The sequence below is a fragment of the Iodobacter sp. CM08 genome, assembly GCF_033446605.1.
GTDB lineage: Bacteria > Pseudomonadota > Gammaproteobacteria > Burkholderiales > Chitinibacteraceae > Iodobacter.
Map to the genome: position 1 here is coordinate 1 of NZ_JAWQUO010000029.1, position 57,212 is coordinate 57,212.

A 57,212-nucleotide genomic window follows, 5' to 3' on the forward strand; every position below is an offset into this window, starting at 1 on the left:
GGCGAAAGAAGTGAGGTGAAGGGCTTTATCTACAAAACAAGGTCGATGCCTTAAGGGCGCTATCAAGCTCACTTCACCTCGTGTGGTAGTAGCTAACCACCACAGGGAACAAGATACAAGGGCGGGTAAAACCCGCGAGCAATGCCGAATAAGCACGCGGGCTTCACCCAGCCTACGATATTTATAATGAGATTGAGCAAGAGGCATAGTCAGGAACGGTAAGCAGCCAAGGCCAGCGTCATGCTGGCCTTTTTGCTAATGGATTTTAAAAGCCAAATCTTGCAGCACGGCGTTTCACAGAGAAACGCAGATAGAGCTCATTCAATGGCTCTTTCTGCTTTTTTATGCACAAAAAACACTTGGCTTAGCTGTAATTTAGCATGATTACCATCGGCTATTTCCCCGCTGACGGCTAATATCAAGTAGGCTACAGCCGCCAACTGGCAGATAGCATGTTAGGGAGTAAACCCCATGGCCAAAGGTCAAGTACGTAGTAATCGTGAAACAAAGAAACCAAAGAAAGAAAAAACAGCCACTGTGCCTGCATCCACCTTCGCCAATGCAGCGGCTCAGGCCAATGCACAGATTAACGAAGCCAAAAAGAAGTAGGCTTAACTCCTACTACCTACGGGTAGCAGCGTAAATTAGCCGATACAAATAAAATGGCCGTTCTCCTAAGGGGAACAGCCATTTTTTATGCGCGCTAAATATCGATTAAAACAACTCGATGTCCCCCGATTCTGGGGCAGCCGATTTATCACTTTGCACCGGCACCATGCTGGCGGCCAGTGATAGCGCTTGGCGTATATCCATACCGTTTAAAATATCATCAAAGAGTTTTTTCTCTTGCTCCATCGAATACTGCGAGCGAATTCTATCTTGCAGCTCCATCCATTCTGATGGCACATACAGCCGATTGCGATCGGATACCAACTCGGCCAAGCCACTAATCGTACCGCAAACGTGGTCTAAGCGTTGCGAAAGCCGGTCGTAAAATTGAAATGCAATCACCGCCTGCATATTGCGCTGGCCAATTTCTGCAATCTTGCTATCTAATTCAAGCTCGGCAGGCAACGTAGAGGCTTGCGCTAATAAATCATTACGCAAAGATTCAATCCGATCATGAGTATCGGCAAAAGAAAACGCTAAGGCATTGAGCGAAGCATTGCTCTCGGCCACAGCATGCTTCACCTGCGCCACGGCAATGCCAAGCATTAACATGGTTTCACGAACCTGACTCCAGTCAAGATCCGGATTACGCGCAGCAGAACCACCAGCAGGAAGTTCAATCATTTTATGCATCACCCATTCAGCGGGAACATTCAATTTATAGATTTAAACCGTGCAGCTTGCCCAAAACAATAGTGGGCAAGCTTCTTAACGGCCTTAAAAAGCTTATAAAGACAGCAGTTTATGTAAGGCCTGCACTAGTAATTCACACTCCTTATCCGTGCCAATACTGACACGCAAAAATTGATCGATGCGCTCTTGCTTAAAGTGCCGCACAATAATTGAGTGCTCACGCAATGCAGCCGCTAATTGCGCTGCATCGTGCTGTGGATGGCGGGCAAAAATAAAATTAGCCGCAGAAGGCAGCACTTCAAAGCCTAAATCACCCATTTGCCTGCTTAATTGCTCACGGGTGGCGATAATGGCTTGGCATTTTTCTTGAAAATACGCCTCGTCAGCAAAAGAAGCCGCTGCGCCAGCTAAGGCAACCTTATCCAGTGGATAGGAGTTAAAACTATTTTTAACCCGCTCTAGCGCCTCAATTAAATCAGCGTGACCAATGGCAAAACCAACACGCAAGCCCGCCAAGGAGCGAGATTTAGACAGCGTTTGCACCACTAATAAATTGGGGTAGCGATTCACTAAGGCAATCGCGCTCTCCCCGCCAAAATCGATATAAGCCTCATCCACCAGCACCACTTGCTCTGGATGACGTTGTAGCAGGGTTTCTACGGCGGCTAGCGGCAGTAGTTTTGCTGTTGGGGCATTTGGGTTAGGAAAGATAATCGCGCCACAGGGCTGATCATAATCCTCAAGATTAATCGCGAAATCAGCATCAAGTGGCACTTGGCGATAATCAATGCCAAAAAGCCCACAATAAACAGGATAAAAACTGTAGCTAATATCTGGAAATAATAATGGCGCATCGTGTTTGAGCAGCGCAGCAAAAGCATGAGCCAGCACTTCATCCGAGCCATTACCCAAGAATACCTGCGACTTATCCAAACCGTGATACCTTGCAATCGTCGCCTTTAAATGATCGCCATTTGGATCTGGATACAGCCGCAGCGTATCCGCCAGCTCGGCCTGCATCGCTTGCAGCACCTTAGGGGACGGGCCATATGGATTTTCATTGGTATTTAGCTTAACTAGATTAGTTAGCTTAGGCTGCTCTCCCGGCACATAGGGAGTCAGTTTATTGACTAGCGGGCTCCAAAATCGGCTCATTGTGTCAGCTCAGCGAGTAAAAATAAACCCTATCTTATTCTAATTCCATTTAGAAACTAAACACTTTGTCAGCTGCGCGAACGAGGCCAAACAGAGTCTGCGTTCTTGCTCGCTTACCGATCTGCTCCAGCCTCTAGCTGTCTGGGGAATTCGCTAACCAACATTTAAATCCGCCAATGCAAAAACGCCGGATTCCTTTTGGAAATCCAGCGTTTTTATATACTTATTTTTGGTGCCGACAGAGAGACTCGAACTCTCACAACCTAAGTCACTACCCCCTCAAGATAGCGTGTCTACCAATTTCACCATGTCGGCATTCAAATGCTTGCTTCGTCAGAAGCAGAGAGGGACGCATGATAGTACAAATACTAAGCCTAGTCTAGCCTCTATATGAATTTTTTAGAAAAAAACTTTATCCACTTGTTTTGTCGCTACTCCAGCCAACAAGAAGCGCCACAAATGCAATTATTCATTTCTATCGGCCGATACTTATCATTAGAATGAGAGCGCGTATAAGCAAATTACCCTATCTTTAATGGCCTGACTTGTAAAAGAGTAAGGTGCCATAAAGCAAGGGATCAATAATCTAATAAGAGGGGACGTACATCATGAGCCAAGCACATCACTATCGATTAATTGCCCAAGCATGCAGCCAGCTACCAGAAAGCCTGCGCCAGAGCGAAGGCATTCGCCAAGCAATTGCCAGCATTAAAGAGCGCTACCCAGAGTGGCTGCAATTAAGCACCAGCGAAATCAAAGAATTAGGCTCGCTATCTAAAACCCTGATGCGCGCGTTTGAAAATGAAAAAAATGCGCACGTTACTTTGCAATTTGCTGAGTTATGCGAGATCTCTAGCGAGTTATTCAAAGAAGTAAAAGATATTCGCAAGGAAATCAAAGGCATTATCAGCGATAACGAACAAGCGCTCGCCGACGATAGCGTCGGCGCTTTAAGCTATGTAGCGGATTTTCGTAAATGCATGGGCCCAGCACTGGCGCGCTCTATTCTTTTAAGAAACTTCGCCAATATGGTCGACGCCGTACTACTGGCCCAAATTCAATATTCAGCAGAGAACGTGGAAATCGAATTATTAATTGATATTATTTAAAAATTTGTAGAATGAGTAAAATGCTTGCCCAAGCGGATATACAGATGCAGCACGTGGGCACACCCACCCTACAATGCTTGATATCGTAGAGTAGGCAAAGACGCCCTACCTAGCCCACGCGGATGCACAGATGCAGCGCGTGGGCACAGGTGCCCTACTTCGCACCATGCGTTAGCATATAATCCGCGATGGTGTAGTAATCCCTTAATTGCGTTTTCATTTTTTCCGCAACTTCAGGGTGCTCGGCACTTTTATCAATGCTTGGCGTATTGGATTTCATATCAAACAGACCGCCGCTTTTTTTGGCGACCTGCATGATGTAATACCAATCCTGATCCAGGATACCAATCTCGCCGCCTTCATCTGGGTAAATGGTAAAAGCCATGCGTGATGCATCAAAGCGCGGATCGAGTAAATCGCGGCCCATGCCTTTGTTTACAAATGAAAAATTAAATAAGCCAGCAATTGTCGGCAGAATATCAATTTGCGAAGCCACTTTATGGTAACGCGCGGGTTTTAATAATTTAGGCGCGTAAAGCACAAAAGGCGTATGCACGGACGAGAGTTTTAAATCTTGATAAGCACGCGGCACATTAGGGCCTACATCGTGGCCCATGGCGCGAATACCGTGATCGCCAAAGAATACAAACACCGTATTATCGAAATACGCTTCTTTTTTAGCGGTTTCCATAAATTTTTCGATACTGTAATCCATATAGCGGAAAGAATTATATTCATCTACCGCCGCAAAGCCATTGGCATGCAATTCTGCAACGCTTGGATTTTTTAATTTAAAATCAGTATCTTCTGCCGGAATGGTATAAGGGCGGTGATTACCCGAAGTTTGAATCACGGCAAAGAATGGGCCTTTCTTTTCTTTAAATACTTTATTCGCTTCATAGAATAGATTTTTATCTGAAATGCCCCATACATCATTACGTGGTGCGCTATAACTTCCCTCTTCATGGATTTTTAAACCATCAATATTTTTGGTCAGCACCCCGCGTACATTGGCCCAAGTGGTGCTGCCGCCAATAAAGTAATCTTTCTCGTAGCCCTTAAATGCATTAATCAGCACATTTTGAGTGACCGCCGCTGGGTTACGGCTCGATGTATCCCGTAAATCCACGTCAGGAATACCGCTTAAGCCCGCAAAAATACCGCGTGCCGTACCAAAGTGCGGGGTAAATAGATTATCAAACCAGATGCTTTCTTTAGCCATTTGGGTAAAGAAAGGCGTGGTGGCTAATGGATTGCCATAAAGGCTGGTTTTATAGCCAGAAAACGATTCTAAATACACCATCACCACATTGGGTTGGCCAGCAAGTGCCGTGGCCTTAGGCTGGATATCCCGCTCAAAATTAAGTGCCTTTTCATCTGGATGATCCACTCCCAAATAGGCCGCCATCGCAGGATAAGCCTTACGCACATCATCCAGAGAATAGGTGTTGCTGGTATAGGACATGGTGTCGAAGAAATTTAAAGCGGGGTTAAGCGCCACGGCAGCGGCAAAGCTATTGGTGCTGTAATAGGCATCGCTCCAACGCAGCGGGTACTGTGAAAACTTGCCGTGTATACCCAGTAATGTGCCCAGAATAGAAACCAGCACCAGTACCGTGGTTTTCCACTTACCCGCATCCCAGCCTGTATACGCCGCCACCTTGCTCATCAGGCAAGAAACCAACCATGTCAGTAAGCCCACGGATAAGCCCCACACCAGCGTCAGCTTTACCACCGGATAAGTCGACCAGACCATGCCAGCCGATTCATCTAAGTTATATAAAAAATTAAGCACACTGGCTGATAGCTTCACGCCCAGATAAGAATAGTGGGCAAAATCAACCATATGCGTAAAGATCAGCACGGCAAACACCAGCGCAAACCAAACCAGCCATAAGCGCCTAGCCAGCCCCACTTTAAAAGGTGTCGTAATCTTAAAACCACCCAGCAGTAGCAGCGGCACTAGGCTAAGTAGGCCTAGGCGCAAATCAAAACGCGCGCCCAGCAGCAATGATTGCGTCAGCAAGGAGCTGGGCAGCGGGTCAGCCTTGTTGCCAAAGGCAGTGGCAAATCCCAAACGGATACATATGCCCAAGGCAATAAATGCCAGCAAATAAACAAGGGTAAAACGGAATAAGCGAGGGATGCGCATAGGGCTACATTTGATTAATTTTCCAGAAAGGCAATTCTACCTGATGTTTTGGCCCTAACTCGTCCCAAATTGCAATCAAGTTGCATTAACTACAATTCGACTATTTTACTCAAGGGTGGCAAAAACTTCGCCCAGTGCCTATACGCTTCGGCAGTAACCCGCTGATTTAATAATGTTTTTATGATTTTTTCGTTTCACACGGTGCGGTTAAATTTTGGTAAAAACATTAAAAACCAAACCATGCCGAGTGTTTTTTCACCAACGCGGCATAAATCCAACAGGCGGTTTAAGCGATGAGGGTTAGAATAGCGGCAAAATTTTGCCCACCGGAAATACCTATGTTCAAGCGTAGCTTCGAAAGAATAGCCACCACTTGGCTGGCAGGCCTGCTGGCTTTATTACCCTTTTTGCTCACCTTAGCCCTACTGGCATGGCTGGTCAAAATACTGAATAATTTTATTGGCCCGCAAAGTATGGTCGGGCAATTATTTGCCCTGATTGGTCAGCCTGTGATTAATCACCCGCTACTGGGTTACTTAATCGGCTGGGTCATGTTGATTGGCGCAATTTATCCGCTGGGGGTTATTGTGCAATCTAAGCTTAAACGGCACTTGGCCTATTTACTTGATAAGACAGTAAGACGAATTCCAATAATTGGTACTTTGTATAATACTGCAGACCGGTTTGTCAGCTTACTTGATCAAAAAGAAGACGCGGATATCGGCAGCATGAGCCCAGTATGGTGCTTATTTGGCGGTGATGGTGTTGCAGTGCTGGCGCTGATGCCTAATCCTGAGCCCATTGAAATCGAAGGCCGTATCTATCAAGCGGTATTGGTCCCCACCGCACCTGTGCCTATCGGTGGCGGGCTACTCTATATCCCTAGCGAATGGATTCGCCCAGCCAATATCGGGGTAGATAAACTCACTAGCATTTATATGTCTATGGGCATTACCCCCCCGCCATCGCTCAAAAAAGCCTCACAATCTGCAGCGCAGATTTACCCTGATCCCCGCTAAAGATATAAAAAATGCCCTTGCCCACCTAGATATACAGGCAAGGCGAATGTGCGCGCACGCGAATAAGCTCTTTTCTACCACCTTTCTTTGATCTGACACAAACCCTGCTGCAATCAGAATGGTTAAGCTTAGATTTTGACCTGCAGGCAGATCATCATGACCACAACCGCATTCTTTATCCCCTCAGTAAACCTTATGGGCGCAGGCTGCCTTCAAGACGCAGCGAGCACCATTCAATCTTACGGCTTTAAAAAAGCGTTGATTGTGACCGATGCCGTGCTAAATAAAATCGGTATGGTGGCCAAGGTGAGCGAGCTGCTCGGCACGCATGGCATAGTTTCTGTGGTATTTGATGGCGCTCAGCCCAATCCAACCATAGGTAATGTAGAAGCAGGCTTAAAATTACTTAAAGAAAACAACTGCGACTTTGTCATCTCGCTAGGTGGCGGCTCACCCCATGATTGTGCCAAAGGCATTGCACTTTGCGCCAGCAATGGTGGCAACATTAGTGACTACGAAGGCTTAGACCAATCCAAAAAACCACAGCTACCGTTAGTTTCCATCAACACCACGGCCGGCACCGCGAGTGAAATGACGCGGTTCTGTATCATTACGGATGAAACACGTCATGTAAAAATGGCGATTGTAGACAAACATGTCACCCCAATTCTTTCGGTTAATGACCCAGAGCTGATGCTAGATAAGCCCAAAGGCCTAACTGCCGCCACCGGTATGGATGCGCTCACCCACGCCATTGAAGCCTATGTATCCACCATTGCTAATCCCATTACCGATGCTTGTGCGCTTAAAGCCGTCACGCTGATTAGCGACAATCTGCGCCACGCCGTAAGCGACGGCCATAATTTGCACGCCCGCGAACAAATGGCCTATGCGCAATTTTTAGCCGGTATGGCGTTTAATAATGCATCGCTTGGCTATGTACACGCCATGGCGCATCAGCTGGGTGGTTTTTACGATCTACCGCACGGTGTATGCAACGCGATCCTGCTGCCGCATGTACAGAAATTTAACTCACGCATTGCTGGCAAACGCCTTGGCGAAGTGGCCCACGCCATGGGCTGCGATGTGCGCTTCTTAAGCGACGAAGCCGCCGCCGAAGCCTGCCTCGCCGCCATCCGCCAGCTTGCTGCGGACGTAGGCATCCCCGTTGGGCTGACTGAGCTCGGCGTAAAAGTAGCCGACTTCCCCACCCTTACCGCCAATGCACTGAAAGACGCTTGTGGTTTTACCAACCCGATCCAAGCCACGGCAGAAGAAATTACTGCGATTTATCAGGCTGCGATGTAAGAGTTTGGTGTAATTTGGCGGAATATATTGAAAGCAAAAAGGGGTACGTAATCCCATAAGCTTTGCTGCATTCAGCCAAGTTACACCGCCTAAAAATCAAGCCATTGCCTTCACCACGAATGCCCCACCCTTCCCCATATCGCTTATAATCGCGCGTTTTACGCGATGGCCTTACCATGACTGCTCCTGTCCTTATTGAATCACTCGACTTTGAAGGTCATGGAATTGCACGCGTAGATGGAAAGACGGTTTTTATTGACGGCGCCCTGCCGCGAGAAAGCGTCAGCTATAAAAGCTACCGTATTAAGCCGCGTTTTGAAAATGCCGAAGCCACCCAAATCCATACGACCAGCCATTTACGCGTTAACCCACCCTGTCCGCACTTTGGCAGCTGCGGCGGTTGCAGCATGCAGCATATGGAGTTCACAGGCCAAGTGGCCGCTAAGCAGCGGGTGCTAGAAGACAATCTAAAACGCATTGGCAATGTTAAAGCCCAAATGCTGCTGCCAGCGATTTACGGCCCGGAATGGGGCTACCGCCAGCGGGCGCGTTTATCGGTGTCGGTCAAGGGTAATGAGGTGCGCTTAGGCTTTTTTGAAAAGCGCTCTAAGATTATCGCCGATCTAAAAGAATGCCGTGTTTTGCCACCGCATATCTCCAAACAAATTTTGCCCCTGCGCCAACTGATTAAAAGCCTGTCTATTAAAGAGCAGCTACTGCATATCGAGCTGGCGGTGGGCGAGCACGTGGATATTCTGGTGCTACGCACGCCCATCAAGCCCAATAAGGCCGATCAAGCGCTGCTAAAAAAATACGCAGACGAATGGAAAGTGCAATTCTGGTTACAGGCAAAATCCAGCGAAGCGGCCAGTATATTTTATCCAACAGATGCGCCGCAGCTTAGCTACAGCATGCCAGAATTTGGCATTGTGATGCGTTACAAGCCCACCGAATTCACCCAAGTCAACCATCGTATTAACCGCACGTTGGTCGCCCGCGCCATGAATCTACTTGCCCCACAGGCAGGTGAATCGATCGCCGACTTTTTCTGTGGCGTGGGTAACTTTACGCTAGCCATAGCCAGAAGCGGCGCTAAAACACTGGGCATGGAAGGCTTGCAGCAGCTAGTAGACCGCGCCAATGAAAGCGCTGCGGATAATCAGCTGGCTGGCAACACCCAGTTTAAAGTGGCCAATTTATTTGATATGACCGAGCACTGGCTAAAAAAACTCGGCCACTTCGACAAAATGTTGATCGACCCACCACGGGACGGCGCACATGAATTATGCAAAGCCATCAGTGCCAAAAATGGCCCGCAGCGCATCGTGTATGTATCGTGCAACCCCGCCACACTGGCACGCGATGCCGATGTACTGGTGCATGAAAAAGGCTATGTATTAAAAGCGGCAGGCATTGTCAATATGTTCCCGCATACCGCTCACGTTGAAAGCATTGCTTGGTTTGAGAAGGGCGAGTAGCACCAGCCATTCTGATTGCTAGTGCATTAAGCTGGTATTTTCAGCCGCGAGATCAAGCTTGAACGGCCATTTTGCTTACAGAAATGGCCACTTGACTTGTCTTTACCTCAAAAAAATCCATAACAAGTAAGAGAAGTAAGATTTACAGCATTGTTTGTCAACTTAAATTCAGTTAACGTAACCTTATTTTGCCGAGCTGACAGCTATGCCCTTCATCCTTTCAGGTCTTTACCGCTACCCAATTAAATCTAGCCAAGGCCAGCGACTGCAGCAAAGCCAAGTACTGCGTAGCGGCCTACCTTTTGATCGTAGCTGGGTGATTGCCCAGCCCAATGGCAAGATTTTAACTGGCCGAGAGTGCCCAAAATTAGTTTTACTATCTGCAGAGCCCAGTGCAGAAGGCTTAACACTTAGCGCGCCAGATATGCCCACGCTATTTGTTGCAATGGGCTTATTTAGCCATATTCACCCAGCTAATCGCTGGGAAACCCAATTAAGCACCTACCATGGGGCCAGCGATGCAGACGCTTGGTGCTCGGCTTATTTAGGTGAACAGGTGATTTTGCTTTGGGTGGGGTTTGAATTCAATCGGCAAAATAGCGTGGGCGAGCCGATTACCTTAGTCGATGCTGAGCCCTTGCTGTTGATTGGTGAAGGATCACTGGCAGATATCAGCCATCGCCTTGATCGCAAGCTTTCAATGCAACGCTTTAGGCCCAATCTGATTGTGCAAGGCTGTGATGCATTTGCTGAAGATAGCTGGAAAAAAATCCGCATGGGGGAGGTCGTTTTAAGCGTGCTAAAACCCTGCCCACGCTGTGTTTTTACTACTATAGATCCAGATACAGCGGAAAAATCCCCAGATCAAGAGCCATTACGCAGCTTGGCCAAATACCGTAAAAGCGCTGCAGGTGTGCTCTTTGGGCAATATTTGACCGTAGAAAAAGCGGGGATCATTAGCGAGGGGATGGAGGTAGAAATCTTGGACTAAGCGCTAGGGCGCGCTGCTCGCCGCGCTCTATAAAAGCATTAAAGCGCAGTGAGCTGCGCCTTAAACAACATCACGGCTCTACTGGCCGCACTCTTGCAACCACTTGATTGCCAGTACCTTTGTACTCCACCGATTGAAACGATAGCATTCTCGCCATCGAAATCCCTCGGCCATGCGGATCAAACGCCCGCTCTGGTGACATTTCCAAAAATGGCTGCCATTCAAAGCCCACACCTTCATCGGTAATGGTAAAGACAATTTCACCCTCTTCCCGATAAAACGCGACCTTCACCTTGCGATGCTCGTATTCAGGCAGCGTTAAGCGTGCCTCTACTTCATCTTGCCAACGGCCATGCTGCAATAGCCGCGTTTTTTCAGCGTAGCTGATAGCTAAATTACCGTGCTCTACCGCATTCACTAATAGCTCTGACAATCCTAAGGCCACCCGCTGCGGCTCTGGGCAAGCATTAGAGAGCAACAAGGTAAGATGACGTGCTTCTTCCAAGGTTTGAAAATGAAACTCACCCTTCATCAATAAATGATAAGAGCTGGCTTGCGCGGCTAATTGCGCATCAAGCTGGCTTTTTTCACGATGAAAATTAACCGCTGCCGCCACAATCGCCAGCAACATATCGCGCTGAAATGGCTTAATCAGATAGTAATAAGCACCTGCCGCCAGCCCTTCACGCACGTTTTCTGCAGCGCCTACAGCGGTTTGCATAATCACCGGCAGGTGTTCAAATTCTGGTTGCTGACGCAATCGCGCAAGTAGGGCCATACCATCCATGCGTGGCATCATGCGATCAAGCAGCACCGTGTCAAACGAGTGATCTTCTGACAAGATCCCCCAAGCCACTTCGCCATCCTCGGCCACCACTACGTCGTAGCCCGCATCACTGAGGTGCTCAGAAAGTATTTCTAAATTAAAGGGCTCATCATCAACGATAAGTACCCTAGCCCGCTCTTGCATGATATCTCCTTTCCAATCTAGCCCCTCCCCCCATCAAGCTCCCATAAGGATAAAGGTAAGATTGCTCGCGTATACAGCGTAACCGCACAATATATACAGATTATTCAATTTAATAGTTTTGATGTTTTATGCCAGATTATTTTAATAAGGCATAAAGATCACTAAACTGCTGCGACAATTTATGACTGGGATCAAGAATAAGTAAGGGAATAGCGCGCTCGTGCGATTCCCTTACTTTAACCGAGGCCCCAAGAAAAACATCCAATACCGGCAAGCCCTGCTCTTTTAATTCCGCCACCATGCGCGCTGGTAAGCTAGCACGGGCTTGATACTGATTCACGACAATCCCTTCAATGGCTAAATCAGCATTATGATCATGGCGAATCTCCGCCACCCTATCAATCAGCCCCAATAAAGCATGGCGCGAGAATTCGTCACAATCAAATGGAATCAAACATCCTTCGGCCGCAATGAGTGCCGATAGGGTAAAGAAATTTAAAGCTGGTGGTGTATCCAGCCACACTTCATCAAAATCATTGGCTAATTCATTTAATGCTTCACGCAATTTATAAATTTTATGCCGTGATTCTAATTTGGATTCTAGCTCGGCAATTTGTGGATGCGAAGGCATAATCGATAGCCGCTCAAATGGGCTGCGATGCACAAACTCACGCGTGGCTTTGGCATACATACTAAAATTAAGCACTTGATCAAAAAAATCCAACAAACTGGGCTTAGCTAAATCAAGACCAGCGCCAAGCAAATAATGGCTTGAATTGGCTTGAGGATCTAAATCGACCACCAGAACCCGTTTACCCGCTTTGGCAGCAACCGCCGCTAAATTAATGGTAATCGTTGATTTGCCAACGCCCCCTTTTTGATTAAACACCACGCGGACTTTCATCTAGACCATCTCTCATTTACTCATTATTACAATGAATACTAGCAGCTCTTATTCAACTTGTATTGCGTTGCACAATGGGTGTGGTGATTATGCTAGAAAATAAAAAATATAATCATGTAAGCCAGCAGGGTAAAATGATTTAAACAGTCTTTTAAACAACTAATCCGCAGCTAAAGGCTGCCACTTGCCATTAAATAAACCTTCAATCGGCTTATAGCGTATTTTGTAAGCCATTTTTCGGCATTGATCAATCCAATAGCCAAGATAAACATAGGGAAGCTGCATTTCTTTAGCTAGATCAATTTGCCAAAGAATATTAAATACACCCAAGCTAGCCCCAGCAAGGTCAGGATTATAAAATGTATATACTGATGAAATCCCATCATCCAACTGGTCAATCAGGCTAACCATCTGCACTTGGTTATCGATGCTAAATTCTGCTAAGAAACTACTCACATTACTTTTTAATATAAAATTTTGATATTGCTCACGATTATCTTGATCCATCCCGCCACCAGAATGCCTAGCCATTTGATAGCGCTGATACAATAAATAATGTGATTCTAAGTATTCCAAACCCAGTAATCTAACTTGTAATCCAGCATGTAATTTTTGGGCGCGGCGTTGGGTACGATTAGGTTTAAATTGCCGCACTGGCAGCCGCACTGGCACGCAGGCGCGGCATTGATCACACCAAGGCCGATACACAAATAGCCCGCTACGCCGAAAGCCATGCTGCACTAAATTACTATACGCTTGGCTATCAATAAGCTCCGCTGGCACCGCCACTTGCGAGCGTGCCACCTGCCCGTCTAAATAGCTGCATTCATACGTCGCAGTGGCATAAAACTGCAAAGAAACCGTGCGAGTGCGCAGCGAATCATTCATGCTTTTACCCTGTGTAAATAAGACCAAGGCCCCACTTGATGTGGCTCCGTGATAAGCGCACTTAGGCGCTCAATAAATTCATCACGAAAAATCTCACGCGCACCAAACCGAGCCAAATGATCTGTACGCATCTGACAATCGATTAACTGAAATCCCTGCTGCTCTAGATAGCGAACCAAATGCACAAAGGCAATTTTAGAGGCGTCGGCTTTTCTGGCAAACATAGATTCACCGTAGAACATTTTTCCGATGGCGATGCCATATAAGCCTCCTGCCAGCTCACCATCTATCCAACACTCAGCAGAATGCGCCCAGCCAGCACGATGCAAAGCCCCGTAGCTGGCACAAACATCATCACTAATCCATGTGGCAGGCTCACCATCACGCGGTGCAGCACAGCCTTGCATCACCTCTGCAAACGCCGTATCAAAGCGCACCTCATAAGAACGATTGCGTAACACTTTATCTAGCGACTTAGGAATATGCAGCTCAGCAGGAAAAAGCACCATCCTTGGGTTGGGGCTCCACCAAAGAATGGGCTCACCTGGCATAAACCAAGGAAAAATGCCGGATACGTATGCAGACAACACCCGTTGAGGCGACAAATCCCCCCCTGCAGCCAACAAACCATTTGGCTCTTGCAAGGCAAGAGAGAGCGGAGGGAACTGCAAACTGCTATCAAGCCAAGGAATCACTTAAATTACGCCGCCTTGCATGTTGCGCAAATACCATACAAATACATTTCATGATCCTGAATTTCAAAGCCATGATCTTGTGCAATTGCGTCTTGGCGCTTCTCGATTTCAGCATCATAAAATTCTTCAACCTGCCCACACTTCACGCAAACCAAGTGATCATGATGGCCACCCGCGCTCAGCTCAAAGACTGATTTACCGGTTTCAAAATGATGGCGAACCAAAATACCAGCCTGCTCAAATTGAGTCAGCACACGGTAAACGGTAGCCAGGCCAATATCTAAGTTGTCTGCAATCAACAGGCGGTAGACATCTTCCGCTGTCATATGACGCTGATCACCTGTCTCAAACAAGTTTAAAATTTTCAGCCGTGGCCCAGTGGCCTTCAAACCCATTTCTTTTAATTCGTTCGCTTTGCTCATGTGTTTCTCTCCCTGTTTTAGGCTACATGCCCCAGATCAGGTTATGATATAGCGTTTAAGTTGGTCACTCCAACCCGCTCTGGAAGAATATCGCCCATGATGAAGGCAAAAGTACTTATTTTATTGCTCCCTATCGCGCTAGCTACCTCGGCGTGCAGTGTTGCTAATTTCCTTACACCTTATAAGCTCGACATCCCACAAGGCAATGAGATTACCGCAGATCAAGTTGCCAAGCTCAAAGCAGGAATGACGCGCTCGCAAGTTCGCTTTCTATTAGGCACGCCACTCTTAACAGATCCTTTTCATGCCAACCGCTGGGACTACCTTTATAGCGATGCGCGTGCTGGCGAGTTAAGAGAAAAAAAGAGTTATGTGCTTATATTTAAAGACGATAGCTTGCTGAGTTTTTCAGGCGAAACGCTACCTGCCCCGATTAAATTTAAATCTGCCGAAGCATCTGCAGCCAGTGCGGTGAGCTCAGCTCCAGCCCTTAAGGAATAAACGACATGACGATTAAAATCGCCATTGCCGGTAGTAGTGGTCGCATGGGCCGCATGCTGATCGAAGCCGTCATCAACGCAGATGATTGCCAACTTTTTGCCGCCTTAGACCGTGAAAACAGCCCCGCAATCGGCAGTGATGCTGCAGCTTTTTTGGGTAAAAATTGTGGTGTGAATATCAGTGCCAACCTCAATTTACTGGCTGGCGCGGATGTTTTAATCGATTTCACCCGTCCCGAAGGCACATTGCAACACTTAGCCGCCTGCCAGCAGCATGGCGTCAATATGATTATTGGCACCACGGGCTTTGAAGAAGCAGGTAAAGCAGCTATTGCTGCTGCCGCCAATAAAATTGCCATCGTGCATGCCTACAATATGAGTGCAGGGGTAAATTTATTGGTAAAGCTGCTTGAAGTAGCGGCAAAAACCCTCAACACCGGCTATGACATTGAAATTCTAGAAATGCATCACCGCATGAAAGTCGACGCGCCTTCTGGCACCGCCTTAATGCTGGGTGACGCAGTAGCAGGAGCGATGGGCCAAAAGCTAGAAGACTGTGCGGTTTATGATAGGCACGGCATTACTGGCGAGCGAGATCCTTCCAGTATTGGTTTTGCCACGCTACGCGGCGGCGATGTGATTGGCGACCATACGGTGATTTTTGCTGGCATGGGCGAGCGCATAGAAATCTCGCATAAAGCATCTAACCGCAATATCTACGCCCAAGGCTCTATCCGTGCGGCACGTTTCTTAAGCGGCCAGCCAACCGGCCTGTTTGATATGCAGGATGTATTGGGCTTAAGTTAAACAGGAGCAGACTATGCGCTGGCAAGACTTACGACGTAGCGATAATGTGGATGACCGCCGTGATGAAGACGGCGGTGGGAGCGGTGGCGGGTTACCCATTGGCCAACTAGGCATTGGTGGCGTGGTGATTGTCGGCATCATTAGCCTGCTACTGGGGCAAAACCCTTTGCAAGTACTGGGGCTTATTGCCAACCACAGCGCACCCGCACATCGCAGCCAACCTGCTCAGCCTAAAGCGGCGGCTCGCGATGATTCAGCCAGCCAGTTTGCCCGCGCCATCTTGGCCTCTACCGAAGATGTCTGGAGCAAGGCCTACCCAGAAGCCTTTGGTAACGCCTATAAAAAGCCCACACTGGTGTTATTTAGAGGCCAAGTTAAATCCGCCTGCGGTAGTGCTTCATCTGCAATGGGGCCGTTTTACTGCTCGGCAGATCAGCAGGTCTATATTGACCTAAGTTTTTATGACGAGCTAGCCAAACGCTACGGCGCACCAGGTGATTTTGCTAACGCCTATGTGCTGGCACATGAAATTGGTCATCACGTGCAAAACCTCTCCGGCATTTCAGGCAAAGTGCATCAGAAGCAACAACAAGTATCTAAAAAGCAAGCCAATGCACTGTCGGTAAAGCTAGAGCTACAGGCCGATTGCCTTGCTGGCGTTTGGGGCTATTACGCCGCGCAAAATAAATTACTAGAGCCTGGCGATGTAGAAGCAGGCTTAGCCGCCGCCAATGCTATCGGGGACGACACCTTGCAGCGTGGCGCAGGCCAAGCAGTTACGCCTGATGCATTTACCCACGGTAGCTCAGAGCAGCGGATGCATTGGTTTAAGCAGGGATTAACAAGCGGTTCAGTGAGTAGCTGTAATACATTTGCTAACAAGTAAACAGCATTTTACAAATAGCAGAAACGACAACGGGGTGCGAATGCACCCCGTTGCTTATTGCGGTAAAACAGATGAAATACATACTGAAGGTTAATGTTAGTAAAAACAACGTTCACTTCAAAAGCAGCTACAGGAAAAACACGTACAAAAAATACTACGGTACGGCCACATCTACAGCTACAACTCAGTACTTACATCTAATACACGCAAAGAGCAGATACTACGACATCTGATGGCCTTCTCGTGTTGGCAGAACTCTTTCACCAATCACTGCACTACAGATGCCCAGCATAACGACACATTAGCCGCGTCGCGACGGGGGCAAACTTCGCCTCCGAAAACAGCACTTCTTGGAAACTATTCATTCGATCTCCTTTTGCTGTTGCTGGAGATTTAGTTATACACCTAGCAATTTAATCCTGCAACATACCCAGACGACCAAGCCCACTGAAAGTTGTATCCGCCCAGCCAGCCGGTCACATCGACCACTTCTCCAATAAAAAATAAGCCTGCAACATGGCGTGTTTCCATGGTTTTAGAGGATAAAGCCTGCGTGTCCACCCCGCCGCGTGTCACCTCGGCTTTTTTGTACCCTACCGATCCCGAAGGAATAATCGACCAGCAATGAAAGCTTTCTTCTATCGCAGCCAATTCTTTAGCTGAATATTGCTTAAGCGGTTTAATCTCGCCCCACTGCGCCAGCCAAGCTTGTACCAAGCGCTTAGGCAGTAGCTCGGCCAAAATAGTACTCATCAGCGCATCCCGATTTGCCTCTGCCCATAGCGCAGCAAAATCCACATCGGGCAATAGATCGATTTCTAAACTATCCCCTGCTCGCCAATAGCTAGAGATTTGTAAAATAGCGGGGCCAGATAAGCCTTTGTGCGTGAGCAAGATCGCTTCTCTAAATTGCGTATCGCCACAACTTACCACTGCGTCCTCAACCGCCACCCCTGCCAAATCCGTCCAAATATCTTGTGGCTGAAAGGTCAGCGGCACAAGGGCGGGAGCAAGCGGCAGCACGGGGATATCAAACTGCTTAGCAAGATCAAAGCCCAAGCCAGTCGCACCAATCGGTGGAATAGATAAGCCACCACAAGCCACCACCAACGAGCTGCACTGCCACGTTTCGCGGCTGGTAATCACCTCAAAGCCACTCGCGGTTTTTTCAATCGACACGATGGCTGTATCCATCCGCCACGTCACGTCGCCTTGATCCACTTCAGCCTTCAGCATATCGATAATCGCTTGCGAGCCTTGATCGCAAAACAGTTGCCCCAAGGTTTTTTCGTGATAGCCAAGGCCATGCGCCTCAACCATTTTAATAAAATCGAACTGGCTATATTGCTTAAGCGCAGATTTTACAAAATGTGGGTTGGCCGATTGATAACAGCTCGCCAAGGTGTTTAAATTTGTAAAATTACAGCGCCCACCGCCAGAGATACGAATCTTCTCTGCCAGCTTTACCGCATGATCGATCAACACCACGCTACGGCCACGCTGGCCTGCCGTGGCTGCGCACATCATGCCTGCCGCGCCAGCTCCAATTACAATTACATCCACCACATTTTGCATTACTCTACCTTTGCTACCATCGGCCCAAGGCCAAAAACGGCGTATTGTAACTCACGAGGTGAATCTATGAATCCTGATCATGTTCTTAATTTTTGGTTTGGCCAGCAGCTTGAAACCCGCCGCGAATGGTTTAGTAAAGATGCCAACTTTGATGCCCAGATTAAGGCGCAGTTTTTAAGCACAATTGAGGCCGCTGCCAATGGCGAGCTTGCCACTTGGCTCACCACCCCGCGCCATTGCTTGGCCTACATTATTTTGCTAGACCAGTTTCCACGTAATGTTTTCCGTAACGATGCGCAAAGCTTTGCCTACGATCATCTCGCCTTAGCGGCAGCTAAAGCCGCCATCACTCAAGGCTTTGATCAACAACTCAAACCGCTGGAGCAGCTGTTTATTTATCTGCCCTTTGAACATTCAGAAAATCTAAGCGATCAAGAGCAAGCCGTTAAACTCATGACAGACTGGCAAGCGGATGAAAAACTGCAAGGCTTTTACGATTACGCGGTAAAGCATCATGCGGTGATTCAGCGCTTTGGCCGTTTTCCACACCGCAATCAACTCTTAAAACGCAACTCAACAGCAGAAGAGCAAAGCTACTTATCCCAACCAGGCGCGGGTTTTTAATTAGTTTTATTTGGCATTTTTACAAGCGAAGTAAAACGCTGTAGCAGATAAAATAAAAGCTTCCAGAATCAACCGGATTGCCTACGATGTATCAGCTTATCGCCTCCGATCTTGATGGCACCTTGCTCAATGGTGAGCATATGGTGGATGCCTATACGGCAGAAACACTGCGCACGCTGGAAGAGCGTGGTGTTCAATTTGTGATTGCCACTGGCCGCCATTATTTAGATGTAATGGGGATTCGGGATGTATTAGGAATTCGCGCCCATTTAATCACCTCAAATGGCGCACGCATTCATAGCCCAGATAATCAGCTGATTCACGCTGAGGATATCCCCGCCAATTTAGTGAAGGAGCTCTCACAAGCTGAGTTTGCTGCAGGCACGCTATTAAATTTTTATCTTGATGATGCCTGGCTCATTGATCAGCACAGCCAATATCTACTCGATATGCACCAAGACTCTGGCTTTACTTATCGGATCGAAGACTTAGCCAATCACAATGGCCATGGCGTGCCCAAGATTTTATATATTGGTGATCACGCCCATTTACTGGGGGTAGAGAGCAAATTGCGTGAGCGCTTTGGCAATACCCTGTACATCACCTTCTCTATGCCCGATTGCCTAGAAGTGATGGCCGCTGGCGTATCCAAAGGGCATGCTTTGCAAGTAGTGCTCGATCGCTTAGGCCTGAAGCGCGAGCAGTGTATTGCCTTTGGCGATGGGCAAAATGATCTAGAGCTATTACAAACAGCAGGCCACCCAAGGCTAATGAGTAATGCTAATCCTCGCTTAATTGCCGCTCTGCCAAACGTGGTAAAAATTGGTAGTAATGAAGAGTCTGCCGTGGCGAAGCACCTTCGCAGCGCTTTCAATATGACTCACTAATTGCATTACGGTGGTGGCGTCATTATCGCCACCACAAAGCCTATCTTGGCTGAGGGCTTGGCTTTCAACCCCGCTTAGCGCTCACTGTCCTTCCCTTTTTGCTGGCAATATTTTTCTGCAAACTCATCTATCCTAATGATTACTAATCATTTCCACATCTTGCGACATTTTTTTTGTTCTGATATAAATAGTCCTAACACGAACAATATGGCTCACATGTCATGGAAAACTTTCAAATCACTCTCCGTGAGCTGGTGCGCTGCTACCAAGCATTTGAACAACTGTCTAACCGGCATATCCGTACTATGGATTTAACCCCTGCTCAATTTGATATTGTGGCCACCTTAGGCAACACTCAAGGCATGAGCTGCCGTGAACTAGGCGAAAAAACCTTAATTACCAAAGGTACCTTAACGGGCGTACTGGATCGCTTAGAAGCAAGAGACATTGTTCGCAGAGAAACCATCAATGCAGACCGGCGCAGTTTTCGTATTTTTCTGAGCCCTACTGGTGAAGATCTATTTAATCGTACTTTTAACCAGCACCTCGAATATATCCGGCCATTTTTTTCAGAACTATCAGCACAAAAATTAACAGAAATAACATGTGCACTGACTGAACTTCGTCATAAATTTCAAGACCAAACGAATGCAATATAAATCCTTCCATTATTTTTCAAGATAGTGAGCAAAATGAGTAAAAAACAATACGATGGCATGCAGGTTTTATTGCACTGGTTATCCGCACTATTCATCTGTGCAGCATTTGGCCTAGCATGGACCATGGACGATATGCCATTATCTCCGCTGAAATTTAAAATTATTTCTTGGCATAAATGGGCCGGGATTACCGTGCTAGGGCTAGTGGCTATTCGCCTTATTTGGCTTAAGCTCAAAGGCGCGCCAGCAGCGGACCCTAGTCTACCCGCCTGGCAAAGTAAGCTTTCTAGCGGCGTGCATCATCTACTTTATTTATTAATGTTTGCCATGCCCCTTTCTGGTTGGCTAATGAGCTCGGCCAAAGGCATCTCTGTAGCTTATTTAGGTTTATGGCAATTACCTAATTTAGTCGAAAAAAATGAATCATTGGCTGGCACATTAAAAGCCAGCCATGAATTATTTGCCACCGCACTACTGGTTTTTATTGGTCTACATATTGCCGCAGCGCTTAAACACCATTTTATTGACCGAGATACTATTTTGGCTCGGATGTTGCCTTTTTTACGTAAAAATTAATTTTAATAAATGTTATTTTTCTATCTTTACTGGAGAATTCAATGATTCGGCATATCCTTAGCGCCACGCTCATTTCGGCAATTAGCCTCTCAGCCAGCGCAGCACAAACATTAGTGCCACAAAAAAGCAAAGTAGATTTCAGCTTTAAACAAATGGGTGTATCTGTAGATGGCGGCTTTAAAAGCTTTAGCGCCAAAGTAGACTTTGACCCAGCCAAACCAGAAAAAGCCCAAGCTGAAATTATTGTCGATTTAGCCAGCATTGATATCGGTGGCAGCGATGGCAATACCGAAGCTAAGAAAAAAACATGGTTTGATGTAGCCGCTTTCCCTAAGGCCACCTTTGTTGCCAACAACATTAAAGCCCTAGGCGCTGGTAAATTTGAAGCCAAAGGCAAGCTTACAATTAAAGGCATTAGCCGCGATGTAACTACCCAGCTCAGCACAAAATCAGAAGCAGGCAATCTCGTGGTAGAAGGCACTCTACCTATTTTGCGCTTGCAATATAAATTAGGTGATGGTGTTTGGGCTGATACAGATACAGTTGCGGATCAAGTCATTGTTAAATTTAAAATAGCCCTTGCTGGCACAGCAGGCAAATAAGTTTTACCCACCCCACTGGAGTCTACAATGAAGCGTTTTATTGCCACAGCACTACTCGCAGGTTTTAGCAGCACCGTTTTTGCAGCGCCTGTTGTTTACAATTTAGATCCATCCCACACCTACCCAAGTTTTGAATTAAGCCATATGGGCTTTTCAATTCAAAATGGCCGTTTTGATAAATCAAGCGGCATCATCACGCTTGATGCAGAAAAGAAAACTGGCTCAGTAGATATCAGCATTGATACCCGCAGCTTAAATAGCGGTTGGGAAAAACGCGATGCGCACGTTAAAGGCCCAGATTTCTTTAATAGCGAAAAATTCCCAGCAATGACATTCAAATCCAATAAATTGGTATTTGAAGGTGAGAAGCTGGTTGCTGTTGATGGCAATTTCACCCTGCTAGGCGTGACCAAGCCACTGACTTTAGCCGTTAGCAATTTTAAATGCGCTATGCACCCAATGATGAAAAAACAAGCTTGCGGCGCTAATGCCACAGCCAGCATCAAACGCAGTGAATTTGGTATGACTACTTACGTACCGAATATTGGCGATGACGTTAAGCTTAGTATTGCAGTAGAAGCAATTGCTCAATAATAAATAAAGATTAAAAAAAGGGAAGAGAGCGATCTCTTCCCTTTTTTATTGGCTTGATATTAAGCACGCCAAACCCCAAATCTAAAATCTAAAATCTAAAATCTAAAATCTAAAATCTAAAATCTAAAATCAGAGCAAATATAAAAGGCACTGCGTTTTATAGATAATAAAAAAACAACATCAGCGTTTGAATAGCAACTAAACAATCGGCATATCTTGCAATTTATCTAGCTCTTTTTGCGTATCCTCACGCACCTGGCTAAGTACCGCTATTACATCATAATCAGGCTCCACCTCAAGCGCAGACCAATGCTGGCCCAAAATAATCGCCCCAATTTGCAATGCAATTCCTTTCGCGCTATGTGCGTAACGCACCGCCTCATTTAACTCCTGCTGTTTAAGCGCTGATTTATAGAGCAGTTCTAATTCAGCCACCCTATTTAAGCCTTTTTGGCTTAAAGCTAAATAGCGCTCAAACTTAAATCCTAGCGAATTAAGCGCGGTTTGATAATCTAACAAGCCACCTGTTTGCTTATAATTATTGTCTTGCCATTTGCCTAAAAGCAAAAGCAATTCATCAATTTTAAACGGCTTTCTTAAATGCCCGCTAAAAGCCACAAAGCCAGTCTCCTGCTGCAACTCTTCTAAGGGGCTGGCTGAGACTAAGTAAATCGGCTTTTTCCATTGCTGCTGCCGCAAAATGCCTGCCGCGGCCATGCCATCCATTTGGGGCATTTGATAATCCATGATAATGCTATCAATAGCAGGATGTTGTTTCACTTGAAAGATAGCTTCAAAGCCATTGCAAGCTTGTAAAGTAGTGGCACCAAAATCTTGTAAAATGCCGCAAATCATTTCACGATTAATCGTTTCATCTTCCACCACCAAGATAATGCGGCCCATTAAGGATGGCTGCTGCGATTGGCCAATAAGTGAAGCGCTAACTGATGCAGCAACAACTTGAGCCTCAATAGTGACAACAAACTCACTACCCACCCCTTCTTGGCTACTAAAAACAATGTCGCCTTTCATTAGCCGAGCATAATCACGGCTTAAAGACAAACCCAGCCCTGTTCCCCCAGCTAATTGCCCCACTTTACTCTGCTCAAAAGGTGAAAAAATCAAAGCCTGATCTTCTTTTTTAATGCCACAACCACTATCTACAACTGCAGCATGCAAAAGATAACAATGCGCCTCTTTTTTACCATAAAGCGTTAAGCTAATCGCTCCACGCTGAGTAAATTTAAGACTATTACCCAGTAAATTAATTAAAATTTGGCGCAGCTTACCAGCATCTAAACTTAAATCAAGCTCTAAGCTATCATCAAAAAAAACATTAAATCTTAAACCTTTTTCTTTGGCCATCATATTAAACATGGCTTCAAGTTCAACTCTTAATTGTTTTAAGCTAATCGTTTCTATAATAAGGGATATTTTATTATGCTCAGACTTAGATAAATCTAAAACATTATTAAGCAAACTTAATAAATGCGTGCCGCTATTTTCAATATAGCCAATCTCGCGCCTCCCTTCTATATCCAACGTTTTTTTACGTAAAAGTCGATCGGTATAGCCAAGAATAGAGGTGAGAGGGGTTCTAATTTCGTGGCTAATATGGGCCAAAAATCGACTTTTAGCAGCATTAGCCACATCGGCTTGTAATCTAGCCTCCTGCAAGGTAATCGCAAACTCCGCTAATTTTTTTCGGCTGGTTTCTGTTTTCCATAGTGCATAAACGCCCAAAGATGCAAATAGCAGCAAAATTAAAATTTGCGTTGTAGCCAACACAATACGCAATTCACCCCAATGCATAATGTTTTTTCGATAATCATCAATTGATTTTGAATCTTGGCTACGTGCTGCTTGAATAAGATTATCTACGCTCTCTTGCTGAGCGGTTGTTATTTTATTAAATAAAACCCAGTTTTTTTCATCAATGGGATTATTTTTCAGTATTTCTTCGCCAAACTGAATGTAATCAACCAAGGGCTTTAGCAGCGTTATATTTATATCTTTTTTTCTTAATAAATAAGATACTTCTACTTGGTTATTCACAAAGCCATTAATGCGGCTATAGTAAATATCAAAACGTAAATTGATTTCATCCAGCTGATGTCGATCACCATACTGCAAAGCTTCGCGTAAACGTGCGTATTCGCTACTGAGTTGGAAAAACTGCCAGAGCTGGTTATCCATTCCCAATTGGTTTACACGTTCAAGCTCTCTTTTTTGCTCTAATTCAAAGTGCACAATCAGGCTGAAATTTACAATCAGCACGATGCACACAAAACTTAAAATCCATCTGAAACGAGTCATTGCTTATTCAGCTTTTATACTACGCAGTTGCCAACTACAACGGCGAAAATACTCTGTAACTCTTAATTCAGCATGATCTTGAAAAGGGTACATAATAAATAAAGGCCCTTTATCTCTGATAGTCATTAATTTTCCATTACGCTTTCTAGCTACAATCACATCGTATTGAAACGCATCACTCGCAGGAATAGAAATAGCATAATCATTCAGGGCGATGAGTTTAATATTGCCATTTTGAATGCTGGCCAACTTTAGTACATCACGCAATAAAGGCCCTTCAAAGGTTTGCTCAGCAGAAAACCACGGCGTTGGCACCAGCATTTTCTTTTGTGGCAACTTAGCCAGCGCATCATCATCAAGCTCAAAATTTGAACCCGATTTAGCACTCACAGAAAGGATAATTTTATTAGGCACGGCAACAGCCTGATTAGTGCATAGCAAAAGACACAGGCTCAAAACAATAGTACGAAACATCTACTCACCCTCAGGCACAAAAAAATCAACCCACATTGTAAAGTAAAAAACAATAACTTGTAACCGCAGGTCTTTTACCAAAACAGTCATTCCCCCTGTAAACAATCAAACAACCATTTTATTAGCTTATTCATAAAAAAAGCATCACTTACAAGCGATGCTTTTTTTATTTCTAACAAAAAATACTAACAGGCTAGTGTTCTGCTTTATTAATTACAAATGGTGACAGAACCAAGTATCGACCCATTAATCACTTTTTTAGCCATCTTCCAATACTCATTCACCACAGAAAATATCATCTCAGCCTATTATTTTTTACCCAAATATGCATCTAGCGCAGCACGGCCAATGGATGGATCATCGGTAAAGAAGCCATCAATTCCTGCCTGCAAAAACACCGTAATTTCTGCTGCTAAATCGCCCCGTTCGGTCAGAGATTTAACATCGCCTTTACGCAAATTAGCTGGTAAGAATGGGTTTTCTGGGCGGAAAGTATAAGGGTGCAACAGCAGATTAGCTGCATGCGCATCCTTTACCAAACCAGTTGGCGTGCCTAGATTATTATTGGCATCGCGTGGAATAATCATATCTTTAGCAGGGCCAATTCCATTTGCATAAAGCGCCACTTCTTTTAAGCCCGCAGCAGTGGCGATATCGGCATAACTACGCTTATCCCCCGCTAAACGAAAGTCTTCTGGTTGGCCTGAACCAGATAGCAGCTGCACAATTGGTAAATCAGTCAGGCTGCGAATTTCTTTTAAATTAGCCACTTCAAAAGACTGAATAAATACCGGCGCAGTTTTGCCCTTATAGCCATTGGCATGCAGCGCATCCACTAGGCGTTTTTCTAATGGCAAATTAATCGATTTAAAATAACTAGGATGCTTAGTTTCTGGATAGATACCAATGGTGCGGCCAGTTTCTTTAGTCTTGGCTTTAGCTAAATCCATCACTTCTTGGAAAGTAGGGATTTCAAACTGGCCGTCAAATTTAGCGTTTTCAGGGCGATTCGCCGGAATACGCTCTTTAGCACGCAATGTTTTAAGCTCGGCCAAAGTAAAGTCTTCGGTAAACCAGCCCGTAATGCTAACGCCATCAATATTTTTAGTGGCTTTACGGCTAGCAAACTCTGGCTTATCCGCCACATTGGTGGTGCCAGAAATCTCATTCTCATGCCTTGCCACCAGCACGCCATCTTTGGTGCTCACTAGATCAGGCTCGATCACATCTGCACCAATCTCAATCGCCTTGGTATAGGCAGCAATAGTGTGCTCAGGACGCAGCGCCGAAGCCCCACGATGACCGATTACCAGCTTAGCGGGCAATGGTGTTGCCACGGCTGCAGGCGGCACAACAACCTCCGCGTCATCACCACCACAAGCGCTCAAGCCCAGCGTGGCGAATAAAAGAAATGCAGAACTTAATTTAAGCAGAGCCATGATTTTAGAAACCGTAAATTGAGAATGTAAGCCAATCTAAGCCGCTGCCGTGACACCCACATGACAAAGCCCCGCCATATTGACGGGGCTTCGTTTCATTCAGCACCAAGCTGCAGCCATTGATGTCTTTTTATGCAACAGGCCCTAGCCATAAATCGGCAACAATAAAAACAGCTTAATCAATATCGCATTGGCGATATCAATAAAGAAAGCGCCAACCATAGGCACTACTAAGAAGGCGATGTGGGAGGGGCCGAATCTTTCGGTTACGGCTTGCATATTGGCGATGGCGGTAGGCGTTGCGCCTAGGCCAAAGCCGCAGTTACCGGCAGCTAACACTACCGCATCGTAGTTTTTGCCCATTACGCGGAAGGTTACAAAGATGGCGAATAGCGCCATTACGCTGGCTTGCAGTGCCAAAATACCCAGCATAGGCAGGGCTAATGAGCCTAATTCCCATAAGCGTAGTGTCATCAAGGCCATGGCTAAAAACAGCGATAGGCTTACATTGCCTAATACCGACACGCCGCGATCAAAGACTTGATAAAGGCCAAGTGCCGATAAGCCGTTTCTGAGCACTACGCCAATAAACAAGACGCAAACGAAGCCTGGCAATTCAAAAGCCGTGCCTTTTAATACGCTGGCTAATGCCGAGCCTGCCATTAAGCTGACGGCAATTAAGGCCAGTGTTTCAATAAATACCTGCGGGGTAATTAAGCGTACCGCATGGGGCTGCTCAAAAGGCGTTGGGTTATCGTCACTATTACGCTCAGAGCCTGGGATGGTTACTTTTTTAACCAGATAGCGCGCAACGGGGCCACCAATTAATCCGCCCATAACTAGGCCAAAGGTGGCGCAAGCCATGGCGACTTCGGTGGCGGATGCTAGGCCGTACTTTTCGCTAAACACCGTACTCCAAGCCGCGCCTGTACCATGGCCGCCCGACATAGTAATCGAGCCACCCAGTAGCCCCAATAAAGGATTGATGCCCATAGCGCTGGCGGCGGCAATGCCAACGATGTTTTGCATCATCAGCATTGAAACCACCACTCCAGTAAAAATCACTAGCGTGCGGCCGCCTTTTTTTAGGCTAGCCAGATCAGCGTTTAAGCCAATACTGGCAAAAAACGCCAGCATCAACGGAGTTTGCATGCCGGTATCAAACTTTACTTCGGCACCAAAACTAAGCCTTCCGATCAGTAATAAAACAGCAACTAATAAGCCGCCAACCACAGGCTCTGGAATACTGTAATTGCGCAGCGGTGGCGACCATTCAACAATCTTTCGCCCCAATAACAAAACCAGTGATGCGGCCACTAAAGTGCCATAAAAATCGAGTTGAAGCATATTCATCCTTATTGTCTTTACATAACAAATGACATTCAAATATTACATAAGAATATTTAGCGACTTTATTCAGATCGTGATTAAACAAGTCATTCTTATTAAAAACAAGCGAGGAAAACCCGACTTAAATCGCTAAAATTGTCATAAAGGTAAAAATAACCAAGACCAAATAGATATAAAATTTAATTTATTCCAAATAGATACATAAATGGAATAAATTATTTTCAATTATTTGGTTAAATAAGCCTCAGTCTATTAATTATGCACAATTAGCGCTACCACCTTGCGATCTTCCGACGTCAAAATATTAAAGGTACGACAAAGTGCGCCGGTATCCATCACATCCAGCCCAATATGTGCGGCTGCTAGTGCACTATAGAGTCGCGGATGAGGAAAGCGAATGGTTTTTCCTGTGCCCAATAAAATGACTTCAGGTTTGTACGCCAGCACCGCACTAAAATCGGCCTCGGTTAAATCATCAAAGCCCAAAGGCCGCCAAACGTGGACCTCGCTAGCCGTTACCAGCATATTGCCTTGATATTGCTCGGTATTCACCCGCACAAAATCATCCCCATAGCCTGAGAACTGATTCAGATTTTCGACGGCGGCATGTTGTAATTTCATGATGATTATCCTTTTATATGCTGGCTATTTTAACTTATTGCTCGCTTGATACGACTTTGCATTCATTTTTGTGTTTTCGTAGGCACTAATAAGTGCAGTACAGCGCAATCTTTCGCTAGAATACGTTCTCCCTAGCTTATTTAGCCGCAGCCATGACTTCCATTCTTAAATCAAACAAATTACAAAATGTCTGTTACGAGATTCGTGGGCCAGTTCCTGAACGAGCGCGTCAGATGGAGGAAGAAGGCCAGCGGATTATCAAGCTTAATATTGGTAATTTAGCGCCATTTGGTTTTGATGCGCCCGAAGAAGTGGTCCAAGACGTGATCCGCAATCTGCCAAATGCCGCAGGTTATGTGGATTCCAAAGGCCTGTTTCAAGCACGCAAAGCCATCATGCACTACACCCAGGCTAAGAATATTGCCGATGTGACTGTAGACGATATCTATATCGGCAACGGTGCATCCGAGCTGATCGTGATGGCCATGCAGGGCCTGCTCAACGATGGCGATGAAGTACTGGTGCCCATGCCAGACTATCCGCTCTGGACAGCCGCAGTGAGCCTTGCGGGGGGCACGCCGCGCCATTATCTATGTGATGAGGCCAATGAATGGTATCCATCGCTAGATGATATTCGCAGCAAAATCACCGCCAGAACCAAGGCCATTGTGGTTATTAACCCGAATAATCCAACGGGTGCTTTATACCCAGATTCGCTACTGAAAGACATTATTCAGATTGCGCGCGAACACAGCCTGATTATTTATGCTGATGAAATATACGATAAAGTGCTGTACGACGGTGCAGAGCACACTTCGATTGCTTCTTTAGAATCAAAAGAGAAGGATATTTTATTTGTTACCTTTAACGGCCTATCCAAAAACTATCGCGCTTGTGGCTTTAGATCGGGCTGGATGTTTGTTTCGGGCAATAAGAAAATAGCCAAAGATTATATCGAGGGACTGAATATCCTCGCTACTATGCGGCTCTGTGCCAATGTGCCAGCGCAATACGCCATCCAGACTGCGCTGGGCGGCTATCAGAGCATTAATGATTTAGTAAAACCCACCGGCAGACTCGCTAAGCAACGCGATCTAGCCTACCAGCTCCTCACGGCGATCCCAGGAGTGAGCTGCGTAAAACCAAGAGCAGCACTGTATATGTTCCCCAAGCTGGATCCGGCTATTTACCCAATTAGCGATGATCAGCAGTTTATTTTAGAGCTATTACAAGAAGAGAAAGTGCTGCTGGTACAAGGCACAGGCTTTAACTGGCAACAGCCTGATCATTTCCGCGTGGTGTTCTTACCCAACCTTGATGATCTAACTGATGCCATTGCCCGCATTGCCCGCTTCTTAGAAAACTATCGAAAACGTCACGGCACAGCTTAATAAATATAAGGAATAATCAATGAAACCCATCAATGTTGGTTTATGCGGTGTTGGCACCGTAGGCGGCGGAACAGTTACCGTTCTAAAACGTAATGCAATCGAGATCACCCGCCGTGCAGGCAGACCGATTGTGATTAGCATGGCTGCCAACCGTGATCTTGTTCGTGCTCGGGAAATCTGTGGTGATGAAATCACCCTCACCGATAATGCTATGGACGTAGTGAACAACCCAGACATCGACATTGTGGTTGAGTTAATTGGCGGCACTACCATTGCCAAAGACCTAGTTTTAGCCGCCATTGCTAATGGCAAACACGTGGTCACCGCCAATAAAAAACTGATCGCCGAATACGGCAATGAGATCTTTGCCCGTGCCACCGAAAAAGGCGTGATGGTGGCATTTGAAGCCGCCGTAGCTGGTGGAATCCCGGTGATTAAAGCGCTGCGTGAAGGCCTTACCGCTAATAAAATTGAATGGGTAGCGGGCATTATCAACGGCACATCAAACTTTATCCTGACAGAAATGCGCGATAAAGGCTTAGCATTTGCTGACGTACTGAAAGAAGCACAGCGCCTAGGCTACGCCGAAGCTGACCCTACTTTTGATATCGAAGGCCACGATGCCGCGCATAAGCTCACCATCATGAGCGCGATTGCTTTTGGGATTCCAGTGCAGTTTGATAAGGCTTACTTAGAAGGCATCAGTAAGCTAGCCGCCATTGATATCCAATACGCTCAAGAACTAGGCTACCGGATTAAATTACTGGGCATGACTCGCCGTCGCGAGCAAGGCATTGAGCTGCGTGTCGCCCCAACCCTCATCCCTGCTAGCCGCCTGATCGCCAATGTAGATGGCGTCATGAATGCAGTGCTAGTGAAAGGCGATGCCGTCGGCGCTACCATGTATTACGGCCCTGGTGCGGGTGCCGAGCCAACGGCGTCTTCGGTGATTGCTGATTTGGTAGATATCACCCGTCTGCACACCGCAGACCCAGAGCAGCGCGTGCCGCATCTGGCTTTTCAGCCATCGCAAATGGCCGACCTGCCGATTTTACCCATCGAAGAAATCGAAACCTGCTACTACCTGCGCATCAATACCCAAGACAAACCCGGTGTGCTGGCCGATATCACTCGCCTCTTGGCCGATAACGGCATTTCGGTTGACGCCATGCTGCAGCGCCCAATCGATAAAGAAGATCGTGCCGATATCATTATCATCACGCATCTGGCGGTAGAAAAACGCATCAACACCGCCATCAAGGGCATTGAAGCACTCAGCAGCATCACCGGCCCCGTCGTGCGTTTACGCCTTGAGCATTTGAACGGCTAAACAACAATATTCAAAAACGACTTTGAATATGAGCAGGAGCTAAACCTTAAACCACAGAGAAAAAAGAGAGCACATAGTTCACAGAGAAAGCCTGAGTATTTTATTTACGCTGCTCTATGAAATTCCGTGCCCCTTTGTGCTCTCTGTGGTTCAAGGTGTAAGACGGTCATTTACGCCGCCATATTCGAAACCATGTAGGGTGGGCAGCTGTGCCCACGCGTATTTGCGATTTATGCAGCAAGTCTGGTTAAAACTTATCGCGTGGGCACTCGTGCCCACCCTACACAGATTTACAGGGTTTTACGCCCTGACCAACAAGGTAGCAACCATGCGCTATATCTCTACTCGCGGCGGTATGCCGCCTAAGTCTTTTTCTGAAATCTTGCTGGGTGGCCTTGCACCGGATGGCGGCTTGGTGATGCCTGAAGTCTGCCCAAAGCTCGATCTTGCCAAGCTAACGCAGCTCTCTACCCTGCCCTATCCCGAGCTGGCGTTTGAGGTTATCAGCCTGTTTGTGGATGATATTCCGGCAGCAGACCTCAAAGCCCTCGTCGCAAAAACTTACACCAGCGAAGTCTTTGGCTCGGCCGACATTACGCCGGTAATTGCTCTGGAAAAAAACCTCTATCTGCAACAGCTATCCAACGGCCCGACGCTAGCGTTTAAAGATATGGCGATGCAGCTCTTGGGCAATTTGTTTGAATACGTGCTGGCGCGTGAAAACCGCCAGATCAATATTGTGGGTGCAACATCAGGCGACACCGGTTCCGCAGCCGAATACGCCATGCGTGGCAAACAAGGCGTGAATGTATTTATGCTTAGCCCCGCTGGCAAAATGAGCCCTTTCCAACGCGCCCAGATGTTCAGCCTGCAAGAGCCTAATATCCATAATATCGCCGTTACCAGCATGTTTGATGCCTGCCAAGATATGGTAAAAGCCATCAATAACGATGCAGATTTTAAGCAAAAATACAAAATTGGCGCGGTCAATTCCATCAATTGGGGCCGAGTTGTAGCGCAGATTTGCTACTACTTTAAGGGCTATTTTGCTGTAGCAAAAACCGTTGGCGATCCAGTCGATTTTTGCGTGCCCTCTGGCAACTTTGGCAATATCTGTGCTGGCCATATGGCAAGACAAATGGGCTTGCCAATCCGCAAGCTAATTGTGGCCACCAATGAAAACGACGTGCTGGATGAATTTTTTAGCAGCGGTGGCTACCATCCGCGTGGCGTGGATCGCACTTATGAAACCTCCAGCCCATCGATGGATATCACCAAAGCATCCAATCTGGAGCGCTTTGTATTTGATTTGCTAGGGCGCGATGCCGATACACTGGCCGATTTATGGTCGGGCATTGATGCGGGCAAGGGCTTTCAGCTCTCTAAAGAAAACTTTGCCAAAATGCACGATGTGTATGGCTTTAGATCGAGCCGCAGCACCCATGACGATAGGCTAAGTAATATCCGCAGCGTGTTTACAAGTTATGGCCGTGAGATCGATCCACACACCGCCGACGGCTTCAAGGCGGCACTAGAGCATCGCGATGTAAATATCGCCATGGTGATTCTAGAAACCGCCCTACCCGCTAAGTTTGAAGACACCATGCAAGAAGCGATCGGTCAAAAGCCGCAGCGCCCAGCCACACTGGCCGGGCTAGAAGGCTTACCACAACGCTTTGATGAGTTAGCTGCGGATGCCGAAGTATTAAAAGCTTATTTAGCGGAAAGAATTAAGCTGTAATTAAAGCCGTACAGAGCACAGGTAAAATCTAAACGCCTGTGCTCTGCTTAATTCTTACTGCTTACCCGCCACACCCAATAACTTATCCACCGTTATAAACTCATAGCCCTGCTCTTTAAGCTTAGGGATAAACGCGTCAACTGCGGCAATAGTGCTTTGGCGTGGGCCCCCACCGTCGTGCATTAACACAATGGCTTCGGGATGGGCGTAATTGAGGACTACTTTTTCTATTTCTGCAGGCTGGCCTTTATTCCATGCCACCAGCCAATCACGGGTATCCACCGACCAACTAATGGCATGCATATTATTTTTTTGCAACAAAGCCATTTCAGCATCGCTTAAATCCCCATAGGGCGGGCGAAACAACGTGGGGGCAAAGCCTAGGATAGATTGAAAAATCTTTTGTGTTGGCACAATCTGTGATGAATTAAATACACTGGCACTTAATTTACTGGAATAAGGATGGTCATAAGAGTGATTGCCAATCGTATGCCCAGCCGCAGCAGCTTCTTTAACAATATTGGGAAATTGCTCGGCCTGTTTACCTAGCCAAAAGAAAGTGGCATGAATATTGTGTTTCTTTAATACTTTTAATAGCTCACGGGTGTGCTCCGTTGGGCCATCATCAAAGGTAAGCGCCATTTGTTTACGCTGTCCTGGCCCTGCAATCCAATAAGCTCCAGCAAAATCAGCCGCTTTTTTTTCCATTTCTGCTAAAGGGATTTGATCCCAACCATCTAAAAATGGCGTGCGTATTTTTTGCTCTGCTGCAGTTGCATTCAATAAGGTCATGCTGAATACCCCAATTAAAAGAGCCTTAGACGTCTTCATAGATTATCTTCCTTAGTATGATCAAGTATTGAGGAAAACTCGTTCAAGCACAGTTAAGCCTTACTGAATTTTTATCAGCCTACCGGCCAAAATATATTTATAGAGGCATTCTGATTTAAATTATTTTTTATAGTTATATTAATAAATAAAAAAATTTTATTTATTAATATAACATAAATGCTCACTTGATTATGTCTCTTACTCAAACTCATCATAAATATCATAGGATGGGTAAAGCCCGCGTATTTATTGAGTATTGCTCGCGGGTTACACCCGCCCTACGAATAGCATATTGCTTAAGTTAATAGGAGTGGATTTCACTCGCCCTACAAAAGCAGGATAAGGTCTAGAAAACACATTGCCATAGGCCTTATTGAACAAGCCTTACAATAAAATAAATACTTATTTTTTAAATAAAAAAAAGCTCATCACAGTGATGAGCTTTTTTTATTTGATACTTTAATTAAACACGTTTGAGCGCCAAGCCTTGTGCATCAAATAGCAAGCAATTCTTTTCAGGAAATACCACATGAATTGAATCACCAAATTTAATCACATCCGTTTCAGCAGGCAGCTTCATACAAAGAATTTCACTGATGCCTTTAACTTGGATATAAGCCAGTACGATATCGCCTAAATGCTCAACCAAATCAACACGAGCAGGAACCGAATTAATTGCATCAGCTGCCGCCAATTGCATATGCTCTGGGCGAATACCGATGGTGACTTTATCGCCTACTTTGCAAGTAGAAGCATTCACTGCCGCACGAATCTGAATGCCTTCTGGCAAACGAACGTGCGCCGAGCCTGTTTCAATGGCAACGAGATCCGCCTCTAGCAAATTCATCTTAGGCGAGCCCAAGAAACCAGCCACAAACAGATTCGATGGATTCTCATACATCTCTAATGGGCTGCCAACCTGCTGAATCACCCCAGCATTAAACACCACAATGCGATCTGCCAAGGTCATTGCTTCCACCTGATCATGCGTCACATAGATCATGGTGGTTTTTAGTTCTTGATGCAGCTTAGATAGCTCAACCCGCATTTGCAGGCGCAAAGAAGCATCCAAGTTAGATAAAGGCTCATCAAACAAGAATACTTTAGGTTGACGAACAATCGCCCGGCCAATCGCCACACGCTGGCGCTGTCCACCCGATAAAGCCTTAGGTTTGCGATCTAACAAATGCGTCATTTGCAAGACTTCGGCAGCACCTTTAACTCGGCTGTCAATTTCAGCTTTATCCGTACCGGCCAGCTTCAGTGCAAACGCCATATTTTCATACACGCTCATATGCGGGTAAAGGGCGTAAGACTGAAACACCATAGCGATACCACGCTTGGATGCGTGTAAATCATTGGCCACTACATCACCAATTTTTAACTCGCCTTCGGTGATGTCTTCTAGGCCCGCAATCATGCGTAGCAAGGTAGATTTACCACAGCCCGAAGGGCCAACAAACACCACAAACTCGCCATCTTGAATTTCTAAATCTACACCTTTGATCACACAAACATCTTTGGTGTAGTTTTTCTTAATTTTACTGAGCGTAACCGAAGCCATATCTCGATTCCTTGCAAACTGTCTAAATAGGGGACCTGCGAATTAGCAGGTGATCTCATGCCAATACAGCCATTAATAATTACTTCACCGCGCCATCCATGCCGCCGATAAAGAAACGCTGGGTAAAGGCAAAGAAAATCAATACAGGAATCACAGTCATTACAATTGCAGCCATTACCATGCTGTATGAAGTTGCAAATGGCCCTGTTAGGTCATTAAACACCCCTACCGCCAATGGCAATTTATCCCGAGTGGAAATCACAATTGAAGGCCAGAGGTAATCATTCCAAGCATTCACCAAGGAAAAAATCCCCAACGCCGCAATAGATGGGCCAGAAACCGGCACCATCACACGCCATAAGATTTGCATCTCAGTAGCACCATCCACGCGGGCCGCATCCACTAAATCTTGCGGCACAGCTTCAAATGCCTGCTTCATTAAGAAAATGCCGAAAGCCGCAGCAAAGTTAGGAATAATGACGCCCAAATGCGTATCTAACAAACCAAGGTGCTTTAAGGTAATAAAGTTAGGAATAATCGCCACTTCAGATGGCAACATCATCGTGGCCAGAATCGCCACAAAAATAAAGTTACGCCCAGGAAACTTAAGACGCGCCAGCGGATAGCCCGCCAAAATAGACACGGTTAATACCCCAATAATACTTTCGACGGTCATTAAGGTGGAGTTTTTCATATACGTCATAAACGGCATTTCATCAAACACGCGTTTAAACCACATCAGACTAATATCTGTAGGAATAAATGAGCGTGGAAAAAGCCAAGTATTAGAAGGATCTCCCGATAAAGCCACGGACAAAGCCCAAATAAACGGGAATGTAGTGAAGATACCAAACGCAATCAGGCCAGCATATTGCCCTGATAATGTTAAAGCAGTTTGTAGTTGTTTACCCATTGCCATGATTTCTTATTCCTCGATTATTTCTTTTCGCCTAAGAAGCGAAATTGAATGGCCGCAAGAATCATGCAGAAGAAGGTCACAACCAGACCAGCCGCAGCTGCGCGACCAAAATTGTAATTGCGGAAAGCTTGATCGTAAACGTAGAACAAGGAGGTATATGTATCAGCCTGCCCTTTCGTCAATACGATCACTTCTTGGAATGTCTTTAAGGCGGCAATGGTCGACATCAGTGTACAAAGCAAGATGGTTGGCTTCACCATCGGCACGGTGATTCTCCAAAAACGCTGAAATACATTTGCACCATCCAAGATTGCTGCTTCTTCCACTTCTTTAGGAATCGCTTGCAAACCTGCAAGGTATAAAACCATAAACCAGCCAATCCCTTTCCAGAAGGTAAACATCATTACGCCAAAAAGAGCGAAATCAGGATTACCTAGCCAATCTACTTGGCCATCTGATCCTTGTGGAATCAGGTGCAGCATTTGCAAAAACCAGGTCAGAATACCGTCGTATTTATAAACGTTTACCCAAACTACACCGGCAATTGAAACGGCAGTAATAACAGGGATATAAAAGGCCGCGCGGAAAAAAGTCATTCCTAGCAATTTATTATTCACCAACTTAGCCACCAAGAGAGCGGCAATTTGAATCACGGGCACAATTAAAAGATAAAGTAGAGAGTTTTTAAGTGCTTGATGAAAAAGTTCTTCGTGTGCAATATATTTAAAATGCGCAAAGTTATTCCAAGTGGCCACACCATCTGAAATGCTGTAGTCGTTAAACGCCAAGTACGCGTTATACCCTACTGGCCAAAAGGTAAAGATACCCATCAGAATAAGGGCTGGCGCCAAGAATAAATAGGCAATGCCTGTATAGCTGCTGGAGTTTTTCACGGCGCTACTCGACTGTAATTATAATATTCGGGAAAAAACGGAATTACCCAATTGGGCAATTCCGTTCATTAGAACATAGAACGGCTAATTTCTTTTTACTTCTTTAGCTTTTCGTTCCAAGCCGCTACTGCTGTATCCAATGCTTCTTTCACAGATTTACGACCTTCAACTGCGTTTTGAATTTCTTCTTGCAGCTTCTTAGTCATCACTGTTTCATCTGGCAATGTGCCTGGAGTCAGGGTCAATGTACGTGCATTGTCCATTGATTTAGCAGCAACCGCGCGTGCGCGATCCACTACATCTGCGCTCTTAGCACCAGACTGGAAGTATGGATCCAAGTTAGCTTTCTTAGTAGAAGGCATAGTTGATTCAGTTGCTTTAGAGAAAGCAAGCTGTTGGTCATCGTTTGTCAAAAAGATACCCAGTTTAGCCGCAGCTGCTGGATCTTTTGTGCCCTTAGGAATAACGAAATCCATCATCCATGAACCCAAGTTCAGCTTACCCGCATCAAGTGGGAATGGAGCAACTTCAGTTTTGTCGTAAATGGCTTTAGCATCTGTTTCTGTACGCTTCAGGCCTTGCGCAGCTGTAGTCATCATGGCGATTTTACCGCTGTTATACGCAGCGATTTCTTGCTCGAAAGCCATTTTGAAAACATCTTTAGGCATTACACCCGCTTTATACAGATCAGCAAACTTCTGAACAAAAGCAACGTGCTTAGGCGAATTAAATACCGCCTTACCATCAGTAATGACTGGCAAACCTGCATAGAAGAAGAAGCCAATCATATCGCTCATTTTAGGAGCGAAAGCAGCTACGCCTGTTTTAGCCTTAATTTGCTTACCAATTGCAATAAACTCGTCAAATGTTTTTGGCGCGTTTTTGATACCAGCTTTAGCAAAAATATCTTTGTTATAAGCAATGATTTGTGTGGAGTTGTACCAAGGGAAGGCATACATCTGGCCTTTAACTTGTACATCTTTCACTGCATTTGTAGAGTAAACCGCTTTGTTCGCACCAAGGAATTGGTCGATAGGCAGAATATTGCCTTGTGCAGCAAACTCATGCACCCAAGGCACATTAAAGTTAACCAGCGCAGGTGGATTGCCAGCAGCAATAGAAGCAATCAGTTTAGGCTGAATTTGATCCCAGTTCATATCAACCCATTTAGCCTTGAGGCCTGGATTGCTTTCATTGAACTTAGCAGTAGCTTGTTCAAAATAAGCATTGAACTTAGGCTGCATGTTCATCGTCCAGAATTCTAATTCTGTATCTGCAGCTTGGGCATTAACGCCAGCAAACAAAGCCGCGCCAACAATCAACATTTTTTTGAGTTTCATCTTGTCTTCCTCTTGGGGTTTTCGACAAATCTAGTTGGAATATATTCCACTACTTTTATTACCACATTAAATTAATTGCATTCACAATTAATATTGTGGTTTTTTTATTCTTCCAAGCAATCCTAACAGAGATTACTTGGAAGAGTTTGATTCAAAGCAGAATCAAATCTATTTTTACTTCTTAACTGTCGCTAATTTTTTATTCCAAAAATTAACCGCTTCATCTAAAGCAGCTTTAACGGGCTTGCGGCCTGTTACCGCTTCTAATACAGCCGCATCTAGTGTTTTATTCATACCTGCTTCATCAGGCAATCCACTGACTGAAAGAGTACGTGAAATTTTGATATGCGTTGCAGCCACTGCTGTGCCTTTTTCTACCGGATCAGTCGATTTAGCACCTGATTGGAAATAAGCGTCATCCAGCGATTTATTAGTAGATGGGAAAGTCGATGAAGCCTTAGCAAATGCCAATTGCGATTCATCGTTAGTCAGAAATTTGCCCAGTTTAATCGCCGCATCTACGTTTTTAGCGCCTTTAGGCACCGACCACATAAATAAGAAACCACCAAAGGGTGTTTCACCGCCCGCTAATGGGAAACCTGCTACACCCGTTGCATTGTAAACTTTAGGCGCGTCTGTTTTAGTGCGTTTTAAAGCGTGCGCACCATCGGTAAACATGGCAATTTTTTGTGCGCCATAAGCTGCAATTCTATTTTCAAATTGCATTTTGAACACGTCTTTTGGAAAAGCGCCAGAAGCGTAAGCATCTTTAAACTGCTCAATCAGTTTGATGTGAGCTGGGCTATTAAAAACAGCCTTGTTGTCTTTCACAACATCTAGGCCTTCATACAAGAACCAAGCAGAGAACTCTTCATTTACTTTTGGAGCAAACCCAGCCACGCCGGTTTTTTCTTTAACTTGCTTAGCTACTTGCAGCAGCTGGCTAAAAGTTGCTGGCGCTTCTTTTACACCGGCCTTAGCCAGTAAATCTTTGTTATAAAACAGCACACCGGTCACTTGGTACCAAGGCATACCGTAAATTTGTTTATCACCCGCGTAAGTTGCATCTTTCAGCGCACCTTCAGTGTAAACATTTTTAAAGCTAGCAACTTGCTTGGTGATTGGTTCAATCATTTTTGATTGGGCAAACTGATCCATCCAAGGCTTAGGCAAATTCACCAAACCTGGCACATTGCCACTGGCAACAGCCGTAATCACTTTTTGCTGGAAGGCATCCCAGCCTACATCAACCCACACCGCTTCTACTTCAGACTGCGAAGCATTGAATTTAGTCGTTAACTCTTTCATTGCGCCATCAAATTTTGGCGACAAGCTGTTAGACCAATACTCAACCTTTACTTTTTCTGCAGCTAAAGCGCTCATCGTTGTTGCAGAAAAAACTGCAGCGGATACGGCCAAAATGAATTTCAATTTCATTACTGCATCTCCAAAGTAAATCGTAAGTACTAGCGACAGCTAGCCATTTCTGTACGGGCGCGGCAACCATAATGAAAAATTACGCTATACGTCAATTCATTTATGTAAAACCACATCGAGCCAATTTAAGGCACATCTGCACCAGAGTAAGCCCTCATTGACTAAATCCTAAAAATTTGGATTCACCAAAAATTGGTATTAACAAATGCGTGATGATCCATGCTGAAGTGGCATTAAATAACACTTTTTATCTATTTTTTATTTAAAAATACCCAGCAAGTGGAATTATGGTTTTTACTTATACTCACCCAGATTACAACAAATTACCGCAATGGTGAATAGCCCAAGTAAAAGGAAAAGGGGGTAAGAAGCAGACAAGCGGAAAAAGACAGAAATGGCCCACAAAACAAAAATGTAGGCAACAACGAAGAAGATTTGAATTCGACTACATCAAAAAATAAAATAATAATAAAATTATTATTAAATAACAGTAACTTACTTATGCAGTTCCACCACAAAATCGTAGTAATCATTGCGGAAATAAGAATGCGTTAGCTCACAAACCACTCCATTCTCTAGATAACCCACTCGGGTTAAATGCAGCATTGCATCACCCGGTGCGACATCAACCAGCTGAGATAAAGCTTCTGTTGCGTTGATTGCGGCAATGTTTTGTATCGCTCTTACAACAGATAAACGTGCACCACGCAGATATTCATACAGGGAATCCCCAATAAGCGAGGGATCTGGCACTAGCGAAAAAGGCAACGCTGTTTCCTCTAAAGCCATCACCACATCATTGGCGGTGCGCACGCGTTGCAAGCGGCTTACTTTGCTATTGGCGGCAAGATTAAGCTTTAACTGCTCTTCAGCACTGGCCAGCACCACCTCACGCTTGAGCCAACGAGAGCCTGGTGTAAACCCACGCTGCTTGAGCATCTCGGATAGATTAGTCAGCTTATTTAATGGTTGCTCTAATTTTGGCGTGATATAGGTTCCAGCGCCATGACGCCGAATAATCAACCCGTCAGCCAAAAGTAGGTCTAAAGCTTTGCGTGCGGTTACTCTAGATACACCCAATATTTCGCATAAATTACGCTCAGACGGTAGGGGGTCATCAGCCAGCCAAAAGCCAGCGTGAATAGCCGCCGCTAATTTATGCCCAAGTTGTAAATAAAGCGGGGTTGAGCTATCTGCATCAGGGCGAAGCACGAGTAGTTTTTGTTGTGGCAGCATTATTGGTCTTCTTTACGGCGGTTTATTTTAGAAACAATGCGAACATATTACAGCGATGAACGCGAGAAAAAGGCCAATATCCATCGTTGATGACGATCTGAGCCAGCACGCAGCATTCGCCCCAAAGGCTTCATACACGAAAAGCTCGAAAGCCACTGCAAATACTTATATCGCTACATTCCTAGGCTGAATATAGGGGAGCAGCTGCCTGCGCCTTGTTCAGTATTGGGCACACAAACTGCGCCCTCAGGTGTTTAAAGTTTTCTAAATACTCGTGAAACCCACTTTTACGCACTGCATCACATCTAATAATGGTTCAAAACAAAGGAGAGCTAAGCCCTCCTCTTGTTTTAGTGCTTTTTGCTAAGCTCTGTTGACATTTGATTTACAACTTAACACAGCGAAGAATCAAATGAAACAGAGCCTAGTAGGCTGTAAACTTAAGCTAGCCTAGCAAAAAAATACATAAAATATGAGTAAATCTAGCATTTTTTCAGTAAGTTAGCTCTAAGCTTGGCAGGCTACTCGCTTAAATAACTAAAAATCAAGGCACCAGCGACTGGTAAATGAGGATCAAGGCACCAGCGCATGAATCTTTCTGTGGCCGAATCGTTGTCGCCAAAAAATCAGCAGAAATATACGGGCGCATCGCTTCAGATAAGCCGCCACCGCAAATTGCCAGCGGCAGCTCTGGATGATTAGCCCGCAAAGCCTTGCCTATTGCCTCGATTTCTTGCCCAGCCTCTAGCAAAAAAGCCCTTGCATATTCATCGCTCGCGCCAAACTCAACCACAACTGGCGATAGGGAAGCACATTCACCCTGCTTCATTTTCCCCATCCAAGCAAAAACATCGGCCTTGCTACTACCCGTGATTGAAAGCAATTTACGGCCAAAATCAGTCATTGAGCGGCGACCATCAATGATGCGTTGCACATGGTTAATCGCTTTTAAGCCCAAAAATGCGCCACTACCTTCATCGGAGGTTGGAAAACCCCAGCCACCCACTTCTAGGCGTTGACCATCGGGCAACCATGCTTCACCAATTGAGCCTGTGCCAATCGCGATAATGCCGCCATGTTGGCCATTGGTTGCACCTAGCAAGGTAGAAAAACCGTCTGTTTCTATGATGATTTTGGCAAAACCTGGGTTTTTTTCCGCAAACTCTGCAGCCCATGCAGCGTTATGCACGCCTGACATGCCCAAACCCAGTGCACACTCTGCATAATTTGGCTCTTGAATCCCTAGCGTGGCAAAGCCAGCATGAATCGCTTGGGTGATATGTAGCCAAGCCTTATCAATACCCTGTCCCAAAGCCGATGCCGCCCCATCACTGCGAGTTTTCTCGATACCATCCAAGCCCGCAATACAGATGCGGGTACCAGTGCCACCGCCATCTACACCAATTAGATATTGAATTTTGCTCATTTGGGGTTTTCACCTGTTTGGTTTTAATACCAATTAAAAACAGTAAGTAATACCACTTATTTAAGAAAAAAACTGCCGCTAGCCAATAAAATTAGCCAAAAAGCCATCAGGAGGCATTTTATCCAGCACCAATTTAGACAGAGAGCAATACCATGTCAATGGAATTTAAGTAGAAAAAAAATACCCGCAAGCTGCGGGTATCGTTTTATTTCTTTACATGTAATCCACATTCTTTATTTTCAGGATCTTCCCACCACCAGCGGCCCGCTCGTACATCCTCCCCCATAGAAATGGCCCGCGTACAGGGCTCACAGCCTATCGATGGGTAATGCTGATCATGTAGGGCATTGTAAGGTACATTATTGCCACGTAAGTAGGCCCAAACTTCTTTTTCTGTCCATTCAATCAATGGGTTAAATTTTTCTAAGCCATTGCCGCTATCGTATTCTTGATTGCCCAAATCGGTACGGGTGGGCGATTGCTCACGGCGTAAGCCAGTTACCCAGGCTTTTTTCCCCGCCAGAGCCCGTTTTAATGGCTCTATTTTACGAATCTGGCAACAGGATTTACGTAGCTCAATCGATTCATAAAAAGCATTGATACCGTACTGGTTTACAAAATTTTCTGTAGCGGCGGTTTGTGGAAAAAACACCTTAATCGGCTGGCTTGGGTATTGCTCAGCTGACTTTTGCATTAAAGCGTACGTTTGCGCTGGCAAGCGGCCAGTATCCAAGCTAAATATATCGATCTTTGCCTGTGATTTGGCAATTAAATCAGTAATCACCATATCTTCTGCACCAAATGAATTGGCGAAGACGGCGGGGCTAAATTCACCCGCAATTTTATGCAATAGCGCGATAGTGTCGGCCAGTTTTTCTTCAAAAGTCATGGTGATTAACCTCTAATTAATGACTGATAGTACGCAAGAAGATCAAAAAATTTATGGTCCATGCAAAGACACAAAAATTACGAACAAAGCACTTATAAATATATTTTTTGTGTCTTGAGTGTTTTTCGTGGATAAAGAAACGGCTAAAACACCAGCTTGCTACCAATCAAAGCCAACATCACTGCCAGACAGGGGCGCAATACCGCTTCAGGAACTCGGCCAGTTAAATGACTACCGAAATAAATACCAGGCAATGACCCCATTAATAGAAACGATAAAAGGTGCCAATCGATATGGCCTAAGCCCGCATGGCCCAAGCCTGCCACTAAGGTCAGTGGAACCGCATGGGCGATTTCTGTGCCTACCAAGCGTGATGTTGAAATCAATGGGTAAAGCAGAAATAAAGCCACCGTGCCCAAGGCCCCCGCGCCAATTGAAGAAAGCGTAACAATCGCCCCTAAAATCACCCCAACGACTAAGGTCATGCCATTTAGCCTAGCGGGTGGCAAATGAAACCAAGACTTTGCATGCTGCTGCCCCCATTTAAGCAATAAGGGTTTAAAAATAATGGCAATCGCAGTCAGCATCAGCGCAATGCCCAAAGATTGTTTAATCAGCGCATTGATAGCTTTAAGATCAGAATGCAGATTGTGCAAAATAAATAGGGTGACAATTGCCGCAGGTACGCTACCCGCAGCCAACCAGCCAGTGATTTTCCAATCAATATTTTTCTTTTTATGATGAACAAAAATACCGCTGCCCTTAGTAATGGCGGCATAAAGTAAATCAGTGCCAACGGCTGTTGCTGGGCTAATACCAAACCAAAGCAAGATAGGTGTCATTAGGGACCCACCGCCCACGCCGGTCATGCCAACAATAAACCCCACCAGTAGGCCTGCGACAATATATCCGATTTCCATGATGTTGCCTAAAAGCCAAACAGCTCGCCAGCATAGCAACTGGTTTTATAATCCCATAGACGAATATGTTAAGATTTTATACGAATGAGTTATTATGGTTTGCAGGACGCGTGTTTTGCGGATCAGGATGGGCGTATCGCCCCCTATTCTGTGATGATAATTATGTGAAAGGATTTGCCATGAAGTTGCAACAATTGCGCTATTTAGTGGAAGTGGCTAAACAAGGTTTAAATGTTTCAGAAGCCGCCGAAAAACTCCACACCTCTCAACCTGGCATTTCCAAGCAAATTCGCCTGTTAGAAGACGAATTAGGCGTTCAAATTTTTATTCGCAACGGCAAACGTGTCGTGGATGTGACCGCTCCTGGCAAAGAAATCTTGCGTATTTCTGAACGCATGCTGATGCAGGCGCAAAACCTGAAACGTATTGGTGAAGACTTCATTAATGTAGAAGGCGGTAGCCTCACTATCGCCACCACCCACACTCAGGCCCGCTACGCCCTGCCTGAAACCATTCACAACTTTATGCTGCGCTACCCTAAGGTGCGCCTATCTATTAAGCAAGGCAGCCCAACACAGATCAGTGAAATGGTGGTTGAAGGTGCTGCCGATATTGCGATTGCTACCGAGGGGATTGATCATTATTCCGAGCTGGCCATGCTCGATTGCTACAACTGGAACCGTAGCATTGTGGTGCCGCTGGGCCACCCGCTGACAACGCTTGATCACCCAATCACGCTAGAAGACGTGGCTGCTTGGCCGCTGATTACTTATGACTTTGCCTTTGCTGGCCGTAATAAAATCAACCAAGCCTTTGAAACCGCTAATCTCACGCCTAATGTTGTGCTCACAGCCATCGATTCAGATGTGATCAAAACTTACGTGGCACTTGGCTTAGGCATCGGCATTTTAGCCAGCATGGCCTTTGAGGCAGATCGTGACCAACAGCTGGTTGCCATTGATGCATCGCACCTATTTGCCAACTCCACCACCCGGATTGGTATCCGTAGAGATGCCTATTTACGTGGCTATGCTTACGATTTTATCGAACTATTTGCCCCACACCTTAGCCGTAAAGTGGTGCAAGCCGCCTTGATGTGCGATACCGAAGAGTAAGGGTATGCCGTGGCTTATTGGCATCAAGCCATATATTTAATGATTGTCACATAGGGCACGGCATGCCGTGCCCCTACAATTTATATCTATGTTCTCCTCCAGCGATAAATCTGCCATCTACCTTGCCCTCTCTGATCATGAATCGGGCTCGCCTCGTCAGTGGTATTTCTTAGAGCTGGCAGCACTAGAGGCAAAAGGGCCGTACTCTAAACGGGCCCGCTGGTGGATTTTTTTACTGGCAAGATTAGGGCCAGCGCTGCTTACACCGGCATTGATTAAACGCGGCTTAAGCGGCGCAGCGCTTTATCAAAGCGCAGCCCAGCATCGCTACCAACTGATCTGCCAAAGCCTAAACGACACCATTTTGCTTAACGTCAGCCTATTAGCCCTGCTGGCAGGCTTTGAGCGGCTCACTGCATCGCAGCAATTTGCCCTCTGGCTACTTGCCATCAGTGGCGCAAGCTGGCAAATATGGCGAACTCGGGCTACTTATATCGAACCAGCAGCACACAACTTACCCGGTGCTGAAGCCAGCCTTGGCCTCTACGGCCTGCTCATTGCCAAAGGCTTAGAGCCAACATTTGCCACACAACTACTTAAGGGCTTACGCCAGCAACCAGCCCAAGCTAGCACCCAATTACAAAAACACCTCCCCGAACTAATCCCCCCTATAGGCAGCCGTCATGCCAAATCATTAAAAGCTTGCAGCTGGCTTATTCCCCTGCTGCCTTGCACTTGGCTACTGGGCTTGCTAGCCACTAGCTGGGGCTGGATGATCTGCTGTCTGCTGCTGATTGCCGCCTCTTATCCTGTTAACCGGCAATGGCAAACGCCCGCTTTAATTGGCCTCGCTACGGTCTGCGTTTATGCATTGGCTAGGCTGGTGCATTGGTGGTGAAAGGCTATCCCTGACCAGCCAATATTGCCGATTAAATAACTACAGCTACAAAAATCCTAAGCCTCCACACCTTTTACTTGCATTCCATCTACATTAGGAGTCTAATTTCTCTAAAGACAGAAACAAAGGAAATAAAATGCAGCTCAGCCCAACTATGGAGAAATACATCGCTCACTGGGGCGAGATGGGAACTAAATGGGGGGTGAATCGCAGTGTGGCGCAGATTCATGCCCTGCTGTTTCTGGTGAACCAGCCATTAACTGCTGAAGAAATCAGTGAAACGCTTAGCTTGGTGCGATCCAATGTCAGCAATAGCCTGAAGGAATTGCAAAGCTGGGGGCTGGTCAAAAAAGATCTGCCCATATTGGGCGAGCGACGTGATTATTTTATTGCCTTGCAAGATGTGTGGGAAATCTTCCGTGTGATCACCGAAGAGCGTAAAAAACGCGAGCTAGACCCAACGCTCACCGTGCTACGCCAGTGTGCCATTGAAGCCGAAACCGATACAGCAATCGAAGCCGCTACCCGTGTAAAAATGGATCAAGTGCTGGAGTTTTTAGAAGTGCTGTTGCATGGCTACGACGACTTTAAAAACCTCCCGCCCAGCGTATTACTTAAGTTGTTAAAAATGGGTGGGAAAATCGGCCAACTGGCTTCGATGTTTGGAAAAGAAGAATAAAGCGGATAGCAATCAAAGCGCCGCGCACGATGCCTAACGCTTACTCATCATCAATATCGTAGGGCGGGTGAAACCCGCGTTTTTATTACGTATTGCTCGCGGGTTTCACCCTCCTACAAATACAAAGTGCGGTTCTAAAAAGTTGATTTACATAGCGCTTATTAAGCCAAAGACTTCATCAAGTGCTTTCTTAATCTCAGCGTATTTTAAATACTAGGAGCACAAAATGTCTGCCTACACTCTTTTTTATGACCATGCCTGCCCGATGTGCCGCCATGAAATGCTGCGGCTTAAACGGCTAGATAAGCTGGGTGTCTTTACCCTGGTCAATATCAGCGCAGCAAATTTTGAGCTTGCCACCGCCCCAGCCAGTATGGAAAAAATGCAGGCACTACTGCATATCCGCCGCGATGATGGGCTGGTTTTAGTTGGGGTTGAGGCCATTGCCACGCTTTACCGTGCAGTAGGCAGGGGCTGGTGGACTGGCCCGCTAGTCTGGCGCGCAACGCGTGGCGTATCCAGCTGGATTTACGCCCGCATCGCCCGCCACCGCTACGGCATCAGCGTTTTACTTGGCTTTAGTCCGGCCTGCCGCGATGGCGTTTGCAAGGTTTAAAAATTCACCCATTTATTTCTCTTTATACAGAAATAAAGGAAACCAAATGTCATCAACAAGCAAACAGCGGCCCTGTAGTGGCGGGTATGAATACGCTCAATCTCGCCCCAAAATTGTTTTAAGGTAAAACGCCATGAACATCTTATTACTCGGTGGTAGCGGGCTAATCGGCAGCCGCTTAAGCAAGGCTTTATTAGCAGCAGGGCATAGCCTCACGCTCCTTAGCCGCCATGCAGGCTGTGCGGCAGATTACACGCCGATTCAAGCCGATTTTGCTGCACTGCAAAGCCCTAATGACTGGCTGCCCCACTTGGCAGGCATCGATATTGTCATCAACGCGGTGGGCATTTTTGCTGAATCTGCTAGGCAGACTTTTGCCGATATACATTGTGCAGCACCACAGGCCCTCTTTAGCGCTTGCGAGTTGGCCGGTGTGCGGCGCGTGATTCAAATCTCCGCGCTGGGCGCAGCGCCCGATGCGCCTACAGCCTACTGGCGCAGCAAAGGCATCGCTGATGCCAGCCTTGCAGAATCAAATTTAGACTGGACAATTGTCAGGCCGTCATTGATTTATGCCCCAGAAGGGGCCAGCTGCCGAGTATTTTGCAGCCTAGCCACGCTGCCCTGCCTTACCCATTTAAGCGGCGCAGCGGATGTGCAGCCGGTGCATATTGACGACCTGATTGCGCTACTGATCAAACTGGCAGCACAGCCAATGGCTAGCAAACAGGTGATCAACGCCGTAGGGCCGACAGCTATGCCGCTTAGCCACTGGTGGCAAAGTTTGCGGCAGGCAATGGGCCTAGCCCCCGCCCTCACCATGGCTATTGCGCCGTGGTTACAAAATTTAGCCGCCAGATACCTACCGAATTCCTTGCTTACGCCAGACAGCCTCAGCATGCTGCGCAGCGGTAATAGCGCCGATGCACGACCATTTGCCACCTTACTAGGCAGAGCCCCACAGCCTGCCCTGCCTACCCAACAAGATAAAACAGAAGTTAGGCGTCATGCACAGCTCAGCTGGCTATTGCCGCTCTTACAACTATCGATTGCTTTAGTTTGGTTTGGCACAGCTGCCGTCAGCTTATGGGCGTGGCCGCGAGCAGAAAGCTATGCCCTGCTTGGTAAAACAGGCATTCCCAGCGCTTGGCAGCCGCTGCTGTTTTATGGATCGGTGGCGATGGATACGCTATTTGGCGTGCTTTGCCTGCTGGGAAAAGGCTGGCGATTACAACTCTGCTTGGTACTGACTTACAGCATCATCATTGCCTGCAAGCTGCCGGAGTTTCTGTGGCACCCCTTTGGCCCACTGCTTAAAAACTTGCCGATTCTGGCACTACTGATCTTATTTTATCAGCTGGCACATAAACCATCGGCACGCCATTAAATAGCACTTACACACCTTAAAGGCCTAAGAAATGAACTACTACCTGACCCTCAAGTTTCTACATATTTTGTCCGCCACGCTGATGTTTGGCACCGGCCTTGGCACGGCGTTTTATATGTTTGTGACTAATCGCAGCGGCAATGTGCAAGCGATTGCCGTGGTTTCTCGCTGGGTGGTGCGTGCGGACTGGCTATTTACCACGCCAGCGGTGATTTTTCAGCCGATTTCTGGCCTGCTGATGGCTTACTCACTGGGCTACCCGCTGACGGCAAATTGGTTATGGATATCTATGGCGCTGTACGCACTGGCAGGGATCTGTTGGCTGCCTGTGGTATGGCTTCAGCTAAAAATGCGCGATATGGCGCAAAACGAGGCCCAAGATAACAGCGCCCTGCCCGCCAAATACTGGCGCTACGAGCGAATCTGGACGGCCCTTGGTTTTCCAGCATTTATTAGCCTGATCGTGGTGTATTGGCTAATGGTAAATAAGCCTTTTTGATCACCGCTTACCAGTTGATGTTATGCAGTAGCCCATTTTTCAGTGCCTGCGGCACGATATTTTGGGCGGGGTCCCCCGCGTGGGAGTGCCTTTTCTTGAGCGGCCAAGAAAAGGCACCAAAAGAAGGCCGCCCCAGCATCCGCGAAACCCCGAGCTGCGGACAAACGAGGCGGTGTCAATTCAACTCGCTTCGCTCAAACACGAATTGACGACATCCCCGCCCCGTTTGTTCCTCGCTCGGCGCGTCTTAAGGGGAGGTAAAACAGCCCCGTGCAACGATCTCAAATTAGAACCACCCATTTTGGGTGTTGTGTAACATCAGTGACAAGGTATAAATCATGCAAATCGTTCTGTATTTACTCGTCATTCAAGGCTTGATGGGCGCTTTTGACACCCTCTACCACCATGAATTAACCGTTGCCTTGCCTCGCGAAAAATCCGCCAGACGCGAGCTGCGCTTACATACAATCCGCTCACTACTTTATGCCGTGGTGTTTGCTGGCCTTGCCTGGTTTGAATGGCGTGGCCTGTGGCTGTGGGGGTTAATTAGCTTGATTTTGATCGAAATCATTCTGACGCTTTGTGATTTTGTTGAAGAAGACAAAAGCCGCCTTTTACCCGCCACCGAGCGCATTACTCACACTGTTTTAGCCATGAATGGTGGTGCGCTGTTTGGGCACTGGGCCATCGCTATTGCCCCAACTTGGGCCAGCCAGAGCAGTGATTTACACCTTGTCAGTTACGGCATCTATAGCTGGGTATTAAGTCTATTTGCGCTTGGGGTGGGTCTATCGGGGATTCGAGATGGATTTGCCAGCTACCAACTTTTTAAAGAGGCACAGATCATGAGCAGTAATCCTTTTTTAAACGGGCCACAGCAAAGTATTTTAATCACGGGTGGCACAGGCTTTATTGGCGCGGAGCTGACCGAACAATTACTGGTAGCTGGGCATAGCCTCTGCCTTTACAGCCGCAATCCGCTGGCCGCTAATAGCCGCTTTCAGGGCCGAGTGCGGGCGTTTTCGAGCTGGGATGCGCTGTCAACTAATGAGAAATTTGGCGCGGTAATCAATTTAGCCGGTAGCCCCGTGGTTGGCCCACGATGGAGCGCTGCGCGTAAACAAGTATTGCTCGCCAGCCGCGTTGCCACCACCCAAGGCCTGCTGGGCTGGCTGGCCCGCGCCGCGCACAAACCTAGCGTGCTGATTAATGGCTCGGCCATTGGCTATTACGGCTGCCGAGGCGATGAGCCGTTGGACGAAAGCGCCAGCCCACAAAACGAATTTATGTCGCAACTTTGTAGCGAATGGGAAGCCGCCGCCTGCAAAGCCGAAACCTTTGGCCTGCGAGTGGTCAGGCTGCGGCTAGGCTTAGTATTTGGCCCTGGTGGCGCACTGCCTAAGCTATTAATGCCTTACTACTTTGGCCTTGGTGGGCGCATGGGCGATGGTCGTCAGGTAATCAGCTGGATACACAGGGACGATGTGCTGGCCATCATCGCCCAAGCACTTTGCGATAGCCGCTTTAATGGCGCTTACAACCTTACCGCCCCCGAAGCCCCCACCCAAGCCCAGTTTGCCCAAACAGCCGCTCGCCTACTGCACCGCCCAAGCTTCTTCACTACGCCTGCGTGGCTGATCGACGCACTGGCTGGTGAAATGGGCGCGCTGTTTACCAAGGGCCAGCGGGTGATTCCTCAGCGCTTACTGGATGCAGGCTACAGCTTTAAATACCCAGACTTAGTCAGCGCTTTACAAGCGCAGCTTAGTAAATCCAAATGAGCCAAGCGCAGATTGGTAAACAGCAATGAGCCCGCCATCTCTTTATCAGCAAGCCCTCGGCAGGAATTTTTCTTTACTGAGCCCCCTACTGCAAACCCTGCACCTGAATGGGCAGCAGCTCTGGCAAGGGCAAGCCGAGGTAAAATGGGGCAAACCCAAGCTTATCCGTGCCCTGCTTGGGCTAGCGATGCACTTACGTCTATTGCCAGCAGAAGGGCTGGGCGTAGCATGCCAAGTGAAAATTAGCCCTGATGCCCGTGGTGAAATCTGGCAACGCCACTTTGCCAACAAGCCCATGCAATCCCGCCAACGCTGGCGCAATGGCCAGCTTTGGGAGCAGATGGGCCCGCTGGCTTTGCAATTACACAACCAAGTCATCGATGGCCAGCTAGTGCAAACCAGCCAGAAAACCCGCTACTTTGGCCTGCCCATCCCCTTACGGGTGCAGGCTAGGGAATGGGCCAGCGTAGATAAAGTGCATTTTGACGTTGAAATTGGCTTTAAAAATGGCGGCATGGTTTTGCATTACACTGGCGAGCTAAGACAGTCAGCCGCCGTTTAAACAAAGAAACCCATGAAAAAACTCTATCTACTTGCCGGTAATGGCAGCGCCAGCGATTGGTGGGACGATGTTTTGCCCCATTTCACAGCCTATCAAGCTGAAGCTATAGAGCTGCCCGGCTTCGGCGACAATACCGAGCCGCTGCCTGATTCCTTGCAAGCACTCTCATTGGCACTAGAAAAGCAGCTAGCGCCTGGCCATGCTATTTTGGCGACAGGGATTAATGCGCTGCCGGTTTTGCATTTGCTGCTGCGCCGCCCCGGTTTTTTCTCACGTGTGGTTTTGCTTTCACCGGTCGGCGTTTTGCTGTGGAAACGGCGTTTACCTAGGCTGATGGCCGTGCCTGGCGTCTTGCCTTTGGTGCAGGCCTTACTTTCCCGCTATCCCAAACTATTTCACCGCCAATATGCCGCCGCTGGCTTTGCTCCCAATTATCCAAGAATTGCCAGTGGCTATCGCCGTTGCCGCGCTTTTCAGCCTTATTTTCGTTGGGTGCAGCCCGATTCAGCACTGACTTTATTTGAGCAGATTAAAGACCCAATCGAGCTGATCTGGGGCAGCAACGACAAGGTGGTCAGCCCAGCACACGCGGCAGCATGGGAGGCTGTACTTTGCCGCGCCGATTTAACCGTTACCTTGCAACCAAGCTGGGGCCATTATCCTTTTTGGCAGCAGCCCGCCGCCTTTGTGCAATGGCTGGAGCAAGGAGAGCCAGGCTTTGCAGCGCACACCAAGGCTGGGCGTTTACAACTCGCCCGCCATGCAGGGCTGTCGGTGCCCGCTTTAATGAGTATTCAACAGGCTGATGACCCCGCTTTAAGCGCCTTTTTGCTAAAGGATGCGCCACATGGCTGGGCCGTGCGCTCATCAGGAGATGACGAAGACGGCATTGATATTGCCAATGCTGGGCGACACCAGACTTTTCTGCGCGTTGCCAGTGCGGATGTCGCCGCCAAGACGGCAGAGATTTTAGCCAGCGGCGTGCGCACCGTGGCGGTTCAAACAATGATAGAGCCGGTCTTATCGGGCGTGGCCTTTGTGCGCCCGCTGGCCGCACATATTGAATGGGTAGCAGGCCATTTAGCAGCCTTGGTGGACGGTACAGCCAGCCCAAACACTATGCTCTTATCCCGAAAGGGTGGCGCATGGGGCCAGCAGCCCGCTTCCTTGAATAAATCGCTTCATCAACCAGGCCCTGATCCGCGCCAAATATGGGATTTTCTGCAAAGTATTGTGGCCACGTTTCACCAAGCGCATTTGGATATCGAGTGGGCATGGGATGGCCAGCAGTTTTGGATGTTGCAGGCGCGGCCCGTCACGGTTTACCCGTGGCAGCGCTGGTTGACTTCGGCCAATATCGATGAAATCCTGCCCGAGTCCCCTAGCCAGTGGATGGAAGCCGCGCAACGTGGGGCGGCCGCCAGCATCCCGCAGGTCTACGCCCGCTGGGACACACGGGTGCTAGACGATAACGAGCCATTTAGCGCCATTTATAATGACGCCAGCTATATCAATAGCGATTTATTCCTTGCCAGAATGGCCGACTGGGGCATGGATGGCCGGCAATATGCGCGTGAAATTGGCGGCAGCACGCCTGCCATGCCGATGCGGCCTTGGCGCTGGATCAGCTCGCTGCCGGTGTTTATCCGCATGCTATTTGCCAGCCGCCTTGCCATTAATCAGCTAGATAGTGCGCTGGCACAATGGCAAGCAGAATTACAAACGCTGGAAGACCAGCAGGCATCCACCGAACAATTTGCCCGCTGGTGGCTGCGCTTTTATTGCTGGCTGGTGCAGCAAAACCTTTGCATTGGCGTAGCCTTAGCCAGCAGTGGGGGCGATGCCTTAGGCAGGCCAGCTACGGTGTATCAAAACCTAGCCGCCAGCACGCACCGCCTGCCATGGGAAACCGATCCCGCCACGCCTCGGCCAAACCATCCAACGCCTCTCTTAAACGCTTTAGACGCTTGGCCTTGGCCGATACGGGTGGCGCACCGCTTGGGCCTGCCAGGAATGCGCGGTTATTACCGCCAAGTACGCGAGCATTTTCGGGATCAGCTGATGCGGATTTTTTTCCAGCTGCACCACGCCGTTCCTGAGCGCAGCCAATTTTCGCCGGTCGCATCGGCACGCAAACGACGCGGCAGCTTCTGGCAAACCGGCTCTGCCGAACAGGGCCAAAGTGCCAGCCTGCTGATTTACCCTGGGGACGCCGAGGGCATTCTTGGCAAGGATATCTTGCTGGTTGATAGCTTAGACCCTGGCCAGCACCAGCGTTACCGGCAAGCCAGCGCGATCATTGCCCGCTCTGGCGGCATTTTATCGCATGGCTCCACCCTGCTGCGCGAGCTAAAAATCCCCTCGGCTATCCTGCCGGATATTGATACAGCATGGCTGGGTAAAAAAGTAAGCCTGCAAGACGGAAGGATAAGGCTGATTGATTAGCACAACCATTTGCTTTTGCCAAACCCACAACGAAACAAGGCACGTCATCCCCGAGTATTTTTATCGGGGATCCAAAGTTTTTTGGGGGCAAATATTATAGGGAACCTCGAAAAACCCATCTGATCTCATAATACTGCGTTGCACATTAAAAAAATCTCCTTACATATCAAACATATGCAGCATCTATTTTTTTAATACGCGCCTTGCCTTATTTAGAAATATAGGTTTTTCGAGGCCCCCTATAGATTACCGCCTGCACAGAAATGACGCCTAAAGTACTGAGGAAAGCGACTCACTAGAAAACCTTTTATTGAAGATCTATTCCCCAATAATTTCTACCCTAACTCCGCTCTAAAAATAGGCACTCGCCATATAGGCTCAAGATGAATTACGGCATTTATCTTGTTTAAGAATAGATTGGCGTAATCCGTCCCTAATTTGGCGAATCAACCCATTAGCAAGACAGGCATACAGGTTTAATCTCTCACTAATCCCAACGCACTACAGAGAGATAAACCATGTCAAACACCGCACTGATCCTGATCGACGTACAACAATCCTTTCTGCATCGCCCATTCTGGGTAGAAGACGATATGCCACAATTCCAACAGAACATCAGCCAGCTGATTGAAGCTTGCGTGGCAAAAAATGTCCCCATCGTGCGTATTTTCCACGTATCCAGCGGTGTATTTGCTCTGGAGTCTGGCTTAGTCATCCCGCTGGATTGGCTGCCGCCGCAGCACGATGTGGTATTTCATAAGCATGTACACAACGCCTTTAGTGATACGGGCTTAGATTACTGGCTGCGTAAACGTAATATCACTAAACTGCTCATTACTGGCATCCGCACCGAGCAGTGCTGCGAAACCACCGCCAGAATCGGCAGCGATATGGGCTATGAAGTCGATTTCATCTCCGACGCCACCCTCACCTTTGCCATGCAGCACGCCCAAACAGGCCGTATTTTGAGCGCGGCAGAGATCAAAGAAAGAACCGAAGTGGTACTAGCTGGGCGCTTCGCCAATATTGTAAGTACAAAAGACTGCATCAACGCACTATAAGCGTGGCACAGCCAAGGTAATCCCCCCACCACCAAAGCTGAGCAATATAAGCCCCGCTGTTACGACCGATTTATGATTTTCTGTAGCTGATGCAGCGGGCAGATGTCTTATAAGCTGAGCGTCTGCCCATAAGGAGCCACCATGAAAACCAAAGACATAATGCTTGCCTTCTTAATTGTGCTGATCTGGGGCATCAATTTTGTAGCGATTAAAATTGGCCTGCATGGTGTGCCTCCATTACTGCTAGGCGCATTACGCTTTATGCTAGCTGCGCTACCGGTGCTATTTATCGCCCGTCCTAAAGTGCCATTACGGCTATATTTGGCCTATGGCTTAACGATTTCGGTTGGGCAGTTTGGATTTTTATTCAGCGCCATCAATATGGGCATGCCATCAGGGCTGGCTTCGGTGGTATTGCAAGCGCAGGCTTTCTTTACCTTGGTGCTTTCTGCCCTGCTGCTGAATGAGCAATGGAAAAAAGCCCAGCTTGCAGGGTTGATCTTTGCAAGTATTGGCCTCGCTTTTATTGGATCGGCCCACGGACAGATGATGCCATTACTGGGATTTTTGCTGACACTGAGCGCCGCCGGTATGTGGGCAATGGGTAATATAATTACCCGCAAAGTGGCCGCTACAGGGCCGGTAAATATGTTTTCATTTGTAGTCTGGGCCAGCTTGGTTCCGCCACTGCCTTTTTTGGCGCTCTCTTGGATAATTGATGGGCCTGCAGCAATTAACAGTGCCATTAGCCACTTTAGCTGGACTTCACTGGCCGCCGTGGCTTATCTGGCATGGGCAGCCACCTTACTAGGATACGGCTTATGGGCGCGATTATTTAGCTTGTATCCCGCCAATCAAGTTGCACCATTTAGCTTACTTGTGCCGGTTGTGGGGCTGATTACGGCGTGGCTGGTATTTGGCGAAACGCTTAATGGCTTACAATGGGCTGGGTCTTTATTGCTGATGTCGGGGCTATTGATCAATCTATTTGGGGGGCGCTTGAAAAGCATGGTGGCTTTGAAATTAAAACGAGCTTAGCTATATAACAGTATTAAAAGGCGGTTGCCAGCCGCCCGTATAAATCGACTACTTAAATTTACGGCGGCGTACAGCCAATAAGCCCAACAACCCCATGCCCATTAGTGCGTAGGTTTCTGGTTCTGGTACTGGTGAAATAGTAGATACGGTATAGCTATTGCCTTTGGGGGTGTAAAAGAATTGCTTTCCAGCTAGTGCATTTTCTGTGGCAGCGCCATTACCGATATAGCCATTTGCACTGCCATTATATGCAATCGTGGTCGATCCATTGCTAATACCGGCAGTAGCTGCATTACTAGATAGTTTATTGCCATTAATATAATCATAGCTAACGACTACCGTTCCATTCGCCAAGCCAAAACGATTTCCCGCACCTAATAAGGTCACTTGAAAAGTTGCCGCATTATCTACGCGTGGTGAATAACTACCAATATCTTGCCATGTTGCTGTAAATTCAGCATTGCGGGTATTATTATAACGCATGGTACCTTGCTTATAGATCTGCAGATCATCAAAGAGAGCAGAAATAGCCGGGCTACCATTTGGCGATGCGGAGCTGCCGTTTGAATAGGCATTTGATGCAGCCCCAAACGTCAAATAACCATTACTGCCCATATACGTTTTAGCGTAGCTATTACCAAAAAATTGGAAACCAAAATTTAAGCCTAAAGCTGAGCTAGAAAAATCATCCCCTATTGTGACTAATGAAGTATCACTCGCACTATTAGGAACAAATAGTGTAGCACTAGCAAACTGCGTAGCAAATAGCATGGCGGCAGCTAGCATCAATTTACCTGATTATGTCTCTTGCTCAACCTCCTTGCTCAAACCACCTAAAAGGCCTAAGGTGAACGAACGTTCTTTTGTGGAGTGGTCGTCATGGCAATCAACCCAATCCAGATGCAAAAGGG

The 57,212-nt window shown here is 46.9% G+C and carries 54 protein-coding genes and 1 tRNA gene; 29 read left to right on the forward strand and 26 right to left on the reverse strand.

What is annotated here, in order from left to right:
- Positions 1 to 471 precede the first annotated feature (471 nt).
- Positions 472 to 609 (forward strand): hypothetical protein, encoded by a 138-nt coding sequence (locus R6242_RS15760; RefSeq protein ID WP_293932908.1) that lies wholly within the window; start codon positions 472 to 474, stop codon positions 607 to 609.
- 105 nt (positions 610 to 714) lie between these two features.
- Here R6242_RS15760 and R6242_RS15765 read toward each other — a convergent pair whose 3' ends face one another.
- The 3 genes from R6242_RS15765 to R6242_RS15775 all read right to left on the reverse strand — a co-directional run bounded on the left by R6242_RS15765 (position 715) and on the right by R6242_RS15775 (position 2,772).
- Complete coding sequence (locus tag R6242_RS15765; RefSeq protein WP_293932910.1) at positions 715 to 1,293, reverse strand: hypothetical protein; 579 nt, start codon at positions 1,291 to 1,293, stop codon at positions 715 to 717.
- A 102-nt stretch (positions 1,294 to 1,395) separates the two neighbouring features.
- The gene (gene hisC / locus R6242_RS15770) at positions 1,396 to 2,457 is read right to left on the reverse strand and encodes a histidinol-phosphate transaminase (protein WP_318428554.1); all 1,062 of its coding nucleotides are present in this window, start codon (positions 2,455 to 2,457) and stop codon (positions 1,396 to 1,398) included.
- A 230-nt stretch (positions 2,458 to 2,687) separates the two neighbouring features.
- Positions 2,688 to 2,772 (reverse strand) — tRNA-Leu (locus R6242_RS15775).
- 293 nt (positions 2,773 to 3,065) lie between these two features.
- Between R6242_RS15775 and R6242_RS15780 the strand changes: the two genes are divergently transcribed.
- On the forward strand, positions 3,066 to 3,566 hold the full coding sequence (locus R6242_RS15780) for a hypothetical protein (RefSeq protein WP_318428556.1): 501 nt from the start codon (positions 3,066 to 3,068) through the stop codon (positions 3,564 to 3,566).
- Between the two features lie 154 nt (positions 3,567 to 3,720).
- Here the strand turns inward: R6242_RS15780 and R6242_RS15785 are convergent, their stop codons facing one another.
- Positions 3,721 to 5,718: an LTA synthase family protein gene (locus R6242_RS15785; protein WP_318428558.1), complete on the reverse strand. Its 1,998-nt coding sequence runs from the start codon at positions 5,716 to 5,718 to the stop codon at positions 3,721 to 3,723.
- Positions 5,719 to 6,056: 338 nt separating this feature from the next.
- On the opposite strand from R6242_RS15785, the gene R6242_RS15790 reads away from it, so the two are divergent.
- The 4 genes from R6242_RS15790 to R6242_RS15805 all read left to right on the forward strand — a co-directional run bounded on the left by R6242_RS15790 (position 6,057) and on the right by R6242_RS15805 (position 10,514).
- On the forward strand, positions 6,057 to 6,737 hold the full coding sequence (locus tag R6242_RS15790) for a DUF502 domain-containing protein (protein ID WP_293932915.1): 681 nt from the start codon (positions 6,057 to 6,059) through the stop codon (positions 6,735 to 6,737).
- Positions 6,738 to 6,893: 156 nt separating this feature from the next.
- Complete coding sequence (gene yiaY, locus R6242_RS15795) at positions 6,894 to 8,045, forward strand: L-threonine dehydrogenase (protein ID WP_318428561.1); 1,152 nt, start codon at positions 6,894 to 6,896, stop codon at positions 8,043 to 8,045.
- Positions 8,046 to 8,221: 176 nt separating this feature from the next.
- Positions 8,222 to 9,523: a 23S rRNA (uracil(1939)-C(5))-methyltransferase RlmD gene (gene rlmD / locus R6242_RS15800; RefSeq protein WP_318428563.1), complete on the forward strand. Its 1,302-nt coding sequence runs from the start codon at positions 8,222 to 8,224 to the stop codon at positions 9,521 to 9,523.
- 205 nt (positions 9,524 to 9,728) lie between these two features.
- Complete coding sequence (locus tag R6242_RS15805) at positions 9,729 to 10,514, forward strand: MOSC domain-containing protein (protein ID WP_318428566.1); 786 nt, start codon at positions 9,729 to 9,731, stop codon at positions 10,512 to 10,514.
- A gap of 70 nt (positions 10,515 to 10,584) precedes the next feature.
- On the opposite strand, the gene R6242_RS15810 is transcribed toward R6242_RS15805, so the two are convergent.
- From R6242_RS15810 to fur, 5 genes are all read right to left on the reverse strand, one after another.
- Positions 10,585 to 11,484: a response regulator gene (locus R6242_RS15810; protein WP_318428568.1), complete on the reverse strand. Its 900-nt coding sequence runs from the start codon at positions 11,482 to 11,484 to the stop codon at positions 10,585 to 10,587.
- A gap of 136 nt (positions 11,485 to 11,620) precedes the next feature.
- Positions 11,621 to 12,388: a ParA family protein gene (locus R6242_RS15815; protein ID WP_318428570.1), complete on the reverse strand. Its 768-nt coding sequence runs from the start codon at positions 12,386 to 12,388 to the stop codon at positions 11,621 to 11,623.
- Between the two features lie 159 nt (positions 12,389 to 12,547).
- Entirely contained in the window at positions 12,548 to 13,276 is a 729-nt protein-coding gene (locus tag R6242_RS15820; RefSeq protein WP_318428572.1) for an arginyltransferase, read from the reverse strand.
- Entirely contained in the window at positions 13,273 to 13,971 is a 699-nt protein-coding gene (gene aat, locus R6242_RS15825; RefSeq protein ID WP_318428574.1) for a leucyl/phenylalanyl-tRNA--protein transferase, read from the reverse strand. Before aat ends, R6242_RS15820 begins: the two co-directional genes overlap by 4 nt.
- Positions 13,972 to 13,976: 5 nt before the next feature.
- Positions 13,977 to 14,393, reverse strand: a complete 417-nt coding sequence (fur, locus tag R6242_RS15830; protein WP_293932929.1) for a ferric iron uptake transcriptional regulator — start codon at positions 14,391 to 14,393, stop codon at positions 13,977 to 13,979.
- A gap of 96 nt (positions 14,394 to 14,489) precedes the next feature.
- On the opposite strand from fur, the gene R6242_RS15835 reads away from it, so the two are divergent.
- From R6242_RS15835 to R6242_RS15845, 3 genes are read left to right on the forward strand one after another with little or no spacing between them, the layout of a single operon-like run.
- Entirely contained in the window at positions 14,490 to 14,894 is a 405-nt protein-coding gene (locus R6242_RS15835; RefSeq protein ID WP_293932931.1) for an outer membrane protein assembly factor BamE, read from the forward strand.
- A 5-nt stretch (positions 14,895 to 14,899) separates the two neighbouring features.
- Positions 14,900 to 15,700, forward strand: coding sequence for a 4-hydroxy-tetrahydrodipicolinate reductase (gene dapB, locus R6242_RS15840; RefSeq protein ID WP_318428577.1), 801 nt, complete (start codon positions 14,900 to 14,902; stop codon positions 15,698 to 15,700).
- A 13-nt stretch (positions 15,701 to 15,713) separates the two neighbouring features.
- Positions 15,714 to 16,586 carry a neutral zinc metallopeptidase gene (locus tag R6242_RS15845; protein ID WP_318428579.1) on the forward strand — a complete coding sequence of 291 codons (873 nt, stop codon included), beginning with the start codon at positions 15,714 to 15,716 and terminating at the stop codon, positions 16,584 to 16,586.
- Positions 16,587 to 16,991: 405 nt separating this feature from the next.
- On the opposite strand, the gene R6242_RS15850 is transcribed toward R6242_RS15845, so the two are convergent.
- Positions 16,992 to 18,161 (reverse strand): NAD(P)/FAD-dependent oxidoreductase, encoded by a 1,170-nt coding sequence (locus R6242_RS15850; RefSeq protein ID WP_318428581.1) that lies wholly within the window; start codon positions 18,159 to 18,161, stop codon positions 16,992 to 16,994.
- Positions 18,162 to 18,227: 66 nt separating this feature from the next.
- On the opposite strand from R6242_RS15850, the gene R6242_RS15855 reads away from it, so the two are divergent.
- The 6 genes from R6242_RS15855 (at position 18,228) to R6242_RS15880 (ending at position 22,103) form a co-directional block, all read left to right on the forward strand.
- A complete protein-coding gene (locus R6242_RS15855; RefSeq protein WP_318428584.1) occupies positions 18,228 to 18,785 on the forward strand; it encodes a DUF924 family protein in 558 nt (185 codons plus the stop codon).
- Between the two features lie 86 nt (positions 18,786 to 18,871).
- Positions 18,872 to 19,672, forward strand: coding sequence for a Cof-type HAD-IIB family hydrolase (locus R6242_RS15860; protein ID WP_318428586.1), 801 nt, complete (start codon positions 18,872 to 18,874; stop codon positions 19,670 to 19,672).
- Between the two features lie 221 nt (positions 19,673 to 19,893).
- Positions 19,894 to 20,331 (forward strand): MarR family winged helix-turn-helix transcriptional regulator, encoded by a 438-nt coding sequence (locus tag R6242_RS15865; RefSeq protein WP_293932942.1) that lies wholly within the window; start codon positions 19,894 to 19,896, stop codon positions 20,329 to 20,331.
- Between the two features lie 33 nt (positions 20,332 to 20,364).
- The gene (locus R6242_RS15870; protein ID WP_293932943.1) at positions 20,365 to 20,907 is read left to right on the forward strand and encodes a cytochrome b; all 543 of its coding nucleotides are present in this window, start codon (positions 20,365 to 20,367) and stop codon (positions 20,905 to 20,907) included.
- Positions 20,908 to 20,948: 41 nt separating this feature from the next.
- Complete coding sequence (locus tag R6242_RS15875) at positions 20,949 to 21,509, forward strand: YceI family protein (RefSeq protein WP_318428588.1); 561 nt, start codon at positions 20,949 to 20,951, stop codon at positions 21,507 to 21,509.
- A gap of 27 nt (positions 21,510 to 21,536) precedes the next feature.
- Positions 21,537 to 22,103 (forward strand): YceI family protein, encoded by a 567-nt coding sequence (locus R6242_RS15880; protein WP_318428592.1) that lies wholly within the window; start codon positions 21,537 to 21,539, stop codon positions 22,101 to 22,103.
- 198 nt (positions 22,104 to 22,301) lie between these two features.
- Here R6242_RS15880 and R6242_RS15885 read toward each other — a convergent pair whose 3' ends face one another.
- From R6242_RS15885 to R6242_RS15905, 5 genes are all read right to left on the reverse strand, one after another.
- A complete protein-coding gene (locus R6242_RS15885; protein WP_318428595.1) occupies positions 22,302 to 24,419 on the reverse strand; it encodes an ATP-binding protein in 2,118 nt (705 codons plus the stop codon).
- A 3-nt stretch (positions 24,420 to 24,422) separates the two neighbouring features.
- Positions 24,423 to 24,833, reverse strand: a complete 411-nt coding sequence (locus tag R6242_RS15890; RefSeq protein WP_318428597.1) for a hypothetical protein — start codon at positions 24,831 to 24,833, stop codon at positions 24,423 to 24,425.
- 368 nt (positions 24,834 to 25,201) lie between these two features.
- Positions 25,202 to 26,332 (reverse strand): glycerophosphodiester phosphodiesterase, encoded by a 1,131-nt coding sequence (locus R6242_RS15895; protein ID WP_318428600.1) that lies wholly within the window; start codon positions 26,330 to 26,332, stop codon positions 25,202 to 25,204.
- Positions 26,333 to 26,476: 144 nt separating this feature from the next.
- On the reverse strand, positions 26,477 to 27,679 hold the full coding sequence (gltS, locus tag R6242_RS15900; RefSeq protein WP_318428602.1) for a sodium/glutamate symporter: 1,203 nt from the start codon (positions 27,677 to 27,679) through the stop codon (positions 26,477 to 26,479).
- 255 nt (positions 27,680 to 27,934) lie between these two features.
- On the reverse strand, positions 27,935 to 28,303 hold the full coding sequence (locus tag R6242_RS15905) for an Mth938-like domain-containing protein (RefSeq protein WP_318428604.1): 369 nt from the start codon (positions 28,301 to 28,303) through the stop codon (positions 27,935 to 27,937).
- A 152-nt stretch (positions 28,304 to 28,455) separates the two neighbouring features.
- Here R6242_RS15905 and R6242_RS15910 point away from each other — a divergent pair, with 152 nt between their 5' ends.
- The 3 genes from R6242_RS15910 to thrC all read left to right on the forward strand — a co-directional run bounded on the left by R6242_RS15910 (position 28,456) and on the right by thrC (position 32,765).
- Positions 28,456 to 29,694: a pyridoxal phosphate-dependent aminotransferase gene (locus R6242_RS15910; RefSeq protein WP_293936982.1), complete on the forward strand. Its 1,239-nt coding sequence runs from the start codon at positions 28,456 to 28,458 to the stop codon at positions 29,692 to 29,694.
- Positions 29,695 to 29,713: 19 nt separating this feature from the next.
- Positions 29,714 to 31,024, forward strand: a complete 1,311-nt coding sequence (locus R6242_RS15915; protein ID WP_318428607.1) for a homoserine dehydrogenase — start codon at positions 29,714 to 29,716, stop codon at positions 31,022 to 31,024.
- Between the two features lie 328 nt (positions 31,025 to 31,352).
- Positions 31,353 to 32,765 carry a threonine synthase gene (gene thrC, locus R6242_RS15920; protein ID WP_318428609.1) on the forward strand — a complete coding sequence of 471 codons (1,413 nt, stop codon included), beginning with the start codon at positions 31,353 to 31,355 and terminating at the stop codon, positions 32,763 to 32,765.
- A 54-nt stretch (positions 32,766 to 32,819) separates the two neighbouring features.
- Here the strand turns inward: thrC and R6242_RS15925 are convergent, their stop codons facing one another.
- The 10 genes from R6242_RS15925 to R6242_RS15970 all read right to left on the reverse strand — a co-directional run bounded on the left by R6242_RS15925 (position 32,820) and on the right by R6242_RS15970 (position 44,220).
- Positions 32,820 to 33,596, reverse strand: a complete 777-nt coding sequence (locus tag R6242_RS15925) for a polysaccharide deacetylase family protein (RefSeq protein WP_318428610.1) — start codon at positions 33,594 to 33,596, stop codon at positions 32,820 to 32,822.
- A 463-nt stretch (positions 33,597 to 34,059) separates the two neighbouring features.
- A complete protein-coding gene (locus R6242_RS15930) occupies positions 34,060 to 35,160 on the reverse strand; it encodes an ABC transporter ATP-binding protein (RefSeq protein ID WP_293932799.1) in 1,101 nt (366 codons plus the stop codon).
- Positions 35,161 to 35,239: 79 nt separating this feature from the next.
- Entirely contained in the window at positions 35,240 to 36,079 is an 840-nt protein-coding gene (locus R6242_RS15935) for a carbohydrate ABC transporter permease (RefSeq protein ID WP_293932798.1), read from the reverse strand.
- Between the two features lie 17 nt (positions 36,080 to 36,096).
- Positions 36,097 to 36,972, reverse strand: a complete 876-nt coding sequence (locus tag R6242_RS15940) for a sugar ABC transporter permease (RefSeq protein ID WP_318428612.1) — start codon at positions 36,970 to 36,972, stop codon at positions 36,097 to 36,099.
- 95 nt (positions 36,973 to 37,067) lie between these two features.
- Positions 37,068 to 38,312: a sugar ABC transporter substrate-binding protein gene (locus tag R6242_RS15945; RefSeq protein ID WP_318428614.1), complete on the reverse strand. Its 1,245-nt coding sequence runs from the start codon at positions 38,310 to 38,312 to the stop codon at positions 37,068 to 37,070.
- A 174-nt stretch (positions 38,313 to 38,486) separates the two neighbouring features.
- Positions 38,487 to 39,749 carry a sugar ABC transporter substrate-binding protein gene (locus R6242_RS15950; RefSeq protein WP_318428616.1) on the reverse strand — a complete coding sequence of 421 codons (1,263 nt, stop codon included), beginning with the start codon at positions 39,747 to 39,749 and terminating at the stop codon, positions 38,487 to 38,489.
- Between the two features lie 495 nt (positions 39,750 to 40,244).
- Entirely contained in the window at positions 40,245 to 40,985 is a 741-nt protein-coding gene (locus tag R6242_RS15955) for a GntR family transcriptional regulator (protein WP_293932794.1), read from the reverse strand.
- 544 nt (positions 40,986 to 41,529) lie between these two features.
- A complete protein-coding gene (locus tag R6242_RS15960) occupies positions 41,530 to 42,411 on the reverse strand; it encodes a BadF/BadG/BcrA/BcrD ATPase family protein (protein WP_318428619.1) in 882 nt (293 codons plus the stop codon).
- Between the two features lie 205 nt (positions 42,412 to 42,616).
- Positions 42,617 to 43,300 carry a phosphoadenylyl-sulfate reductase gene (locus tag R6242_RS15965; protein ID WP_318428621.1) on the reverse strand — a complete coding sequence of 228 codons (684 nt, stop codon included), beginning with the start codon at positions 43,298 to 43,300 and terminating at the stop codon, positions 42,617 to 42,619.
- A gap of 143 nt (positions 43,301 to 43,443) precedes the next feature.
- On the reverse strand, positions 43,444 to 44,220 hold the full coding sequence (locus R6242_RS15970; protein ID WP_293932790.1) for a sulfite exporter TauE/SafE family protein: 777 nt from the start codon (positions 44,218 to 44,220) through the stop codon (positions 43,444 to 43,446).
- Between the two features lie 179 nt (positions 44,221 to 44,399).
- On the opposite strand from R6242_RS15970, the gene cysB reads away from it, so the two are divergent.
- The 11 genes from cysB (at position 44,400) to R6242_RS16025 (ending at position 56,301) form a co-directional block, all read left to right on the forward strand.
- Positions 44,400 to 45,335 carry an HTH-type transcriptional regulator CysB gene (cysB, locus tag R6242_RS15975; protein ID WP_293932789.1) on the forward strand — a complete coding sequence of 312 codons (936 nt, stop codon included), beginning with the start codon at positions 44,400 to 44,402 and terminating at the stop codon, positions 45,333 to 45,335.
- 67 nt (positions 45,336 to 45,402) lie between these two features.
- The gene (locus R6242_RS15980) at positions 45,403 to 46,233 is read left to right on the forward strand and encodes a hypothetical protein (protein WP_318428624.1); all 831 of its coding nucleotides are present in this window, start codon (positions 45,403 to 45,405) and stop codon (positions 46,231 to 46,233) included.
- 136 nt (positions 46,234 to 46,369) lie between these two features.
- A complete protein-coding gene (locus R6242_RS15985; RefSeq protein WP_318428626.1) occupies positions 46,370 to 46,912 on the forward strand; it encodes a GbsR/MarR family transcriptional regulator in 543 nt (180 codons plus the stop codon).
- Between the two features lie 226 nt (positions 46,913 to 47,138).
- Positions 47,139 to 47,528: a DUF393 domain-containing protein gene (locus tag R6242_RS15990; RefSeq protein WP_318428629.1), complete on the forward strand. Its 390-nt coding sequence runs from the start codon at positions 47,139 to 47,141 to the stop codon at positions 47,526 to 47,528.
- A gap of 133 nt (positions 47,529 to 47,661) precedes the next feature.
- A complete protein-coding gene (locus R6242_RS15995; RefSeq protein WP_318428631.1) occupies positions 47,662 to 48,915 on the forward strand; it encodes an SDR family oxidoreductase in 1,254 nt (417 codons plus the stop codon).
- A 31-nt stretch (positions 48,916 to 48,946) separates the two neighbouring features.
- On the forward strand, positions 48,947 to 49,414 hold the full coding sequence (locus R6242_RS16000) for a DUF2269 domain-containing protein (RefSeq protein ID WP_318428633.1): 468 nt from the start codon (positions 48,947 to 48,949) through the stop codon (positions 49,412 to 49,414).
- 338 nt (positions 49,415 to 49,752) lie between these two features.
- A complete protein-coding gene (locus R6242_RS16005) occupies positions 49,753 to 51,195 on the forward strand; it encodes a TIGR01777 family oxidoreductase (RefSeq protein WP_318428636.1) in 1,443 nt (480 codons plus the stop codon).
- A gap of 25 nt (positions 51,196 to 51,220) precedes the next feature.
- Positions 51,221 to 51,757 (forward strand): DUF4166 domain-containing protein, encoded by a 537-nt coding sequence (locus R6242_RS16010; RefSeq protein ID WP_318428638.1) that lies wholly within the window; start codon positions 51,221 to 51,223, stop codon positions 51,755 to 51,757.
- Positions 51,758 to 51,769: 12 nt separating this feature from the next.
- Complete coding sequence (locus tag R6242_RS16015) at positions 51,770 to 54,202, forward strand: PEP-utilizing enzyme (protein ID WP_318428640.1); 2,433 nt, start codon at positions 51,770 to 51,772, stop codon at positions 54,200 to 54,202.
- 518 nt (positions 54,203 to 54,720) lie between these two features.
- A complete protein-coding gene (locus tag R6242_RS16020) occupies positions 54,721 to 55,263 on the forward strand; it encodes a cysteine hydrolase family protein (RefSeq protein WP_318428642.1) in 543 nt (180 codons plus the stop codon).
- A 141-nt stretch (positions 55,264 to 55,404) separates the two neighbouring features.
- A complete protein-coding gene (locus R6242_RS16025) occupies positions 55,405 to 56,301 on the forward strand; it encodes an EamA family transporter (RefSeq protein ID WP_318428643.1) in 897 nt (298 codons plus the stop codon).
- Between the two features lie 48 nt (positions 56,302 to 56,349).
- On the opposite strand, the gene R6242_RS16030 is transcribed toward R6242_RS16025, so the two are convergent.
- Positions 56,350 to 57,087 carry a PEP-CTERM sorting domain-containing protein gene (locus R6242_RS16030; protein ID WP_318428645.1) on the reverse strand — a complete coding sequence of 246 codons (738 nt, stop codon included), beginning with the start codon at positions 57,085 to 57,087 and terminating at the stop codon, positions 56,350 to 56,352.
- Positions 57,088 to 57,212 lie beyond the last annotated feature (125 nt).

Bases quoted from the DNA above. Each gene is read 5' to 3' on its own strand.
- R6242_RS15925 (WP_318428610.1), bottom strand. From the start codon at position 33,596: ATGAAGACGTCTAAGGCTCTTTTAATTGGGGTATTCAGCATGACCTTA.
- R6242_RS15895 (WP_318428600.1), bottom strand. From the start codon at position 26,332: ATGGCTCTGCTTAAATTAAGTTCTGCATTTCTTTTATTCGCCACGCTG.
- R6242_RS16030 (WP_318428645.1), bottom strand. From the start codon at position 57,087: ATGCTAGCTGCCGCCATGCTATTTGCTACGCAGTTTGCTAGTGCTACA.
- yiaY (WP_318428561.1), top strand. From the start codon at position 6,894: ATGACCACAACCGCATTCTTTATCCCCTCAGTAAACCTTATGGGCGCA.
- R6242_RS15915 (WP_318428607.1), top strand. From the start codon at position 29,714: ATGAAACCCATCAATGTTGGTTTATGCGGTGTTGGCACCGTAGGCGGC.
- R6242_RS15765 (WP_293932910.1), bottom strand. From the start codon at position 1,293: ATGATTGAACTTCCTGCTGGTGGTTCTGCTGCGCGTAATCCGGATCTT.
- R6242_RS15810 (WP_318428568.1), bottom strand. From the start codon at position 11,484: ATGCAAGAGCGGGCTAGGGTACTTATCGTTGATGATGAGCCCTTTAAT.
- R6242_RS16005 (WP_318428636.1), top strand. From the start codon at position 49,753: ATGCAAATCGTTCTGTATTTACTCGTCATTCAAGGCTTGATGGGCGCT.
- R6242_RS15865 (WP_293932942.1), top strand. From the start codon at position 19,894: ATGGAAAACTTTCAAATCACTCTCCGTGAGCTGGTGCGCTGCTACCAA.
- R6242_RS15815 (WP_318428570.1), bottom strand. From the start codon at position 12,388: ATGAAAGTCCGCGTGGTGTTTAATCAAAAAGGGGGCGTTGGCAAATCA.
- R6242_RS15805 (WP_318428566.1), top strand. From the start codon at position 9,729: ATGCCCTTCATCCTTTCAGGTCTTTACCGCTACCCAATTAAATCTAGC.
- thrC (WP_318428609.1), top strand. From the start codon at position 31,353: ATGCGCTATATCTCTACTCGCGGCGGTATGCCGCCTAAGTCTTTTTCT.
- R6242_RS16020 (WP_318428642.1), top strand. From the start codon at position 54,721: ATGTCAAACACCGCACTGATCCTGATCGACGTACAACAATCCTTTCTG.
- R6242_RS15945 (WP_318428614.1), bottom strand. From the start codon at position 38,312: ATGAAACTCAAAAAAATGTTGATTGTTGGCGCGGCTTTGTTTGCTGGC.
- fur (WP_293932929.1), bottom strand. From the start codon at position 14,393: ATGAGCAAAGCGAACGAATTAAAAGAAATGGGTTTGAAGGCCACTGGG.
- R6242_RS15870 (WP_293932943.1), top strand. From the start codon at position 20,365: ATGAGTAAAAAACAATACGATGGCATGCAGGTTTTATTGCACTGGTTA.
- R6242_RS15995 (WP_318428631.1), top strand. From the start codon at position 47,662: ATGAACATCTTATTACTCGGTGGTAGCGGGCTAATCGGCAGCCGCTTA.
- R6242_RS15780 (WP_318428556.1), top strand. From the start codon at position 3,066: ATGAGCCAAGCACATCACTATCGATTAATTGCCCAAGCATGCAGCCAG.
- R6242_RS15990 (WP_318428629.1), top strand. From the start codon at position 47,139: ATGTCTGCCTACACTCTTTTTTATGACCATGCCTGCCCGATGTGCCGC.
- rlmD (WP_318428563.1), top strand. From the start codon at position 8,222: ATGACTGCTCCTGTCCTTATTGAATCACTCGACTTTGAAGGTCATGGA.
- R6242_RS15955 (WP_293932794.1), bottom strand. From the start codon at position 40,985: ATGCTGCCACAACAAAAACTACTCGTGCTTCGCCCTGATGCAGATAGC.
- R6242_RS15785 (WP_318428558.1), bottom strand. From the start codon at position 5,718: ATGCGCATCCCTCGCTTATTCCGTTTTACCCTTGTTTATTTGCTGGCA.
- R6242_RS15885 (WP_318428595.1), bottom strand. From the start codon at position 24,419: ATGACTCGTTTCAGATGGATTTTAAGTTTTGTGTGCATCGTGCTGATT.
- R6242_RS16010 (WP_318428638.1), top strand. From the start codon at position 51,221: ATGAGCCCGCCATCTCTTTATCAGCAAGCCCTCGGCAGGAATTTTTCT.
- hisC (WP_318428554.1), bottom strand. From the start codon at position 2,457: ATGAGCCGATTTTGGAGCCCGCTAGTCAATAAACTGACTCCCTATGTG.
- R6242_RS15970 (WP_293932790.1), bottom strand. From the start codon at position 44,220: ATGGAAATCGGATATATTGTCGCAGGCCTACTGGTGGGGTTTATTGTT.
- R6242_RS15760 (WP_293932908.1), top strand. From the start codon at position 472: ATGGCCAAAGGTCAAGTACGTAGTAATCGTGAAACAAAGAAACCAAAG.
- R6242_RS15855 (WP_318428584.1), top strand. From the start codon at position 18,228: ATGAATCCTGATCATGTTCTTAATTTTTGGTTTGGCCAGCAGCTTGAA.
- R6242_RS15845 (WP_318428579.1), top strand. From the start codon at position 15,714: ATGCGCTGGCAAGACTTACGACGTAGCGATAATGTGGATGACCGCCGT.
- R6242_RS15875 (WP_318428588.1), top strand. From the start codon at position 20,949: ATGATTCGGCATATCCTTAGCGCCACGCTCATTTCGGCAATTAGCCTC.
- R6242_RS15935 (WP_293932798.1), bottom strand. From the start codon at position 36,079: ATGGCAATGGGTAAACAACTACAAACTGCTTTAACATTATCAGGGCAA.
- R6242_RS15930 (WP_293932799.1), bottom strand. From the start codon at position 35,160: ATGGCTTCGGTTACGCTCAGTAAAATTAAGAAAAACTACACCAAAGAT.
- R6242_RS15860 (WP_318428586.1), top strand. From the start codon at position 18,872: ATGTATCAGCTTATCGCCTCCGATCTTGATGGCACCTTGCTCAATGGT.
- gltS (WP_318428602.1), bottom strand. From the start codon at position 27,679: ATGCTTCAACTCGATTTTTATGGCACTTTAGTGGCCGCATCACTGGTT.
- dapB (WP_318428577.1), top strand. From the start codon at position 14,900: ATGACGATTAAAATCGCCATTGCCGGTAGTAGTGGTCGCATGGGCCGC.
- R6242_RS15985 (WP_318428626.1), top strand. From the start codon at position 46,370: ATGCAGCTCAGCCCAACTATGGAGAAATACATCGCTCACTGGGGCGAG.
- R6242_RS16015 (WP_318428640.1), top strand. From the start codon at position 51,770: ATGAAAAAACTCTATCTACTTGCCGGTAATGGCAGCGCCAGCGATTGG.
- R6242_RS15880 (WP_318428592.1), top strand. From the start codon at position 21,537: ATGAAGCGTTTTATTGCCACAGCACTACTCGCAGGTTTTAGCAGCACC.
- R6242_RS15850 (WP_318428581.1), bottom strand. From the start codon at position 18,161: ATGCAAAATGTGGTGGATGTAATTGTAATTGGAGCTGGCGCGGCAGGC.
- R6242_RS15965 (WP_318428621.1), bottom strand. From the start codon at position 43,300: ATGACTTTTGAAGAAAAACTGGCCGACACTATCGCGCTATTGCATAAA.
- R6242_RS15905 (WP_318428604.1), bottom strand. From the start codon at position 28,303: ATGAAATTACAACATGCCGCCGTCGAAAATCTGAATCAGTTCTCAGGC.
- R6242_RS15835 (WP_293932931.1), top strand. From the start codon at position 14,490: ATGATGAAGGCAAAAGTACTTATTTTATTGCTCCCTATCGCGCTAGCT.
- cysB (WP_293932789.1), top strand. From the start codon at position 44,400: ATGAAGTTGCAACAATTGCGCTATTTAGTGGAAGTGGCTAAACAAGGT.
- R6242_RS15910 (WP_293936982.1), top strand. From the start codon at position 28,456: ATGACTTCCATTCTTAAATCAAACAAATTACAAAATGTCTGTTACGAG.
- R6242_RS15790 (WP_293932915.1), top strand. From the start codon at position 6,057: ATGTTCAAGCGTAGCTTCGAAAGAATAGCCACCACTTGGCTGGCAGGC.
- R6242_RS16000 (WP_318428633.1), top strand. From the start codon at position 48,947: ATGAACTACTACCTGACCCTCAAGTTTCTACATATTTTGTCCGCCACG.
- R6242_RS15820 (WP_318428572.1), bottom strand. From the start codon at position 13,276: ATGAATGATTCGCTGCGCACTCGCACGGTTTCTTTGCAGTTTTATGCC.
- R6242_RS15960 (WP_318428619.1), bottom strand. From the start codon at position 42,411: ATGAGCAAAATTCAATATCTAATTGGTGTAGATGGCGGTGGCACTGGT.
- R6242_RS15950 (WP_318428616.1), bottom strand. From the start codon at position 39,749: ATGAAATTGAAATTCATTTTGGCCGTATCCGCTGCAGTTTTTTCTGCA.
- R6242_RS16025 (WP_318428643.1), top strand. From the start codon at position 55,405: ATGAAAACCAAAGACATAATGCTTGCCTTCTTAATTGTGCTGATCTGG.